Source organism: Chelatococcus caeni (genome assembly GCF_014196925.1).
In the GTDB taxonomy this organism is placed as follows: Bacteria; Pseudomonadota; Alphaproteobacteria; order Rhizobiales; family Beijerinckiaceae; genus Chelatococcus_A; species Chelatococcus_A caeni.
The window spans coordinates 503079-558776 of sequence record NZ_JACIEN010000002.1 but is presented as its reverse complement, the minus strand read 5'-3'; the positions used below and the strand labels follow the sequence as shown (position 1 = coordinate 558776).

The following is a 55698-nucleotide window of genomic DNA, read 5'->3' as shown; positions in this document are numbered from 1 at the left end:
TGGAGGAAGACGCCCCGCGGCGTCTCGGGCGCGATGACGCGCAGGTGAAGCGGCCCGCTCGGCCCGTCGATGGTGACGACCTTCGCCCGCGGGCTCTTCGGCAGTGGCGGGAAGGGCCCGAGCCCCTTGGCGCGGTTCTCGCGCACCACGGCCGCGGGCGCGCTCCACTGGTCGGGCGCGCCGGTGAGCCGGGCGAGGATGTCCGCGTTGAGGGCGGCGGTTTCGGCATCGACGGCGTCGGGATGGAAGAGGCGGGGATCGAGCATCGGGACCTTGCGCGCGAGGAAGGGATCGTCCATGTCACGTTGCATGCGACATGCGCGGCGGCCGGCAGGCGCCGATGCGAGGAAACCATGCGAGGCCAGCTCTGGTCCAGAGCGAAGGGCCGGCCGAGGGACAGAAGGGATCGGACGATGGCGAACGGCTCGCTTCAGCGCTTTCTCGGCGGCTCGCCCCTGTCGGTCCTGATCAAGCTCATTTTCCTGTCGGTTCTCGTCGGCGCCATCATGGCCTTCCTCGGCATCACGCCGCTCGGCCTCATCGACGGCATCGTCGACTTCATCCGCCGCGTCGTCGGCCGCGGCTTCGCCGCTCTCCATGAGGTTGGCCAATGGCTGCTGTACGGCGCCATCATCGTCGTGCCAGTCTGGCTGATCGTGCGCCTGTTCGGCCGCCGCTAGAGGTGAGCCGGCCGTGAGCGGCGCCTGCGCCGACCCCGCCATCGCCCCGCGCCGGATCGAAACGACCCATCGGCGCATCGTGCTGCTGGCGCTGCCGATGATGCTGTCGCACGTGACGACGCCGCTGCTCGGCCTCGTCGACGCGACGGTGATCGGCCGCCTCGGCGAGGCGCATCTGCTCGGCGCCGTCGCCATCGGCGGCGTCATCTTCGATTTCCTGTTCTGGAGCTTCGCCGCCCTGCGCATGGGCACGGCCGGCCTCACCGCCCAGGCCTACGGGCGCGGCGACGATCGGGAGATCGACCGCGTGCTCGCCCGTGCCCTCGCCATCGTGGCCCTGGCGGGCGCCGCCCTCGTCCTCCTGCAATGGCCCGTCGGCCTCGCCATCTTCGCGCTCGTCGGCGCCAGCAGCGCCGTGACCGATGCGGCCTGGGCCTATTACGACCTGCGCATCTGGTCCGCGCCCTTCGCCTTCGCCAATTATGCCATCCTCGGCAGCGTCATCGGCCGCGGCCGCACCGACCTCGGCCTCGTGCTGCAGGTGTCGATCAACGTCGTCAACATCGCCCTGACGCTCGTCCTGGTCGCCGGGCTCGGCCTCGGCGTCAGGGGCGCGGCGCTCGGCACCCTCCTCGCGGAAGCCGCCGGGGTGGGGCTCGGCCTCGTCGTGCTGGCGCGGCTCGGCTCGCGCCCCTTCGCCGTGCCCCGGATGGATCTCCTCGAGCGGGAGAAGCTCCTCGCCATGCTCGGCCTCAACGCCGACATCGTGGTGCGTACCGTCGCGCTGCTGCTCGCCTTCGGCGTCTTCACGGCCTACGGCGCGCGCCAGGGCGACGTGACGCTGGCGGCCAACGCCGTGCTCTACAACATGTTCCTGATCGGCGGCTATTTCCTCGACGGCTTCGCCACGGCGACCGAGCAGCTGTGCGGCCAGGCGCTCGGCAGCCGGGACGCGCGCGGCTTCCGCCGGGCGACGGGGCTCGCGCTGTTCTGGTGCCTCCTCTTCGGCGCGGGCAGCTCGCTCCTCTTCCTCGCCTTCGGCAACAGCTTCATCGATTTCATCTCGACGAATGCCGAGGTCCGGGCCGCGGCCCGCGACTTCCTCGTCTTCGCCGCCCTCACGCCGGTCGTCGGGGCGGCAGCCTTCACCTTCGACGGCGTCTATATCGGGGCGACCTGGGGCCGGGCGATGCGCAACCTGATGCTCATCGCGTTCGCGATCTTCCTCGCCACCTTCCTCGTCCTGCTGCCGCTCGGCAATGCCGGCCTGTGGACGGCGCTCCTCGTCTTCCTCGCCGTGCGCGGCATCGGCCAGGGGCTCCTCTTCCCGCGCCTTGCCCGCGCGTCCTTCCCGCCGGCGGCGGGCTGAGCCGTTCAGGCCTTGAGGGCGAGGTCGGCCGCGTTGCGGCCGACGACGGACGACAGGTTGCCGAGCCTCTCGCGCGCAAGGCGGGCGCGCAGGCCCTCCTTGATGTCGCGCACGAGGCCGGGCCCCTTGTAGACGAGGGCCGTATAGAGCTGCAGCAGCGTGGCGCCGGCGGTGATCTTGGTCCAGGCCGTCTCCGCCGAATCGATGCCGCCGACGCCGATGAGCGGGAAGGCTCCTTCCACGCGCTGGTAGGTGGCCGCGAGCATCGCCGTGGCAAGCGGAAAGAGCGGCTTGCCGGACAGGCCGCCGGCCTCCTGGCCGACCATCGTCTCCACGAGGCCGGGCGGGCGCGTCACCGTGGTGTTCGACACGATCAGCCCGTCGATGCTGCGGCGGCGCGCCACCGAGACGACGGCATCGAGCTCCGGCAGCGTCAGGTCCGGGGCGATCTTGATGAGCACGGGCCGGCGCCCGTTCTCTTCAGCCACGGCGTCGCGCATGTCGAGCACGCGGGCGATGAGTTCGTCGAGGGCCGCGGCATGCTGCAGGTCGCGCAGGCCGGGCGTGTTCGGCGAGGAGATGTTGACGGTGAAATAGGCGGCATGCGGCGCGAAGGCGCGAATGCCGGCGACATAGTCGCTGATCCGGTCCTCGGTATCCTTGTTCGCGCCGATGTTGACGCCGACGATGCCGGGCCGCCCGCCACGGCGGCGAAGTCGCGCGACCCCGGCCGCGTGGCCCTCGTTGTTGAAGCCGAGCCGATTGATGACCGCCTCGTCGCGCACCAGGCGGAACAGCCGCGGCCGGCTGTTGCCCGGCTGCGGACGCGGCGTCATCGTGCCCACCTCGACGAAGCCGAAGCCGAGGCCGAGTGCCCCCTCGACCGCCTCGGCGTTCTTGTCGAACCCCGCCGCAAGCCCGACGGGATTGGGGAAGTCGAGCCCGAAGGCCTTGACGCCGAGCGCCGGCGCATCGGCCTCCGGCGTCGCGGCGGAAACCATCGAGAGCGCCCGAATGGCCAGGCGATGGCCGAGTTCCGGATCGAGGGCGAGCAGCGCCGGCCGCGCGAAGGATGCGAGGAGCGAGAACATTTACAGGTCGTCCGGAAACTGATGGCGCCCATCCGCGCCGAGCGGCAGCGGCCTGACCCAGCGGACCGCCGAAAGGGCGAGCGGCCCGTAGAGATGCGGAAAGAGGTCCCCGCCGCGCGATGGCTCCCAGCGCAGCGCTTCGCCGAGGGCTGCGGCCTCGATGGCCACGAGCACGAGATCCTGCTGGCCGGCGAAGTGCTTCGCCGCCGTCTCGCGCATCTGCGCGGCCGTCGAGAAGTGAATGAAGCCGTCCGCGACATCGACGGGAGCACCGGAAAACACACCGGCAGCCTCCGCTTCGGCCCACATCTGCCGCGGACAGATCTTGTATACCAACGCCACCGCCATACTCCCGCGAGTGCCCTCCCGCTGTAGGGGCTCGCGCTGCGAAGATCAATGCGCGGGACACCCCATTCAGGGGCTGTTGCGGCAAGATTTCGCACGAGACAAACGGGGCAATAAGTCCTATAGTTAGATTGTCATCCTAACGCGGCGGCACCCCCCCGCTGCGCGATGCGCCATTTCCGATGAGCGGGAGGTGGGCATGCTGTCGCACGAATCGATCTGGAACGCGATCGACGCCCTGGCGTCCCGTCACGGCCTCAGTGCCTCGGGCCTTGCGCGCAAGGCCGGCCTCGACCCGACGGCGTTCAACCGCTCCAAGCGCACCGGTGCGGACGGGCGCCCGCGCTGGCCCTCGACGGAATCGATCGCCAAGGTGCTTGATGCGACCGGCGCGACGATCGACGACTTCCTGTCGGTCGTCCGTCATCAGGAACAGGTGCCTCACCGGACCATCCCGCTCATCGGCTTCGCCCAGGCCGGGCGCGGCGGCTTCTTCGACGACGGCGGCTTTCCCGTCGGCTCCGGCTGGGACGAGGTGTCCTTCCCCGACGGCATCGACGAGAAGGTTTATGCGCTCGAAGTCTCGGGTGATTCGATGCTGCCGCTCTACCGCGACGGCGACGTCATCATCGTCTCGCCGACATCGAGCGTCAGGCGCGGCGACCGCGTCGTCGTCAAGACGGCCGATGGCGAGTTCATGGCCAAGGAGCTGAAGCGCCGCACCGCCCGCACGGTGGAGCTGCGCTCGCTCAACCCCGAGCACGAGGACCGCGCCGTGGCGGTCGGCGACATCGCCTGGATGGCCCGCATCATCTGGTCGAGCCAGTAGCCGAAGGCCCCCCTGAAAAGGAAAAGCCGCCGGATCGCTCCGGCGGCTTTCTGTCGACTGAACGCTACCCCACCGTCATGCCCGCGCTTGTCGCAGGCATCCACGCCTTGCAACCTTGAGCAACGGAAAAAGCGTGCTTGGCCGCGACGAGCGCGGCCAGGACGAGAGGCGCGGTTCCCCGCAAAGCCGGACAGCACAGGTCCGCCCGGCCTCCCAGGGATCGGCCCATCGTTACTCGGCGGCCGTCTCGGCGTCGGACTTGCCCTTGGCCTCGAGGTCCTCGCCCGTCTCCTGGTCGACGACCTTCATCGACAGGCGCACCTTGCCGCGTTCGTCGAAGCCGAGCAGCTTGACCTTGACCTTCTGGCCTTCCTTGACGACATCCGTCACCTTCTGCACGCGCTGCGCCGCGAGCTGCGAGATGTGGACGAGGCCGTCGCGCGAGCCGAAGAAATTGACGAAGGCGCCGAAGTCCGTGGTCTTCACCACCGTGCCCTCGTAGATGACGCCCACTTCCGGCTCGGCCGCGATGCCCTTGATCCAGTTGATCGCCGCGGTGATCGACTTGAGGTCGGACGAGGCCACCTTGACGGTGCCGTCGTCGGAGATGTCGACCTTGGCGCCGGTCTTCTCCACGATCTCGCGGATGACCTTGCCGCCCGAGCCGATGACCTCGCGGATCTTGTCCTGCGGGATCTTGATGGTCTCGATGCGCGGGGCGTACTGGCCGAGCTCGGCGCGGGCGCCCGAGAGCGCCTTGCCCATCTCGCCGAGGATGTGCATGCGCCCGGCCTTCGCCTGGTCGAGGGCGACGCGCATGATCTCCTCGGTGATGCCGGCGATCTTGATGTCCATCTGCAGCGCGGTCACGCCCTGGTCGGTGCCGGCCACCTTGAAGTCCATGTCGCCGAGGTGATCCTCGTCGCCGAGGATGTCGGACAGCACCGCGTAGCGCTCACCCTCGAGGATGAGGCCCATGGCAATGCCGGCCACCGGACGGCGCAGCGGCACGCCCGCGTCCATCAGCGACAGCGAGGCGCCGCACACCGTCGCCATCGACGAGGAGCCGTTCGATTCGGTGATCTCGGAGACCACGCGGATCGTGTAGGGGAACTCGTGATGCGGCGGCAGCATCGGGTGGAGGGCGCGCCAGGCGAGCTTGCCGTGGCCGATCTCGCGGCGCCCGGGCGAACCCATGCGGCCCGTCTCGCCCACCGAATAGGGCGGGAAGTTGTAGTGCAGCAGGAAGGTCTCCTTGTAGGTGCCTTCCAGCGAGTCGATGAACTGCTCGTCATCGCCCGTGCCGAGCGTCGCGACCACGAGGGCCTGCGTCTCGCCGCGGGTGAAGAGCGCCGAACCGTGGGCGCGCGGCAGGAAGCCCGCTTCCGCAACGATGCGACGCACGGTCTTCACGTCGCGCCCGTCGATGCGCGTGCCGGTGTCGAGAATGTTCCAGCGCACGATCTTGGCCTGGACTTCCTTGAAGACGGCCTTGACCTTCTCGGCCTCGAACCGGGCCTCGCCCTCCTCGGGGCAGAGCGCGGCCATCACCTTGGCCTTGGCGGCGTCCACCGCGGCGTAGCGGCCCTGCTTCTCGACGATCTGGTAGGCGGCGCGCAGGTCCGCCTCGGCGATCTCGAGGATGGCCTTCTCGACCTCCGAGACGTCCGCCGCTTCGAGGTTGCGCGGCTCCTTCGCCGCCTTCTCCGCGAGACGGATGATGGCGTCGATCACCGGCTGGAAATGCGCATGGCCGTGCATCACGGCGCCCAGCATCACGTCTTCCGGCAGCTCCTTGGCTTCCGATTCCACCATCAGCACCGCGTCCGCCGTGCCGGCGACGACGAGGTCGAGGTCGGAGCCTTCCATCTCGGCGGAGGTCGGGTTGACCTTGTACTCGCCGCCGACATAGGCGACGCGCGCCGCGCCCACGGGGCCCATGAAGGGCACGCCCGACAGGGTCAGCGCCGCCGAGGCCGCCACCATCGAGACGATGTCCGGATCATTCTCGAGGTCATGGCTCAGCACCGTGATGATGACCTGGGTGTCGCAGCGCCAGCCGTCGACGAAGAGCGGACGGATCGGGCGGTCGATGAGGCGCGAGATCAGCGTCTCGCGCTCGCTCGGCCGGCCCTCGCGCTTGAAGTAGCCGCCCGGGATGCGGCCCGCGGCATAGGCCTTCTCCTGGTAGTTGACGGTCAGCGGCATGAAGTCGATGCCGGGCTTCGGCTCCTTCGCCGCCACCACGGTGGCGAGCACGGTGGTCTCGCCATAGGTCGCGAGCACGGCGCCGTCGGCCTGGCGGGCGACGCGGCCGGTCTCGAGGGTCAGCTGCTTGCCGGCCCAGTCCAGTTCCACGCGTTGGATATCGAACATGTCTTTTCTCTCATGGTCGGGCCATGTGGTCGACGCCATGAGCAAGACGGCGAGAGGCTGCCCGCCCCGCCGGCCCCGAGGGGCGCGAACGGCGGGAAGCGTCTGGCGATCCTGCCATGGTCGTCAGCCTGGCCGGTTCGCGGCCCCTCCCCATGGAAGGGCCTGACGCAGAGCCGGAGGGGTGCATCGACATGCAACGGCCCGTCCGGCTGAAGGTGCCGCGCCCCGGGGGCGCCGCACCGATCTTCGGCCGCATCGCATGATGCGGCACCTGGCAAAATGCCCGGAGCGCGGACGCTCCGGGCAGAAACCTCAGCGGCGAAGGCCGAGACGCTCGATGAGGGTGCGGTAGCGGCCCTCATCCTTCTTCTTCAGGTAGTCGAGCAGCGAACGACGCTGCGACACGAGCTTGAGAAGGCCGCGCCGGGAGTGGTTGTCCTTGGCGTGGACCTTGAAATGCTCCGTCAGGTTGACGATGCGCTCCGTGAGGATCGCAACCTGCACTTCCGGGGAGCCCGTATCATTCGCCTCGCGGGCATAGTCCTTGAGGAGAGCCTGCTTGCGCTCGGCCGTGATCGACATCGGTTCTTCCTTTCGCTTGATGTCATCGATGCCGCCGCCGCTCTTGCGGGAGGCGGTTTGCCGCCGGCCGGGCCGGGATGTCGTCCAGCGCGGTCGCATCGGCATGCTGCGCGCGGGGACATGCCCCACGCGAAGCGGTCTCTATATACCCATTGGCGCGCCAAGGCCAGAGCGACCGTCAGCGCGCCTGCGGCAGGTTGAAGATGCGCCGCGGATGCAGCTCCCCGTGCTCCAGATCCCCCAGCGCGATGAGCGCGCCATGGGCGAAGACGGCGACGCAGCCCTCGCCGAGCGGCGCGTCGCGCCCGCGCAGCAGCACGGACTGGCCGCGCGCCAGCCGGCCGGCGTCCGAACGCGTCACCGAGACCTGCGGCAGGGTGGCGAGGCCGACCGCCACGGGCCTCAGGCCCTTCTCGGCCCGTGCCGCTTCGTCGAGCCCCTCGAGCTCGCGCAGGGCGTCGATGGAGATGCCGTCGGCCTCCTCGAATGGGCCGACACGTGTGCGCCGCAGCGTCGCGACATGGCCGAGGCAGCCGAGCGCCCGTCCGAGGTCGCGGGCGATGGCCCTGACATAGGTGCCCTTGCCGCATTCGGCGGCAAAGACGCTCGACTGGCCGTCGTGCGCGACGAGGCTCAGGCGGTCGATCTGCACCGGCCTGGCCTGCAGCTCCACCACCTCGCCGTCGCGGGCAAGGTCATAGGCGCGCTCGCCGTCGATCTTGATGGCCGAGAAGCGCGGTGGCACCTGCATGACGGTGCCCGTGAAACGCGGCAGCAGCGCCTCGATGGCGGCGCGGTCGGGCCGGGCCTCGCTCGTCGCGACCACCGCGCCCTCGGCGTCGTCGGTATCGGTCTCGGTACCCCAGCTGACGGTGAAGGCATAGGCCTTGCGCCCGTCCATGACGAAGGGCACGGTCTTCGTCGCCTCGCCCAGCGCCACCGGCAGCAGCCCCGAGGCGAGCGGATCGAGCGTGCCGGCATGGCCGGCCTTCTTGGCGTTGAAGATGCGCTTGATGATGGCGACGGCGTGGGTCGAGGTCATGCCGACGGGCTTGTCGAGCACCACCCATCCGTGCACGTCGCGCTTCTTGGGCCGCGGCGGCCGCGGTCCCCGCTGGCCCTCGCGCGGCTGGAAGCCGGTTTCCCCGCTGCCCAGCGCGACGCCGTCGCCCTGCTGTTCCTTGTCCTGGCTCATCGAGAGGTGATCCATGCCCGTCAGGCTTCGTCGTCGCTGTCGTCTGCCCCCTCGGGGCGCACAATGTCCCTGCGGACCTTGTCGCTCTGCAGGAGCGTGTCGATCCGCCGCGCCTCGTCGAAGCTCTCGTCGAGACGAAAGCGCACGTCGGGTGCGAATTTGAGGTTGATGCGGCGCGCCAGCTCGCCGCGCAGGAAGCGGCGGTTGCGCTCGAGCGCGGCGAGCACCGGCTTCGTGTCCTGGCCGCCGAGCGGCATGACGAAGACCGTCGCCAGCTTGAGGTCCGGGCTCATGCGCACCTCGGGCACGGTGATGACGTGCGAGGCGAGCACCTCGTCCATCACCTCGCCGCGCGCGAGGATCTCGGCGATCGCGTGGCGCACCGCCTCGCCGACGCGCAATTGCCGCTGGGACGGGCCCGCGCCCGTGTCGAAACGTGATTTAGCCATGTCTTCTCCCCGGGATCGGACCGGGTCCTGCAGCCTAGCGGCCGGTTGCCACGAGACGCCCGGCCCGCGGCCGGAAGGACGGGCCGCGGTCCACGCGCCGGCAGCGCCCGGCGAGCCACGAGGCCTGCCAGGCGGACCTGCCTTCTACGCCGCCCTCAGAGGCTGCGCTTGATTTCCTCGACGCGATAGCACTCGATGACGTCGCCGGCGCGCATGTCCTGGTAGCTCTCGAAGGCCATGCCGCATTCCTGGCCGGCAAGGACCTCCTTGGCGTCGTCCTTGAAGCGCTTGAGCTGGCTGAGCTTGCCTTCGTGGATGACGACGTTGTCGCGGATGAGGCGCACGTTGGCCCCGCGCTGCACGACGCCGTCGGTGACGCGGCAGCCCGCGATCTTGCCGACCTTCGTGATGTTGAAGATCTCGAGGATCTGCGCGTTGCCCAGCATGTGCTCGCGCAGCGTCGGCGCCAGCATGCCCGACATCGCCTGCTTCACGTCATCCACGAGGTCGTAGATGATGTTGTAGTAGCGGATCTCGATGCCGAGGCGATCGGAGGCTTCGCGAGCCTCCTTGTGCGCACGCACGTTGAAGCCGATGACGGCCGCGCCGGAGGCTTCCGCCAGCGTCACGTCGCTCTCGGTGATGCCGCCGACGCCCGCATGGATGACGCGCGCCTGCACCTCGTCGTTGCCGATCTTCTCGAGCGCGCCGACGATGGCTTCGATCGAGCCCTGCACATCGCCCTTGACGACGAGCGGGAACTCCTTGCGGCCGGCGCCTTCCTTGAGGTCGCGCATCATGTCGGCGAGCGAGCGGGCCTGGCTTGCGCCGCGCGCCGCAAGGCGATCACGCTTCAGGCGCTCGCGGTAGCCGGTGATCTCGCGGGCACGGGCCTCGGATTCGACCACCGCCACGCGGTCGCCGGCCTCGGGCGTGCCGTTGAAGCCGAGCACCTCGGCCGGCATCGAGGGGCCGGCTTCCCTGAGCTGCTCGCCGTTGTCGGCGACGAGCGCGCGCACCTTGCCCCACTCGGCGCCGGCGACGACGATGTCACCGACCTTAAGCGTACCGCGCTGCACGAGCACGGTGGCAACGGGACCGCGGCCGCGGTCGAGCTTGGCCTCGATGACCGTGCCTTCGGCGGCGCGTTCGGGGTTGGCCTTGAGGTCGAGGATTTCGGCCTGCAGCTGCAGGCCCTCGAGCAGCTTGTCGAGATTGGTGCCGGCCTTGGCCGACACCTCGAACTCGAGCGTCTCGCCGCCCATCGATTCCACCACCACCTCGTGCTGGAGCAGCTCCGTGCGCACGCGCTGGGGATTGGCGTCGGGCTTGTCGATCTTGTTGATCGCCACGATCAGCGGCACGCCGGCCGCCTTCGCGTGGTTGATGGCCTCGATCGTCTGCGGCATGACGCCGTCATCGGCCGCGACCACGAGCACGACGATGTCCGTCACTTTGGCGCCGCGGGCGCGCATGGCGGTGAAGGCCGCGTGGCCGGGGGTGTCGATGAAGGTGATCTTGCCGCCGAGCGGCGAGGTCACCTGATAGGCGCCGATGTGCTGGGTGATGCCGCCGGCCTCGCCCGCCACCACGTTGGCGTGGCGGATGGCGTCGAGCAGCGACGTCTTGCCATGGTCGACGTGGCCCATGATGGTGACGACCGGCGGGCGCGGCAGGAGCGTGCCTTCCGCGTCCGGCTCGTCGAACAGGCCCTCCTCGACGTCCGCCTCGGAGACGCGCTTGACCGTATGGCCCATCTCCTCGGCGATGAGCTGCGCGCTGTCGGCGTCGATCACGTCCGTGATCTTCAGCATCTGGCCCTGCTTCATCAGCAGGCGGATGACGTCGACGCCACGTTCCGACATGCGGTTGGCGAGTTCCTGGATGGTGATCGTCTCGGGAATGACCACCTCGCGGCTGATCTTTTCCTTCGGCTCGTTGTGGCCGTGGCCCTTCATGCGCTGCAGGCGACGGCGGAAGGCGGCGGCCGAATGGGTGCGCTCCTCGTCGCCCGTCAGGGCCGCGGTCACGGTCAGGCGGCCGCGGCGGCGCTCCTCGCCACCGGCGCGGCTCGGCTTGGGAGCCGGCGCGGGCGCCGGGCGGGGCGCGGCCCCGGGCACCCGACGCGGGGCGCGGCTCTCGCTGTCGTCCTCGGCGGCGCGGCCGGCGGGCGCGCCGGCAGGGCGGCGCGGCGCCTCGGCCTGCGTCGCCGGGCGCATCTCGCCGCGCGGGGCCGCGGCAGCGGCGCGCGGTGCCTCGGCGGCGGGGCGCTCCTCCGTCCCCAGGCGACGGCGCGCCTCGTCCTCGGCCTTGCGCTTGCGCTCGTCGTCGACGCGGCGGCGCTCCTCCTCCTCGCGCTTGCGCGCTTCGGCAGCCTCGCGCTCGCGGCGCTCTTGCTCCTCGCGCTCGGCACGGCGACGCGCCTCTTCCTCGGCGCGCTGGCGATCCTCGACGTCGCGGCGCTTGGCGTCCTGCAGGGCCTGCAGGCGCGCATCGCGCTCGTCGTCGGTGAGCGAACGCAGCACCACGCCGGACGGACGCTGCCCCCCGGGACCACGGCCCTGCGCCGGCCGGCCGCCCTGCGGCTGGGCCGGGCGCGGCGCCGGCGCGGCGGGCGCTGCCTGCGGCTGAGCCGGAGCCGGCTGGTCCTTGCCTTCACCACCGGGCCCGATAACGCGACGCTTCACCTTCTCGACCACAACCGCCTTCGAGCGGCCGTGGGAAAAGCTCTGGCGCACCACGCCCTGTTCGACGGGGCGCTTCAGCGTGAGCGTCTTCGACGGCGTCACGCTCAGCGTCTTGTCGGTCGGGTTTTTCGTGTCACTCATTCGGCTCGAATCCTGCGCCTTCGTGTTTGTCCAAATCTCGTTCGCGCGGCGCGCCCGGGGCTTCCTCCCCGGGCGGCGTGCCGCCTTCTCCATTGCGGTAGCGCGCCAGCCGGCGCCACCGCGCAAGAAATCCCTCGCTGCCCGGCCCGGCAATCAGGGCAGCATGTATCACATGAGAGCGCCCCAATGCCAAATCCAAATCGTGGCCAGCAAAAACTTCGACCACGTCGACCTCTGCGGCGCGCTCACCGAGCCCCCGGAAAAGCGCCTGCGCGATCTTGCGCCGCCCATCGGCCGCCGCCTCCGCGGCATGGATGATGGCCTTGACGCGTCCGGCGGCTGCGGCCTCCTCCACCTTGCCGAAGCCGGTGACCACGAGGCCCGCCTTGTTGGCCAGGGCGAGCGCCTGCACGCCATCGCGCTGCAGGAGCCCCTCCACGTCGCCCGCCAGCGTCTGGGGCACCGTCACCTGCGCCTTCAGGCCCCGGGCGAAAGCCTTGCGGCGAACCGCCTCGTCGACCAGCGCGCGACTGGCGCCGACCCAAACGCCACGCCCGGGCAGTTTACGGCGCAAATCGGGCACGATCGTGCCGTCCGGCGCCGCGACGAAGCGGATCATCTCGTCCGGGTCGCGCTCGGCGCGCGTCACGATGCAGCGCCGATGCGGCCCCTCGTCCCTGCTGCGCGGCACGTCCAACTCCTCAAGCGGCCGGCGGGCAGTCCCGCCGGCACCGCAGGATGCCCGGCCTTTAGCCTTCCTGCTCCTCCACCGGCGCACCGTCCCCTTCGGCCTCGGCCTCTTCCTCGGCCGGCGGCTCGATCCAGCCCGCCTTGACGCGCGCGGCCATGATCATGTCCTCGGCCTGCTGGCGCGAGACCTCGAAGGCATCGAGGATGCCCTTGTGGCGTGTGGTCTCCGGGCCGTTGCGCTCGGTCCAGCCGGCGAGCTCGTCCGTGGCGCAGCCGGCGAGATCCTCGATCGACTTGATGTCGTTCTCGCCGAAGGTGACCAGCATCGCCGTCGTCACGCCGTCGATCTCGCGCAGCTCGTCCGCGACGCCGAGTTCCTGGCGCCGAGCGTCGAGCTCGGCCTCGAGCTTGGCGAGATATTCCTCGGCCCGGGTCTGGATCTCCTGCGCCGTCTCCTCGTCGAAGCCCTCGATGGTCGAGAGCTCCGGCAGATCGACATAGGCGATCTCCTCGACCGAGCTGAAGCCTTCCGAGGCGAGCAGCTGGCCGACGACCTCGTCGACGTCGAGCGCCTCCATGAAGAGCTTGGTGCGCTCGATGAATTCCTTCTGGCGGCGCTCCGACTCCTCGGCCTCGGTGAGGATGTCGATGTCCCAGCCGGTGAGCTGGGAGGCGAGGCGCACGTTCTGGCCGCGGCGGCCGATGGCGAGCGACAGCTGCTCGTCCGGCACCACCACCTCGATGCGCTCGGAATCCTCGTCGAGCACCACCTTCACCACCTCGGCCGGCTGCAGCGCGTTGACGATGAACGTCGCCGCATCCTGCGACCAGGGGATGATGTCGATCTTCTCGCCCTGCAGCTCCTGCACCACGGCCTGCACGCGCGAGCCGCGCATGCCGACGCAGGCGCCGACGGGATCGATGGAGCTGTCGCGCGAGATAACCGCGATCTTGGCGCGCGAGCCCGGATCGCGGGCCACGGCCCGGACCTCGACGATGCCGTCGTAGATCTCCGGCACCTCCTGGGCGAAGAGCTTCGCCATGAACTGCGGATGCGTGCGCGACAGGAAGATCTGCGGCCCGCGCGTCTCGCGGCGCACGTCGTAGAGATAGGCGCGGATGCGATCGCCGGGGCGGAAGGTCTCGCGCGGGATCAGCTCGTCACGGCGCACGATGGCCTCGCCCCGGCCGAGGTCGACGATGACGTTGCCGTATTCGGCGCGCTTGACGGTGCCGTTGACGATCTCGCCGATGCGGTCCTTGTATTCGTCGTACTGCCGGTCGCGCTCGGCCTCGCGCACCTTCTGCACGATGACCTGCTTGGCCGACTGGGCGGCGATGCGGCCGAAGTCGAAGGGCGGCAGCGTGTCGGCGATCACGTCGCCGACCTGGGCGGCCGGGTTGTGGCGGCGGGCATCGTCGAGGCTGATCTGCGTCGCCATGTCCTCGACGTCCTCGACCACCTGGAGGTGGCGCGCCAGCCTGAGCTCACCCGTGCGCGGGTTGATCTCGGCATGGATGTCCGTCTCGGCCCCGTAGCGCGAGCGCGCCGCCTTGGCGATCGCATCCTCCATCGCCGCGAGCACGATGGTGCGATCGATCACCTTTTCGCGGGCAACCGCATCCGCGATCTGCAAAAGCTCGAGCCTGTTGGCGCTGACGGCCATGTCCGTCACTCCTCCTCCTGATGCCCTGCCGCCCGGCATACCGCCCGGCCGGCAGGATGAAATGCGCTGCCGCGGCCCCGCCGCGGCTAGTGGGTTGCGTCCCCGGTGCCGTCGCCCGCGTCCTCGCCGGCATCGTCGCCCGTCTGGGCAGCCTTGCCGCGACGCAGCGCCTCGGTGATCAGGGCGTCTGTGAGGACGAGCCGCGCCTCGGCGATATCGGCGAGGGCGAGCGTCACCTCGGGCTCCTCGTCCGGCTTTGCGTCGCTGCGCTGCAGCCTGACGCCGCCGTCGGCCAACCCGAGAAGGATACCACGAAAACGCTTGCGGCCCGAGACCGGCAGGCTCGTTTCCACCTTGGCCTCGTGGCCGCTCCAGCGCTCGAAATCGGAGGCGCGCACCAGCGGCCGGTCGATGCCGGGCGAGGAGATCTCGAGGTGATAGGCGCGCTCGATCGGATCCTCGAGGTCGAGCACCGGCGAGACGCCGCGGCTCACCGCCTCGCAGTCGTCCACCGTCATCGTGCCGTCCGGCCGCTCGGCCATGATCTGCACGGTGCAGCCGTTCTGCCCCGTCACCTTGACGCGCACGAGCCGATAGCCGAGGTCCCCGAGCACGGGCGCCACGATCGCGGCGACGCGCGCGGCGACGCCCGTCTCCTCGATGATGCGGACCTCGTCGAGCTCCATGATGCGGCGTCCTCCAGCCGATGGCGCCGCCCCGGAAGGGGGGCGCAGCAAATGATGCCGACGTCCAGAACGAAAAAGAGCGGACCCGCCGGGGCCCACTCCGTCACGGTTCCATTCGAACCATTCTGGATGTCAGGATGGCCGCAACATAATCGCGCCGGGGCGCCGGCGCAAGCCCCGCAGCCGGAAAAGAGCCGCTGCCCGCCTATAGAAGCCCCGCCGGACGCTCGCCCGCCGCCCAGGCGAGCGCCTGCTCCAGCCGGTCGTTGCCCCAGAACATCTCGCCGTCGGCGGTCAGGAAGGTCGGCGCACCGAAGATGCCGCGCGTGCGCGCCTCCTCCGTCTCGGCCCTGAGCCGCGCCTTGACCGGGTCGCCCTGCGCGGACGAGACGGTGGACGCGACGTCGACGTCGAGGTCGCGCAGGATGTCGCTAATGACGGCGATCTCCGAGATCGAGCGCCCCTCTCCGAACTGCGCGGCGAAGACGGCGCGCGTGAAGGCCGGCGCCAGCCCCTTCTCGCGCAGCGCGATGGCGAGCCGCGCCACCGTCAGGCTGTTCTGAGGGAAGGGGTCGGGCCGCGTCAGCGCGAGGTCGAGCCGCGCCGCCTCGCGCGCAACGTCCCGCCACATGTAGCGCCCCTTGCTCGGATAGAGATTGAAGGGCGAGGACGTCCAGCCGTGGCTGGCGAAGATCGGCCCGAGCAGGAAGGGCCGCCACCTGAGGTCGACGCCCGCCGCCTCGGCGAGGGGCTCGATGCGCATGGCGGCGAGATAGGAATAGGTCGAGGCGAAGTCGTACCAGAAGTCGAGGACGGGACGTTGCGGCACTGAGAACTCGAAACGCTGGAGGAGGCGGGGCGGGGAAGCGACGTTCCCTCACCCATAATCGCGGCTTTCGCGTGGCATGCACGCGCCACCGCTCTCCGTCCCCGCTATCCACGGCTTGCACCCGGCCGCAGCCTCACTATAGTCCGCCCGCTTTCACTGCTTTATGGCGGCAGCGGCCGCTCACACGAGCCTCACGAGTTCCCGATCATGTCCGACAAGCGCGTGAAGAAGGTCGTCCTCGCCTATTCCGGCGGCCTCGACACCTCCATCATCCTCAAGTGGCTGCAGACGACCTACGGCTGCGAGGTCGTCACCTTCACGGCCGACCTCGGCCAGGGCGAGGAGCTGGAGCCCGCGCGCCAGAAGGCCCTGCTCCTCGGCATCAAGCCGGAGAACATCTTCATCGAGGACCTGCGCGAGGAATTCGTGCGCGACTACGTCTTCCCGATGTTCCGAGCCAATGCCCAGTACGAGGGCCTCTATCTCCTCGGCACCTCGATCGCCCGTCCGCTCATCGCCAAGAAGCAGATCGAGATCGCCGAGAAGGTGGGCGCCGATGCGGTCGCCCACGGCGCCACCGGCAAGGGCAACGACCAGGTTCGCTTCGAGCTCGGCTATTACGCGCTGAAGCCGGACGTCACCGTCATCGCCCCCTGGCGCGAGTGGGACCTGACCTCGCGCACCAAGCTCCTCGAATTCGCCGAGCAGAACCAGATCCCGATCGCCAAGGACAAGCGCGGCGAGGCGCCCTTCTCGGTGGACGCCAACCTCCTGCACGCCTCCTCCGAGGGCAAGGTGCTCGAGGACCCGGCGCAGGAGGTGCCGGACTACGTCTATTCGCGCACCATCGATCCCGAGGCCGCGCCCGACACGCCGACCTACATCACCATCGATTTCGAGAAGGGCGACCCGGTCGCCATCGACGGCGTGAAGATGTCGCCGGCGACGCTGCTCGCGAAGCTCAACGAGCTCGGCCGGGTCAACGGCATCGGCCGCCTCGACCTCGTCGAGAACCGCTTCGTCGGCATGAAGAGCCGCGGCATGTACGAGACGCCCGGCGGCACGATCCTCTACGTCGCCCACCGCGGCATCGAGTCGATCACGCTCGACCGCGGCGCCGCGCACCTCAAGGACGAGCTGATGCCGAAATATGCCGAGCTCGTCTACAACGGCTTCTGGTTCTCGCCCGAGCGCGAGATGCTGCAGGCGCTCATCGACAGGAGCCAGGAGCTCGTCTCCGGCCAGGTGCGCCTCAAGCTCTACAAGGGCGGCGTCCACCTCGTCGGCCGCGACAGCCCCTATTCGCTCTACGACCAGGAGCTGGTGACCTTCGAGGAAGGCGCCGTCGCCTACGACCACCGCGACGCCGCCGGCTTCATCAAGCTCAACGCCCTGCGCCTGAGGACGCTGGCCCAGCGCCGGAAGAAGCTGGGGCTCTGAGCCGCCCTTCACGCCCGCGCCTGTCGCGCGGCCGTCCGTCCCCTCCCATCATGGCCGGGCTTGTCCCGGCCATCCACGCCGTTGACGTTGCTCAACCCGTAAGGCGTGGATGCCCGCGACAAGCGCGGGCATGACGGCGCAGAGGCGAGCCGGGAAAAGCGCCGGCCGAAACGTGTGACCGCTCAACACCTGCGTGACGGCTGAAGCGTTGCCCGAGGAAGATGCCCGTACCGCACCGCACCACGCCCCCTCGTTGACAAACCCCGGCAAAAGCCCAAGAGTCTCGCCCCATGTTCCGAGGGGGGCCCCGCTAGGGGGCTGAGATACCGCCGGCGACGGGCGCGAAACGTCCAGACAACGCGGTGACCCTTAGGACCTGATCCGGGTCATGCCGGCGAAGGGACGGAAACGCGCGATCGACGCCAATCCCAAACGAATCGCTGATGCCCGGGTCTCCTTGTCGAGCGAGGAGGAGATCCACATGACAGTGCATACCAAGCCCGCGACCGCCACTCCGGACGCCGTCACCACCGGCCCCATCGCCGGCTCGCGGAAGATCTATACGAGCCCCGACGGCCGCCCCGACATCCGTGTGCCCTTCCGCGAGATCGCGCTTGCGCCGACCTCCGGCGAGGAGCCGTTCCGCACCTACGACACCTCCGGCCCCTATACCGAGCCCGAGGCGGTGATCGATCTCGCGGCGGGCCTCGCCCCGGTGCGCGGCGACTGGATCGCCAAGCGCGGCTTCGCCAGGGTCGAGGCTCGCGCCGTCAAGCCGGAGGACAACGGCAACGTCTCGGCCGACAAGCTGGTGCCGCACTGCCCCGCCCCGCGCGACGTGCTCGCCGGCAAGGCCGGTGGGCCGGTGACGCAGCTCGAATTCGCGCGCGCCGGCATCATCACCGAGGAGATGGTCTACGTCGCCCACCGCGAGAACCTCGGCCGCGCGGCCATCCTCGCTGGCGCCGAGGAGCGGCGCGCCGACGGCGAGGATTTCGGCGCCGAGATCCCGCCCTTCATCACGCCCGAATTCGTGTGCCAGGAGATCGCGCGCGGGCGCGCCATCATCCCGGCCAACATAAACCACCCCGAGCTCGAGCCGACCATCCTCGGCCGCAACTTCCTGGTGAAGATCAACGCCAACATCGGCAATTCGGCCGTCACCTCCTCGGCGGCGGAAGAGGTCGAGAAGCTCGTCTGGGCCATCCGCTGGGGCGCCGACACGGTGATGGACCTCTCCACCGGCCGCAACATCCACAACATCCGTTCCTGGATCATGCGCAACGCGCCGGTGCCGATCGGCACCGTGCCGATCTACCAGGCGCTGGAGAAGGTGAACGGCGAGCCCGAGAAGCTCGACTGGGAGGTGTTCAAGGACACGCTCATCGAGCAGGCGGAGCAGGGCGTCGACTATTTCACCATTCACGCCGGCGTGCGCCTGCCCTATGTGCCGCTGACGGCCAAGCGCGTCACCGGCATCGTCTCGCGCGGCGGCTCGATCATGGCGCGATGGTGCCTCGCGCACCACAAGGAGAGCTTCCTCTACGAGCGCTTCGACGAGATCTGCGACATCATGCGCAAGTATGACGTCTCCTTCTCGCTCGGCGACGGCCTGCGCCCCGGCTCCATCGCCGATGCCAACGACGCGGCCCAGTTCGCGGAGCTGGAGACGCTCGGCGAGCTCACCAAGATCGCCTGGGACAAGGGCTGCCAGGTGATGATCGAGGGCCCCGGCCACGTGCCGATGCACAAGATCAAGGTGAACATGGACAAGCAGCTCGCCCATTGCGGCGAGGCGCCGTTCTACACCCTCGGCCCGCTGACGACGGACATCGCCCCCGGCTACGACCACATCACCTCGGCCATCGGCGCGGCGATGATCGGCTGGTTCGGCACGGCGATGCTCTGCTACGTCACGCCGAAGGAGCACCTCGGGCTGCCCAACCGCGACGACGTGAAGACCGGCGTCATCACCTACCGCATCGCGGCGCACGCGGCCGACCTCGCCAAGGGCCATCCCTCGGCCAAGCTGCGCGACGACGCCTTGTCGCGAGCGCGCTTCGACTTCCGCTGGGAGGACCAGTTCAACCTCTCGCTCGACCCGGACACGGCGCGCGCCTTCCACGACGAGACCCTGCCGAAGGACGCGCACAAGGTGGCGCATTTCTGCTCCATGTGCGGCCCGAAGTTCTGCTCGATGAAGATCACGCAGGACCTCAGGGCCGAGGCCGAACGCATGGTCGGCCTCGAGCAGAAGGCGCAGGAGTTCAAGGACAAGGGTGCCGAGATCTACGTGCCGGCAAAGTGAAGGCCCTCATGGGAACCGTCCCCGGATCAGATCCGGGGACGGCACGCCCCTCAGGACGATGACGTGGAGCGCGCGGCAAGACCGTTTCCATGGGCGGCTGCGCGCTAGATCAACCGGTCGTACTTTGCCAAACTCGCCTCGATCTCTTCCGCAAGATCGGGATGAGAGGACAAGACCTTGTTCGTCAGTCCGGCACCGATGCCGTCGATGGCGGACGCTATCCCGGCAGCATAAACTTTGTATTCCTCCGCGCTGCAGTGCTCCTTCAACAGCACGAGCAGGCCCTGGAGTTCTGCGGCATTGCGGAACGCCACCCGGATGACGTGGCGCGCCAGATCTTTTTCCATCTTCTGACCTCTACGTACGAGGCTCCCATGACTGCCGCGACGGACAGCATCGTCTCCGGCCGGAAGCGAAATATCAAACAAGCTCTCACGGTTTGCCATACCAGCGAGCATTCAAGCACTTACGAACGTCCCACGGATTGTGATCGCCGTCGGCGCTCCCGGACGACCGCCTGATGGCGTTTCCGGATGACACCGTGCGGCGTGATTGCTAATCACCGGGCCAATCATCGTGCCCAACGGGAACCCGCCATGAGCCAGACCGATCTCGCCACCACCATCGACACCGCCTGGGAAGAGCGGGCCGGCATCTCGCCTGCGACGCGCGGCCCCGTGCGCGAGGCGGTGGAGACGGCGCTCGCCCTGCTCGATTCCGGCAAGGCGCGCGTCGCCGAGAAGGTGGACGGCGCCTGGCAGGTCAACCAGTGGCTCAAGAAGGCGGTGCTCCTCTCCTTCCGCCTCAACGACATGGCGGTCATCCCCGGCGGTCCGGGCAAGGCCACCTGGTGGGACAAGGTGCCCTCCAAGTTCGACGGCTGGGGCGAGGCCGAGTTCAAGGCCGCCGGCTTCCGCGCCGTGCCCAGTTGCGTGGTGCGCCGCGGCGCCCATGTCGCGCCGGGCGTGGTGCTGATGCCCTCGTTCGTCAATCTCGGCGCCTATGTCGACGAAGGCACCATGGTCGACACCTGGGTCACGGTCGGCTCCTGCGCGCAGATCGGCAAGAACGTGCACCTGTCCGGCGGCGTCGGCATCGGCGGCGTGCTGGAGCCGCTGCAGGCGAATCCGGTCATCATCGAGGACGACTGCTTCATCGGCGCCCGTTCGGAGGTGGTCGAGGGCGTCATCATCGGCGAGGGCTCGGTGCTCTCCATGGGCGTCTTCATCAGCGCCTCGACCAAGATCATCGATCGCGCCACGGGCGAGGTCTTCGTCGGCCGCGTGCCGCCCTATTCCGTCGTCGTGCCCGGCAACCTGCCCGGCAAGCCGCTGCCCGACGGCACGCCCGGCCCCTCGCTCTACTGCGCCGTCATCGTCAAGCGCGTCGACGCCCAGACGCGGGCGAAGACCAGCATCAACGAGCTTCTCCGGGACTGAGGCTCGTCGATCGTCATTTGGACGTCATGGCCGGGCTTGTCCCGGCCATCCACGCCGATATCACAGGGATGGCCGGGCTTGTCCCGGCCATGACGCCGTAAAGCCGCCTATCCGAGGCTCCCCATGACCTCCGCCGACCCCGTCGCCCTCGCCGAGGCGCTGATCCGCTGCCCCTCCGTCACCCCTGACGAGGCCGGAGCACTCGCCTTCTGCGAAAAGGTGCTCGCCGAGGCGGGCTTTGCGACCGAGCGCGTCACCTTCTCGGCGCCCGGCACGCCGGATGTCGAGAACCTCTATGCGCGCTACGGCACGGGTGCGCCCTACCTCCTCTTCGCCGGGCACACCGACGTCGTGCCGCCCGGCGACGCCGGCCGCTGGCGGCACGATCCCTTCTCCGGCACCGTCCAGGACGGCGTCCTCTACGGCCGCGGCGCCTGCGACATGAAGGGCGGCGTCGCCGCCATGCTCGCGGCCGCCATCCGCTTCGTGGCAGCCAATCCCGGCTTCGGCGGCTCCGTCGGCTTCCTGCTGACGGGCGACGAGGAAGGCCCGGCCGTCAACGGCACCGTCAAGCTGCTCGAATGGGCCAAGGCGAGGGGCGAGCGCTTCGACCACTGCATCCTCGGCGAGCCGACGAACCCGAAGCATCTCGGCGATATGATCAAGATCGGCCGGCGCGGCTCGCTGACCGGCCACCTGACGGTGCACGGCCGGCAGGGCCACGTCGCCTATCCGCACCTCGCCGACAACCCGGTCCACGGCATGGTGCGCCTCGTCTCGGCACTGCTCGCCGAGCCGCTCGATGCCGGCACCACGCATTTCGCGCCGTCGAACCTCGAGATGACGACGCTCGACGTGGGCAATCCCGCCTCCAACGTCATCCCGGCCGAGGCGCGAGCGACCTTCAACATCCGCTTCAACGACATCTGGCTGCCCGCAACGCTCGCCGCCGAGATCGAGCGCCGCCTCGCCGCGGCGGCCGGCAATGCCGTGCGCTACGAGGTCGCCTTCGCGCCCACCAACGCCACCGCCTTCGTGACGGAGCCGGGCGATTTCGTCACCCTCGTGCAGGATGCGGTCGAGGCTCATACCGGCCGGCGGCCGGCGCTGTCGACCACGGGCGGTACGTCCGATGCGCGCTTCATCAAGGACTATTGCCCGGTAATCGAATACGGCCTCGTGGGCGAGACCATGCACCAGGTCGACGAATGCGCCCGCGTCAGCGACATCGAGGCACTCACCGCCATCTATGAGACGGTGCTCGGCCGGTATTTCATGCCGTCCTGACGGGATCCACCGGCATGGACAAGCCGGCGCGGCACGGGCACCCTGCGGCGGCATGATTCAGGCGCCGGCACGGCGCATTCCCGACGAGGCGCGCATGGGCTTTCTGCCGCAGGAAATCATTCGCAAGAAGCGCGACGGAGCGGCGCTCACCGAGGAGGAGATCTTCTTCCTCATCGAGGGTCTGACCCGTGGGCGGGTCACCGAGGGCCAGGCGGCGGCCTTTGCCATGGCCGTCTTCTTCCGCGGCATGGGCCTCGACGAGCGGGTGGCGCTGACCGAGGCCATGATGCGCTCGGGCGAGGTGCTGCAGTGGGACCTGCCCGGCCCGGTGCTCGACAAGCATTCGACCGGCGGCGTCGGCGACACGGTGAGCCTCGCCCTCGCGCCCGCCGTCGCCGCTTGCGGCGGCTACGTGCCGATGATCTCCGGCCGCGGCCTCGGCCACACCGGCGGCACGCTCGACAAGCTCGATGCCATCCCCGGCTATGTCTCGCAGCCGGATGCCGACACCTTCCGCGCCGTCACGCGCAACGTCGGCTGCGCCATCATCGGCCAGACGGGTGACCTCGCCCCGGCCGACAAGCGGCTCTACGCCATCCGCGACGTCACGGCGACGGTCGAGTCGATCCCGCTCATCACGGCCTCGATCCTGTCGAAGAAGCTCGCCGCGGGGCTCCAAGGCCTCGTCATGGACGTCAAGGTCGGCTCCGGCGCCTTCATGGCGAGCCTCGAGGAGGCGCAGTCGCTGGCGAAAAGCCTCGTGACCGTGGCCAATCGCGCCGGCCTGCCGACGAGCGCGCTCCTGACCGACATGGACGCGCCGCTCGCCAGCGCGGCGGGCAATGCGGTCGAGGTCGCCTATGCGGTCGACTATCTCACCGGCCGCCGGCGCGAGCCGCGCTTTCACGAGGTAACGGTCCGGCTCGGCGCCGAGATGCTCTTCCTCGGCCGCATCGTGGCGAGCGTCGCCGACGGCCGTGCGCGCATGGAGGAGGCCATCGCCAGCGGCCGTGCGGCCGAACGCTTCGGCATGATGGTCGCGGCGCTCGGCGGGCCGGCGGATTTCGTCGAGGCGAGCGAGCGCCACCTCGCCCGCGCGCCGGTGGTGCGCGCCGTCCATGCGCATCGCACCGGCTTCGTCACGTCGGTCGACACGCGCACGGTCGGAGTCGCGGTCATCGCGCTCGGCGGCGGCCGCACCCGCGCCGAGGACGTCATCGACCATGCCGTCGGCCTCACGAACCTGGCCGGCCCCGGCGAGGAGGTGGGCCCCGGCCGGCCGCTCGCCATCGTGCACGCACGCGACGAAGGCACGGCCGATGCGGCCGAGGCCGCGCTGCGCCGGGCCTACGTGATCGGGCAGGACAAGCCGGCCGGGCGCGGCATCATCCTCGAGCGCATGGCGGAGCGTGTGGCATGACCATTCTCGTCGCCCTCACGGGCTGGCACGTCGATTCCTGGGTCGAGCGGCTGGAGCGGCTGCTGCCCGGCCGGCGCGTCGTGCGCCTCGGCGATGCCTACGACCCCGCGGCGGTTACCTATGCCGTGGCCTGGAAGCACCCGCCCGGCGCCTTTCGCGGCCTGCCGAACCTGAAGGCGATCTTCTCCCTCGGCGCCGGCGTCGACCACCTGATGGGCGACCCCGACCTGCCGGACGTGCCGATCACGCGTGTCGTCGACGACGACCTCACCAACCGCATGAGCGAATATGTCGTCCTGCACTGCCTGATGCACCTGCGCCAGCAGCGCCGCTACGACGCGCAGCAGCGCGCGCATATGTGGGAGGACGACCGCCACCAGCCGGCCGCGCGCGACGTCAGGGTCGGCGTCATGGGGCTCGGCGTCCTCGGGCAGGATGCCGCCCGCAAGCTCGCCGTCATGGGCTTCGACGTCGCGGGCTGGAGCCGCACGCCCAAGGACTGTCCGGGGCTCCAGGTCTTCACCGGCGAGGCGGAGCGCGCCGCCTTCCTCGCCCGCACCGACATCCTCGTCCTTCTCCTGCCGCTCACGCCGGAGACGCACGGCATCGCCAACTACGCCCTGTTCAAGGGCCTCGCCCGCGGCGGGCGCCTCGGCGGCCCGGTCTTCGTCAATGCCGGTCGCGGCGGGCTGCAGGTCGAGGAGGACATCCTCCGGGCGCTCGACGACGGCACGCTCATGGCAGCCTCGCTCGACGTGTTCGAGACCGAGCCGCTGCCCGACAGCTCCCGCTTCTGGGACCACCCGAGCGTGATCGTGACGCCGCACAACGCCGCCATGAGCGATCCGGACAGCATCATCCGCCTCGTCGCCCGCCAGATCGCGCGCTTCGAGGCTGGCGAGCCGCTGGAGCACCTCGTCGACCGGCAGCGGGGATATTGAGCGTCAGAGCCGCTTGATGCTGGTCACCGGCCCGGCGCCGGCGGCTTCGATCCGCGCCGTCGCGACGGCGAGCGGCTCGATCACCGTCGCCATGTGATGGCCGTTGGCGTGCAGCAGGTTGGCGCTGTCGACCATGATGCCGACATGCCCCTTCCAGAACACGAGGTCGCCTCGCCTCAGCCCCGTGAACTCCTCGGTGATCGGCAGCGGCGAGCCGAGCGCCCGCTCCTGCAGGTCGCTGTCGCGCGGCGCCTCGACGGCTGCGGCCGAGAGCGCGAGCTGCACGAGGCCCGAGCAGTCGATGCCGAGGCTGGTCTTGCCGCCCCACAGATAGGGCACGCCGACGAAGCGCTCGGCGATGGTGACGAAATCGTCGGCGAGCGGCGGGCCGATGAAGGCGAGGTGCCGCGCGAAGATGGCGCTGCTATCGGCGAGGCGCGCGAAATCGCCCTCGAAACCGGTCACCGCCACGCCCGCCATGAGCGACAGCGCCCCAACCGGCGGCAGCTTGATGGACGGGCCGGGGTAGACGAAGGTGCGCAGCACGGCCACCCGATGCGTCGGCGCGGGCTCGATGGCGCCGAGCGTCGACACCGGCAGGTAGCCCACATAGCCGTCGCCGGCGAGCTGCGCCCAGGCCCAGCCCTCCTCCTCCTCGAAGACGCGCACGGCCTCGCCGGCGAGCGCCTCGGTGTCGAGCGGCGCATCGGGCCGCGGCTCCCGCCGGAGCGGCGCGCTCGCCGCGACGATGCGCCTCTCCCGCGCCTTGACGTAGCGCGTGGCCGCCACCGTGCCGGCGAGGAAATCGGCGGCGAGGTCCGGCCGGGCCGGAGTGATGCGCGGATCCGTCAGCGTCATTCCCGTTTCCCCTATCGCGGCAGCACCCTGCCCTGGGCGACGATGAGATCGCCCAGCCGCTCCACGGCGAGCGCTCCCTTCACCGTCCGCTGTATCACGACATTGCGGCGGTCCGCATCATCCCTGCGGCGGGCGACGAGATCCAGCCGGCCCATCGTGTCGAGCGCACGCGTGATGACGGGCTTCGTCACGCCGAGCTTGCCGGCGAGCCCGCGCACCGTGTGCGGCGGCGGCTCCAGATAGATCGTGAGCAAAATGGCAAGCTGCCGCGCGGAGAGGTCATGCGACAGATCCTGCCCGTCCTCGCGCACGAGATCGAGCGTGACGCGATGCCAGAGGGTGAGAGCCTCGAGGGGCCGCAGTTCGACGGGCATGGAACGCAAGGGGGCCGGATCGTTTCGGTTCCGTATTATTTCGGCCGGGCGATCGGCGGGCAAGCACGACCCGTGAGCGCGGTTAAGAAAGGCCTCATGCCGGCAGCCTCAAGGGCGGCATTGAGGTCTCGTCGCCTGGCCCCTGCCCTGGCGTGCCGATCTGCCGACGTGAAGCGGCAAAGCGCCACGCTTCCCTTTGTCATGGCCGCGCTTGTCGCGGCCATCCACGCCCTTCAACCGCGCGCTTCCGTCGCAGCGTGGATGCCCGCGCGACGAGCGCGGGCATGACGGCGGAGCGGGACGCGCCACCTCTAGACAAAAGACCTACGACTTTCGTATTATATGCGTCGCAACATCCGAGGCTGACATGCTCATCACAGCCGATGAGGTGGCCCGCTCGCTACGCGGCTGCTGGCAGGTCCTGAACCGCAGCAAGGGCGCGCTCGAAACCTTCGACGTCAGCTTCACCGGCTTCTGGCACTCGTTCCTCGCCATGGCGCTCGCCGCACCGGCCTTCGTCGTCGGTGTCGCGGCCGCCCGCTTCACCCGCTCCGGCCCGGACTGGATGCACGACGGCGGGCTCTTCGACATGCCCGACATCCTGTTCGCCCAGGCGCTGGTCATCGCCTCGGCCTGGCTGCTCTTTCCGCTGCTGATGCTCGGCTTCGTGCGGCTCATGGGGCTCGAGCGGCGCTATGTCGGCTATATCGTCGCCTATAATTGGTCGAACGTGGCGGCCCTTCTCCTGCTCGCCCTGCCGCCGGCACTGCATGTGCTGGGCCTCGCCACGGCGGGCCTTGCCGTCTTCTACGCCCTCGCCTTCGGCTTCATCGTCTTCTATTTCCGCTGGCTCCTCGCCCGCATCGCGCTCGGCATCTCCGCGGGCCTTGCCGGCTTCATCGTCGCCATGGACATCGCCACCTTCGTGCTGGTGCGCACCTTCGTCGGCTGACGATCAGTAGTCGACGCCGACGAGATAGAGCCCGCCCGCCGGCGCCATCGGCCCGCACGCCTTGCGGTCGCGCGCCGCGAGGGCGCGGCGCACGTCCTCCGGCCGCCATTTGCCGGCGCCCACCCGCTCCAGCGTGCCGACCATCGAACGCACCTGGTGGTGCAGGAAGGATCGCGCCGAGGCCTCGATGCGGATCTCGTCGCCAAGGCGGCTGACGTCGAGCCGGTCGAGCGTGCGCACGGGCCCCGACGCCTGGCATTCGGCAGCGCGGAAGGTCGTGAAATCGTGCCGGCCGACGAGGTGCTGCGCCGCCTCGTGCATCGCCGCGGCGTCGAGCGGCCCGGGCACATGCCAGACGAGCCGCGCATCGAGCACCGGCTGCGGCCGCCGGTTGAGGATGCGGTAGAGGTAGTGCCGCTTCACGGCGGAGCGGCGGGCATCGAAATCCACCGGCACCTCGGCGGCAAGGAGCACCACCGCCGCATCGCCCATGAGCTTCAGATGCGCGTTCGTGGCATCGCGCAGCGTGTCCGTGCGCCAGGGCCGGAAGAGGTCGAGATGCACCACCTGGCCCGTCGCGTGCACGCCGGCATCGGTGCGGCCGGCGCATTGCACGCGCGGGCTTTCGCCGCAGAAGCGGGCGAGCGCCTCCTCCAGCGCCTGCTGCACGGAGCGCCCCGTCTCCTGCCACTGCCAGCCGACATAGGGGCTGCCGTCATATTCGACGATGAGCTTGTAGCGCGGCATGGCGATCACCCCAGCGCCGCGAAGGCGGCGGCATAGCGCAGCGGCCCCCGCGCCGCCCGGCCGGCGTCACTCAGCGCGAGCGCCTGCAGATACGGCCCGTCATAGGACGTGCGGAAGGCCCTGGCCCGCTCTGCATCGAAGCCGAAGCGGCCGTAATAGTTCGGCTCACCGAGCACGAGCACCACATCCACCTCCGTTTGTCGCAGCCGCGCGAGCCCTTCCCTGACCAGAGCCGTGCCGATGCCGGCCCGTTGGCGGGAGGGATGCACCGCGAGCGGTGCGAGGGCTGCCGCACGCACGGGCGCAAGACCCATCAGAGGCGAAAAGAGGATATGGCCGACGATGTCGCCATCGGCTTCCGACACCAGCGTCAGCAGCACATCCCCGTCCGCCCGCAGCCGGCGGACGAGATCGGCCTCCACCGGCCCCCCGAAGGCCTCCCGCAGCAGTGCATCGACGGCCGCTTCGTCGCCGGCGGCCTCCGCACGGATGATGCAACCAGGCCCGCTCACGCCAGCACGTCGCCCGGCGCGAGGCGGGTGCCGCGCAAAAACTCCTCGCCGCTCGTCATGCCGCGCCCGGCGCGCTGCACCTGCAGGAGCTCGACGGCGCCCTCGCCGCAGGCGACGACGAGCCCGCCCGGAAGCAGCGTGCCCGGCGCCCCGACGCCCTCGGCGCGGCGCGTGCGCAGCACCTTCACGCGCTCGGGCCCCTTGCCGAGGTCGGCCATGAGGAAAGCGCCGGGAAAGGGCGAGAGGCCGCGCACCAGGTTGTGTACCTCGCCGGCCGGGCGCGACCAGTCGATGCGCGCCTCCTCGTTGGTGATCTTGGCGGCATAGGCGACGCCCTCAACGGCCTGCGGCACGAAGGAGAGCGCATCGCGCGACAAAGCCGCGAGCGCGCGCACCATCAGGTCGGCGCCGAGCCCGGCGAGCCGGTCATGCAGCTCGCCCGCCGTCATGTCCGGGCCGATGGTGATGCGCTCCACCATGGCGACGGGGCCGGTGTCGAGCCCCTCCTCCATCTTCATCACGGCGACGCCCGTCTCCGCATCGCCCGCCATGACTGCGCGCTGGATCGGCGCGGCGCCGCGCCAGCGCGGCAGGAGCGAGGCGTGCAGGTTGAGGCAGCCGAGCGTCGGCGCCTCCAGCACCGGTACGGGCAGGATGAGGCCATAGGCGACGACAACCGCGACATCGGCCGCGAGCGAGCGGAAGGTCTCCTGTTCCTCTTCGCCACGCAGGCTCCTGGGCGTGAAGACGGGAATGGCGAAACGCTCCGCCATCTCGTGCACCGGCGAGCGCTTCTCGCCCATGCCACGGCCGGCCTTGGCGGGCGCGCGGGTGTAGACGGCGACGACCTCGTGGCCCTGGCCGACGATTTCGGCGAGCGTCGGCACGGCGAAATCGGGCGTGCCCATGAAAACGATGCGCAGCGACATGGCACCTGCCGGATGTGGGGCGGCGAACGGCGCCGCGAGCGCCCTTCCCTAAACGCCGGCGGCAGGCAAGGGCAAGCCCCTTGCTCCGCGGCGGCCGCGCTCTGCCGCCGCTCCGGCCTCCCGGGAGCCGCCGTTGCAGACAGAAACAGGATACGCGATGCCCGCCATCCACCCGTCATGGCCGGGCTCGTCCCGGCCATCCACGCCTTCGACGTTGCACGATGAGGCGTCGATGCCCGCGACTGGTGCGGGCATGACGGACGGGAATAGCGCTGATTATCCTGCAGCCTCGCGCCGGGCCACCTTGGAGAATTTCTTCATCACGCGGTCGCGCTTGAGCTTCGACAGGTGGTCGAGGAAGAGGACGCCGTCGAGATGGTCGATCTCGTGCTGCAGGCAGGTGGCGAGCAGCCCTTCCGCCTCGATCTCCTGCGCTTGGCCGTCGCGGTCGACATAGCGCACCCGCACGCGCGCCGGCCGCTCCACCTCCTCGTAATATTCCGGGATGGACAGGCAGCCTTCCTCGTAGGTGCTCGTCTCCTCCGAAGACCACACGATCTCCGGGTTGACGAACACCATCGGGCGCTTGTCCTCGCCCTCGCGCGAGACGTCGAGCACGAGGATGCGCTTCATGACGCCGATCTGTACCGCCGCGAGGCCGATGCCCGGCGCGTCGTACATCGTCTCCAGCATGTCGTCGGCCAGTTGGCGGATCTCGTCCGTCACCGCCTCGACGGGTTCGGACGGCTGCTTCAGGCGGGGATCGGGAATGACGATGATGGGACGGATGGTCATGGCACACGCTGGGTTGGAAACACAGGCGACATAATCATTCCCGTCGCGCCGGTCAACGTGTTCCGCTTTCGTTCGCATCGGGCGCACGAATCGGCTAGCGTTGCGCGCATGAACGACATCGCCCTCACCATCGGCGCTCACGCCTTCACCTATGCCCAGGTGGCGCTCGGCTTCGCGCTCGCCGTCATCCTGCTGCTCGTGCTGCTCGCCCGCAGCACCGCCCGGGCCGGGCGCGAGCGCTCGCTGGAGGCGGCCGCCGCGGCCGAACGGGCGCGCGAGTTCGACGACAAGGTGGCGGAGATGACACGGCTGCAGGCGGAGATGCAGGGCCGCATGCAGACGATGGCCGAGATCTTCGGCACCCGCCAGGCGGATCTCGCGCGCCTCTTGAGCGAGCGGCTCGACGGCCTGCAGCACCGCGTCGGCCAGGGGCTGGAGACGACGGCCCGCCAGACGAGCGAGAACATCGCCCGCCTCAACGAGCGCCTCGCCGTCATCGACGCCGCGCAGAAGAACCTCACCGATCTCACCGGCGAGGTGGTCGGCCTCAAGGACATCCTCGCCAACAAGCAGGCGCGCGGCGCCTACGGCCAGGGACGGATGGAGGCGATCATCCGCGACGGCCTGCCGGCGGGCGCCTATACCTTCCAGGCGACGCTGTCGAACCGCACGCGGCCGGACTGCCTCGTGCACCTGCCGGGCGACCATCCGCTCGTCATCGACGCCAAGTTCCCGCTCGAGGGCTTTTCGGCCTTCCGCGAGGCCAACAGCGAGGAGGCACGCCGGCAGGCGGGCCAGCGCGTGAAGGCCGACGTCTCCACCCACGTGCGCGATATCGCCGAGAAATACCTCATCCCCGGCGAGACGCAGGACATGGCGCTCCTCTTCGTTCCTTCCGAGGCGATCTATGCCGACCTGCATGAACATTTCGACGACGTGGTGCAGCGCGCCCACCGCGCCCGCGTCGTGGTCGTCTCGCCCTCCCTTCTGGCGCTCGCCATCCAGGTGATGCAGGCGCTGGTGCGCGACGCGCGCATGCGCGAGGAGGCGCAGAAGATCCAGGTGGAGGTGCGGCGCCTGCTCGATGACGTGAAGCGCCTGAGCGACCGGGTGGAGAAGCTCGACACCCATTTCCGCCAGGCGCAGGAGGATGTCGGCCAGATCCGCATCTCGACCGACAAGATCGTCAAGCGCGGCGAGCGCATCGACGCCCTCGAGTTCGACGACGCGGAGCAGCCACGCCCGGCCATCGCCAGTCCCGTCCGGGCCGCGGAATAGGGCACCGTTCGACAAGCGGTGCACCGGCCCATCGGGGGTCTCTTTGCGTTTCCGCCTCTCCGTCATGGCCGGGCTCGTACCGGCCATCCATGCCCTTTACGTTGCACAATGTTCGGGGCAGCGCGGATGCCCGCGACAAGCGCGGGCATGACGGCCCATGAAAGTCACGGGCCTCACATCCTCAAACGAACCGCCCCGCCACCAGCGCCTCGATCGCCGCCTTGTCCGGAATGCTCGGCTGCGCGCCCGCCTTCGTGCAGGCGAGGCTGCCGGCGGCGACGCCGCGTTGCAGCGCCCCGGTGAAGCCGTAGCCATCGGCGAGCGCCGCGGCGAAGGCGCCGCAGAACGTATCGCCCGCCGCCGTCGTGTCGACCACCGCGACGGGCGGCGCCGGCACGGCCCGGCGCACCCCGCCCGTCCAGGCGACGAGCCCTTCGGCTCCGAGCGTCACGATGGCCGCGATGCCGTGGCGGGCGTCGATCGCGCGGGCGATGGCGTCGGGGACGCCTTCCGCGATGCCGAGGGCCTCCGCCATCACGCGCGCCTCGTGCTCGTTCATGACGAGGATATCGAGGAGCGCCACGAGCTCCGGGTCCGGCCGTCCTGCCGGGGCGAGGTTGAGCATGACGCGCGCGCCATGGGCCTTGGCGATGCGCGCCGCGGCGACGCACTCGGCTTCCGGCACCTCGCGCTGCAGGAGGAGGATCGCCCCGTCCTCCCAGGCGAGCCCGGCGAGCGCCTCGGCACGGGCGTGGCCATTGGCGCCGGCTGCGACGACGATGGCGTTCTCGCCCGCCGCGTCCACGGTGATGAAGGCGGCCCCCGTCGGCTCGTCGAGACGCGCGACACGGGACAGATCGACGCCCTCGGCTATGAGGAGACCGAGCGCCGCCTCGGCGAGCCCGTCGCGCCCCACCGCCCCGGCCATGGTCACCCGCGCGCCCGCACGGGCGGCGGCGAGCGCCTGGTTGGCGCCCTTGCCGCCGGGGTGCACGGCATAGCCGGGACCGATCACGGTCTCGCCCGGCGCCGGAATGCGCTCGACCCGCGTGACGAGATCGGCGTTGAGCGAGCCGAAGACGACGATCATGGCTTCAGTCACTTGGTGCCGTACATGCGGTCACCGGCGTCGCCGAGGCCCGGCATGATGTAGCCGTGGTCGTTCAGATGCTCGTCGATGGCCGCGGTCCAGATCGGCACGTCGGGATGCTCGCCGCGCAGCTTCTCGATGCCCTCGGGGGCGGCGAGCAGGCACACGAAGCGCATCTCCTTGGCGCCGCGCTCCTTCAGCCGGTCGATGGCGGCGACGGCGGAGTTGGCCGTCGCCAGCATCGGGTCCATGACGATGACGAGGCGCTCGGCGAGATTGGTCGGGGCCTTGAAGTAATATTCGACGGCCGTCAGCGTCTCGGGGTCGCGGTAGAGGCCGATGTGGGCGACGCGCGCGGAGGGCACGAGGTCGAGCATGCCGTCGAGAAAGCCGACGCCGGCGCGCAGGATGGGCGCGAAGACGAGCTTCTTGCCGGCCAGCATCGGCGCGCGCATCGGCGTGAGCGGCGTCTCGATATCGACATCCTCGAGCGGCAGGTCGCGCGTCACCTCGTAGCACAGCAGCATGCCGATCTCGTTCAGCAGCTGGCGAAAGCCCTTGGTGGAGCGCGACTTGTCGCGCATCAGCGTCAGCTTGTGCTGCACCAGGGGATGGTCGACGACGGTAACGCCTTCCATGGATCGGCTCCGGCCTCTGGATGGTTGACACGGGCGGTTCTGCGCCGCTTGCCCGACAATAAGCACCGGCGCGCCACCGCGGGAAGGCGGAATCAGAACACCGTGCCGTCGCTGGCGATGGAAAGCGGTGGAGAACCGTCGCCGCGCTTCTCGCGCGCGATGCGGCGGCCGGCGGCCCAGGTGCCTCCCTCGAGCACGCGGGCAAGCGGCATCGCCCGCTCGTCGCAGCCGAGCCGCTCGCGCACGAGGCGGGCCACCTCGTCGAGCAGGGCCACCGTCAGCGCCCGCCACTCGACGACGAGCGGCGAGGACACCTCATGGGTGCGCGCCAGATCCTCCGGATCCTTCAGGCGGATGGCGCCGAGGTCGATGAGGAGGCCGCCGTTGCGATATTCCGGCAGGCCGGTGAGCCCGTCGATGCCGGTGACGGCGAGCCCCGCCTCCTCCAGCGGCTCGATCAGCGAATAGGCCAGCCATTGCGACAGCTTGTGGAAGGGCACGAGGCCCGCCGTGCCCCCCTCGCCCGGCATCAGCGGATGCATCCACGTGTCGCCGAGCTCGAGGCCGGCGATGGTGAGGCGCGCCGGCCAGACCGCGGAGAGATGGGCGAGGAGCATGTGCAGGATCAGCTCCGCCGGCACCTCGCCGCCCGCGCCCTCGGCCACCAGGGCATCGAACAGCCCGCCCGGGCGCGGCCCGTCGGCGCGGGCGAAGACCTCGGGCTTGGCCGCAGCCACCGTGCCGAGGCCGTAGAGCAGCGCGGCCCGGCCCTCGACCCCGACGAGCGCGTTCTGCTCGCTCGCCTTGAAGCCGGCGGCGAGGTCGCGCGCGGTCACCTCGCGCAGCCGCTTGGCGTCGGCGCGCAGCGGATCTTCCGCGCAGAAGGAGAAGAGCCCGGCCTCGAACATGCGCAGCGAGGCGACCGCGAGGCCCTCGGAACGGGCATAGGCCTCGCCCGTCTCGTCCTCCCTGTAGCGCCAGACGGGACCGGCGCCGGCATCGAGGAGGACGCTGAGGATGGCGAGGTCGAAGGCGGCCCGGGCCTTCGCGGCGGCATCCGGCCAGCGCGTTCGCGCCGCGAGCGCCCCCCAGCGGTCATGGCCACCCGCGGCGAAATGCCGCCAGCGGGCATGGAAGGGGATGGCGAGCGTCGGGTAATTGGCCCGGATCGTATCGACGACATAATCCGCCACCAGGGGCAGCCGGTCCATGTCGACGGCGCAGTGGAGGAGGCGCCCGTCCTGCGCGAGGCCGAGCATGGTGCGGGCCCGCTCGCGCACCGCCCGCGCCGACAGCAGCGCCCTGACCGTATCAGGCGAAACGCCCCCGGCCTCGCTCGTACGCACCGACCGTTCCGTCATCACCCGCCAGTCCCTCAATAACGATCGAGGTCGCGGCCGACCGTCGCCTTGAGCGCGGCCTCGTCCGGCGGCGTCTCCGGCGTATAGTAGCCGGCCGCCTTCTTGGCCGCGAGTTCCACCTGCGCATCGGGCGGCACGAGTTCGTCCGGGATCGGCACCCGCTCCCCGATCTCGATGCCCGAGCCGGTGATGGCGTCGTATTTCATGTTGGACATGGAGACGAACCGGTTGATGCGGCGGATGCCGAGCCAGTGCAGCACGTCCGGCATCAGCTGCTGGAAGCGAGCGTCCTGCACGCCGGCGACGCATTCCGTGCGCTCGAAATAGGTGGCCGCCTGGTCGCCGCCTTCCTGGCGCTTGCGGGCGTTGTAGACGAGGAACTTCGTGACCTCGCCGAGCGCCCGCCCCTCCTTGCGGTTGTAGACGATGACGCCGGCGCCGCCCTTCTGCGCCTCGCGCACGCATTCCTCGATGCCGTGCACCAGATAGGGGCGGCAGGTGCAGATGTCGGAGCCGAAGACATCGGAGCCGTTGCACTCGTCGTGCACCCGGCAGGCGATGGTGCGCTTCTCGTCGGTCAGCGCCGCGACCTCGCCGACGATGTAGACCGTGGTGCCGCCGATGGGCGGCAGGAAGACGTGCAGGTCCGGCCGCGTCACGAGCTCCGGGAACATGCCCCCCGTCTGTTCGAAGAGCGTGCGCCGCAGCTTCTGCTCGCTCGTGCCGAAGCGCTCGGCGACCCCCGGCAGGTGCCAGACCGGGTCGATCGCGATCTTGGTGACGGCGATGTCGCCGGAGGCGTGCAGGATGGTGCCGTCGGCCGCGAGGCGGTGTCCGGCGATGGCGGCGAGGATCTCGGGCAGGTTGAGCCGCGCGCGGGTGACGGCGATGGAAGGCCGGATGTCGGCCCCCTCCGCCACCTCGCGGGAAAAGGCGCTCGCCACCATGTGGCCGAAGGGATCGAGCGAGACGATGCGGCCAGGCTCGCTCCATTGCGGATGCGGCCCGATGGCGACGACGGGATCGGTGTTGGTGAGGTCCGGCCGCACCAGCGGGTTGAGCGCGCCGGACGAGACGGCGAGCGCACGGTAGAGCGCATAGGCGCCGCCATGCGCGCCGATGACGTTGCGCAGGCCCGGATTGGTGACGGTGCCGATCACCGGCCCCCGCTCGGCGGGAGTGCCCGCGCCCCAGCGGATGGGAAAGCGTGCGGGCGCCTCGGGCTCGGGATGGGAGGTGAGACGGATATGGCTCGACCGATTCGGCGTCGTCATGGCCTGTGCCCCGAAGAGAACGAGCCCTCGCCGAAAAGGCTGGAGGGCTCGAAGGGTCTCGACCGGAGGGAGCTTGCTGCACCGCGGCGATGGCGTCAACTCGCAGCGCAAATGGTGCGCGTGTGACCTGCATCAAACCAAACGGCGTCGCCTGCGCCGAACATGGCGGCCCTTATCGATGGGATGAGTGCATGCGTAAGATCACCATTCTCCAGGGCCACCCCGACAATGATCCCGCCCGCCTGTGCCGCGCCCTGGCGGCCGCCTATGCGGAAGGCGCCCGCGCCGGCGGCCACAGCGTGAAGGAGGTCGACATCGCCCGGCTCGACGTGCCGTTCCTGCGCACGCAGAACGATTTCGAGCTCGGGCTGATGCCGGAAGGCCTTGCCGAGGCGGGCGAGGCACTCGCCTGGGCGGATCATGTCGTCCTCGTCTTTCCCCTCTGGCTCGGGACATTGCCGGCCCTTGCCAAGGCCTTCCTCGAGCAGGTGCTGCGCCCCGGCACCGCCTTCCGCTACAAGGGCGGCGGAGTGCCCGAGAAGCTCCTCACCGGCCGTTCCGTCCGCATCGTCGTGACGATGGGCATGCCGGCCTTCATCTACCGCTGGTGGTACGGTGCCCACGGCCTGCGCGGCCTCGAGCGCAACATCCTTTCCTTCGTCGGCCTGGGGCCGATCCGCCGCAGCCTGTTCGGCGGCGTCGGCACGGCCAACGAGGAGAAGCGCCGGCTCTGGCTCGCGCGCATGGCGAGCCTCGGGCGCGAGGGCCGCTAGGGGACGGCGATCAGCAGAAGGACCACGGCCTGCCAGGCCCGGAACCCGGCAGGCCGAGATGGGCGGCGAGCGTCTCGCCGATATCGGCGAAGGTCGTCCTGAGGCCGATCGCCCCCGGCACGACGGCGGGGCCGAAGGCGAGCACCGGCACCTGCTCGCGCGTATGGTCGGTGCCGCTCCAGGTCGGGTCGTTGCCGTGATCGGCGGTGACGACGGCGACGTCGCCGGGGCCGAGCAGCGCCTCGATCTCCGGCACGCGCCGATCGAAGGCCTCGATGGCCGCGGCATAGCCGGCGACGTCCCGGCGGTGGCCGTACTCGGTGTCGAAATCGACGAGGTTGGAGAACACGAAGCCGCCGTCCGGCAGCGCCCGGAGCGCCTCGAGGGTCGCCGTCAGCACGGCGTCGTTGCCGTGCGGCTTGATCTCCCGTCCCGTGTGCCGGTGGGCGAAGATGTCACCGATCTTGCCGACAGTGACGATGGCGCGGCTGGCGCCGGCGAGCCGGTCGAGAATGGTCCCGTCCGGCGGGGGAATGGCGAAGTCCTTGCGGTTGCCGGTGCGGGTGAAGCCGCCGTCCGGCGTGCCGACGAACGGCCGGGCGATGACGCGGCCGATCCTGAGCGGGTCGACCAGGGGGCGGACGATGCGGCACAGCTCGTAGAGCCGCTCGAGCCCGAAGGTTTCCTCGTGCGCGGCGATCTGCAGCACGGAATCGACGGAGGTGTAGAGGATCGGCTTGCCGCTCGCCACGTGCTCGGCGCCGAGCTCCTCGATGATGGCGGTGCCGGAGGCGTGGCTGTCGCCGAGGATGCCGGGCAGCTTCGCCGCCGCGACGATCTTCGCCACGAGCTCCGGCGGGAAGGCGGGGTGGGTGTTCGGGAAGTAGCCCCAGGCGAAGGGTACCGGCCGTCCCGCGATCTCCCAATGGCCGGAGGGGGTGTCCTTGCCGATGGAGGTCTCGCGCGCGACGCCCCACTGCCCCAACGGCTCGTCCGGCCGCGCCACGCCGGCGAGCGGGCGCCCGGTCGACAATTCGCAGGCCTGCGAGAGCCCGAGGCGGGCGAGGTTGGGGATCGCGAGCGGCCCCCGGCGCAGGCCCTGCCTGTCCGCCCCGCCCGACGCGCAGGCCGCGGCGATGTGGCCGAGCGTGTCGGCGCCCTCGTCGCCGAAGGCGGCCGCATCGGGAGCGCCGCCGGCACCGACGGAATCGAGCACGATGAGAAGGGCGCGTGGCATGGCGTGCGTCTCAAGGAATGCGTGGGGACGCCGGTTGTAAGGTGCGCCCGGCGGCCTGCGAAGTCATTTAACTTTGCAGATTGTTTCAGGTCGCCTGTTTTCAGGTCGCCTGTTTTCAGGTCGCCTCTGCCGCGCGCGCGAAGGCCGCGGCGAAGAGCTTGCGCGTGTATTCGTGCTTCGGAGCCGCGAAGATCGTCTCCGCCGGCCCCTCTTCCACGACGACGCCGTCCTTCATCACGATGAGCGCATTGGCGAGCGCGCGCACCACCTTGAGGTCGTGCGAAATGAACATGTAGGCGAGGTCGCGCTCGGCCTGCAGCTTGCGCAGCAGATCGACGATCTGCGCCTGCACCGACATGTCGAGCGCCGAGGTCGGCTCGTCGAGCACGACGAACTTCGGATCGAGCGCCATGGCGCGCGCGATGGCGATGCGCTGGCGCTGGCCACCGGAGAACTCATGCGGGTAACGGTCCATCGCCGCCGGGTCGAGCCCGACGTCGGCGAGCGCACGGGCGACGATCTCGCGCCGTTCCTCGTAGGACAGGCCCGGCTTCTGCACGTCGAGCCCCTCGCCCACGATCTCGGCGACGGAGAGGCGCGGGCTCAGCGACCCGTAGGGATCCTGGAAGACCACCTGCAGGTCCTTGCGCAGCGGCCGGATCTCCTTCTGCCTGAGGCCGTCGATGTTCCGGCCGAGGAAGACCACGGGCCCCTCGCTGGCGATGAGCCTGAGGAGCGCAAGCCCGAGCGTCGTCTTGCCGGAGCCCGATTCGCCGACGACGCCGAGCGTCTCGCCGGCGCGGATGGAGAGCGAGATGCCGTCGACCGCCTTGACGTGGCCGACCGTTCGCCTGAGCAGCCCCTTCTTGATGGGAAACCACACCCTGAGCGGCCCGGCCTCGACGACGACGGGCGCCGTTCCGGCCACCGGCCGCGGCTCGCCCTTCGGCTCGGCCGCGAGCAACTTGCGCGTATAGGCGTGCTGCGGCCGCGTGAAGACCGCTTCCACCGGGCCGGTCTCGACGATGCGCCCCTCCGTCATCACGCAGACCCGGTCCGCGATGCGGCGCACGATGCCGAGATCGTGGGTGATGAAGAGCAGCGCCATGCCGAGCCGCGCCTTGAGGTCGGCGAGCAGGGCGAGGATCTGGGCCTGCACCGTGACGTCGAGCGCCGTCGTCGGCTCATCGGCGATGAGCAGGTCCGGCTCGTTGGCGAGCGCCATGGCGATCATGACGCGCTGGCGCTGGCCGCCCGAGAGCTGGTGCGGATAGGCCTCGAGCCGCTCGCCGGCCGAGGCGATGCCGACGAGCTCGAGCAATTCGAGCGTGCGGGCGCGGGCCGCCGGCCCGCTCATGCCGCGGTGCAGCCTGAGGATCTCGCCGATCTGCCGCTCGATGGTGTGGAGCGGATTGAGCGAGGTCATCGGCTCCTGGAAGACCATGGTGATGTCGTTGCCGCGCACGGCCCGCATCTCCGCCTCGCTCGCCGCGATGAGGTCCCGCCCCTTGAACAGCGCCTGCCCGGACGGATGATGCGCGGCCGGATAGGGCAGGAGCTTGAGCACCGACAGGGCCGTCACGGTCTTGCCCGAGCCGGACTCCCCGACGATGGCCACCGTCTCGCCCGGCGCGACGTCGAAGGACACGCGGTCGACGGCAAGCGTCTCCTGGCCCGCCTGGCGGAAGGCGACGGACAGGTCTCGGACGGAAAGGAGGGGCGTGGTCATGGGGCGCCGCGGACGATTTTTTGGAGAAGATGCGGCCCGAGATCGAGGGCCGTCAGCGGCGGCGGTACGGCGAGCCGCTTGTCGGTGGTGGGGAAGAAGCGACATTCGCCGCTAAGGGCGGTCGCGACGTGGATCGCGTCCGGCAGCTTCAGACCCGGCCTGTCGGCACGCAAGCTGGCAGCACGCACCAGTACGGCGCGTTCCACTGCCAGCACCTCGAAACAAGAGCGCGATGCAATGAGGCCTTCATAGCTGTCAGCGAGCTTGCGGTCCCGGGCGGCGAGAGGTTTGACGAGCACTTCGGCGAGGGAGAGCTCGCTGGTGACGGCAACGAGACGTCCTTCGTCCACCGCATCAAGCACCTGCCACGCCTGATCGCTGAGCCCACCCTGCATCTCCATGGCGGCGATGAAGATGTTGGTGTCGCAATAGACCTTCGTCGGCGACGTCACCGGTCCCACTCGTCCCGCAGACTGCGCACGTGGGCATTGATTTCGTCCGCGGACGAGAAGCTCGGCCGGGCCTGTCGCCGGAAATCGGCCAGCTTCTTGAAAATCTGCTGCCGCTCCCTTGTCTGCTCCGGGGCTTTCGCCCCCGGCCGGACCTCCTCCTCGATGACGACGCGCACGGTCGCCGTCGGGTCGAGATCGTCCCGCAGATCCTCCGGCAGCTTGCTCACGGGGTAGTGCTCGCGCACAACTCTGCCCATCGTCGGCTCCTTGTCCGCCTCACCATAGCATCGGCTCAGCCAAAGGTCTTGCGCGGGTCGAAGGCGTCGCGCACCGCCTCGCCGACGAAGATGAGCAGCGACAGCATGATGGCGATGACGAAGAAGCCGGTGAGGCCGAGCCACGGCGCCTCGAGGTGATTCTTGCCCTGCGCCAGCAGTTCCCCGAGTGACGGCGAGCCCGGCGGCAGGCCGAAGCCGAGGAAGTCGAGCGACGTCAGTGTCGTGATCGAGCCGTTGAGGATGAAGGGCAGGAAGGTCAGCGTCGCCACCATGGCGTTCGGCAGGAGGTGGCGGAACATGATGGTCCCGTTCGACAGGCCGAGCGCGCGGGCGGCGCGCACATATTCGAAGTTGCGCGCGCGCAGGAACTCGGCCCGCACCACGCCGACGAGCGCCACCCACGAGAACAGCAGCAGGATGCCGAGCAGCACGAAGAACCCCGGCGTGATGACGGCCGAGATGATGATGAGCAGATAGAGCGCCGGGATCGCCGTCCAGATCTCGATGAGCCGCTGGAAGACGAGGTCGATCCAGCCGCCGAAATAGCCCTGCACCGCGCCCGCCGCGACGCCGATCAGCGAGGAGACGACGGTCAGGGTCAGGCCGAAGAGGACGGAGATGCGGAAGCCGTAGATGAGCCGCGCCACCACGTCGCGGCCCTGGTCGTCGGTGCCGAGCCAGTTCCATTCGATGTCGGCGCAGGTGCTGCCGCCGACGCGCTCGGCGGACGGGCGGCACTCGCCGTCGCCGAGCAGCCACGTCGGCGGCGAGGGCGCAGGCACCGGCAGGTTGCGGTTGTGCGTGTTGTAGGAGAAGCGGATGGGCGGCCACAGGGCCCAGCCGTTCTCGGCGATCTCGGACGCGATGGCGGGGTCGCGGTAGTCGGTGACGGCGAAGAAGCCGCCGAACTTCTCCTCCGGATAGTCGATGAGCACCGGCGCCAGGAGTTCGCCCTTGTAGGAGACGAGGATCGGCCGGTCATTGGCGATGAACTCGGCGAAGAGGCTGAGGACGAAAAGCACCAGAAAGATCCAGAAGGACCAGTAGCCGCGCCGGTTCGCCCGGAAATTGGCGAGACGGCGGGCGTTGATCGGCGACAGGCGCAGCAGCCCCCGGCGCGGCAGCGGCGGGGCGAGCCTGGCCGTCTCCTCTGGCGTCGTGAGGGTCGAGGTCTCGGCCACTCACACCTCCCGCGTCTCGAAATCGATCCGCGGATCGATCCACATGTAGGTGAGGTCGGAGAGGAGGTTCACGAGGAGGCCGATGAGGGCGAAGATGTAGAGGTTGGCGAAGACGACAGGATAGTCGCGGTTGACGATGGCCTCGAAGGACAGGAGCCCCAGGCCGTCGAGCGAGAAGATGGTCTCGATCAGCAGCGAGCCGGTGAAGAAGGCGCTGATGAAGGCCCCGGGAAAGCCCGAGACGACGATCAGCATGGCGTTGCGGAAGACATGCCCGTAGAGCACCTGCCGCTCCGACAGGCCCTTCATCCGCGCGGTCAGCACATAGTGCTTGCGGATCTCCTCGAGGAAGGAGTTCTTGGTCAGCAGCGTCGTCGTCGCGAAGGCGCCGAGCGTGAGCGCCAGCACCGGCAGCGTGATGTGCCAGAGATAGTCCCCGACCTTGGCCATGAGCGGCAAGTCGCGCCAGTTGTCCGAGGTCAGCCCCCTGAGCGGAAAGAACTGCCAGAAGGAGCCGCCGGCAAAGAGCACGATGAGCAGGATGGCGAAGAGAAAGCTCGGGATGGCGTAGCCGACGACGACCACGGCCGAGGTCCAGGTGTCGAAGCGCTCGCCGTCGCGCACCGCCTTGGCGATGCCGAGCGGGATCGAGATGGCATAGGAGATGAGCATCATCCAAAGCCCGAGCGAGATCGACACGGGCAACTTCTCGGCGATGAGGTCGACGACGGCGATGTCGCGGAAATAGCTGCGGCCGAAGTCGAAGGTGGCGTAGTCCACCATCATCTTGGCGAAGCGTTCGGGCGCCGGCTTGTCGAAGCCGAACTGCTGCTCGAGCTCCTTGATGAAGGCCGGATCGAGCCCCTGCGCGCCGCGATAGCGCGACTGGCCGGCGTCAGTCGCGCCGCCGCCCCCGAAGCGGGCGGTGGCGCCGGCATCGGTGCCCTGGATCTGCGCGAGCACCCGCTCAACCGGGCCGCCGGGCGCGAACTGCACAATGACGAAGGAAACGAGCATGATGCCGAACAGCGTCGGCACCATGAGGAGAATGCGTCGCAGCGCGTAGGCCAGCATGGGGGCTCGCTCAGGCGGTCACGGCAGCGCCGGTCATCGTGCCTCTCATCCCTTCCAGCCGATGGCCCGCGCCTTGTCGGCGTCATACCACCACGTGCCCGGCGCGCCCGAGCCGTATTTCGGCGTCTTCTCCGGCCGCGAGAAGATGTCCCAGTAGGCGACCAGCGTCTGGTCCTTGTACCACATAGGCACCCAATAGCGGCCGGCCCGCAGGATGCGGTCGAGCGCCCGGCAGGCGATGGTGAGCTCCGCACGCGTCTTGGCCCGGCCGATGCGCTCGATGAGCGCGTCGATGGCAGGGTTCGCGATGCCGGCGACGTTGCGTGAGCCCGGCGTCTTCGCCGCCTCGGTGCCGTAGACGACGCGCATGCTGTCGCCGGGCGTCAGGCTGCCGCTCAGCGCCATGCTCGCCATGTCGAAGTCGAAGTCGTCCATGCGCCGCCGGTACTGGGCCGCATCGACGATGCGCGAGCGCGCCTCGATGCCGAGCCGCTGCAGGTTCTCCTGGAAGGGCTGCGTATGCGGCTGCAGCGTCGGCTGGAAGTCGAGGAACTCAATGGTGAAGGGCTGCCCGTCCGGCAAGAGGAGGCGCCGCCCCTCGCGCTTGCAGCCGGCGGCGCGCAGGAGCTCGTCCGCCCGCCGCAAGAGGGCCCGGTCGCTGCCGGAGCCGTCGGACACCGGCGGCACGTAGGGCTCGCCGAAGACCTCCTCCGGCAGGTCGGCCCTGAACGGCTCGAGGAGCGCCAGCTCTTCCGGCGAGGGGGTGCCGGTCGCCTTCATCTCTGAGGCCTCGAAGAAGGACGTCAGCCGCCTGTAGGCCGAGTACATGATGTTCTTGTTCGTCCACTCGAAGTCGAAGGCGAGGCCGATCGCCTCGCGCACGCGCGGGTCGCGGAACTGCGCCCGGCGCGTGTTGAAGTACCAGCCCTGCGTCGGCACGGCAGAGCGCGTCAGAATCTCCTCGCGCTTGACGCGGCCTGCGCGCATGGCGGGGAAATCGTAGCCCGTCGCCCAGATGCGTGCCGTAAATTCCTCGTGGTAGTTGAAGGCGCCGGACTTGAAGGCCTCGAAGGCCACCTGCCGGTCGCGGAAATATTCGTAGCGGATGCGGCCGAAATTGTTGCCGCCGACATTGACCGGCAGATCGCGCGCCCAATAGTCCTCGACCCGCTCGAATTCGATGAAGCGGCCGACCTCGAAGCGCCCGACCTTGTAGGCGCCGGAGCCGAGCGGCGCCTCGAGCGTGGTCGCCTCGAAATCGCGATTGCTCCAGTAGGCCTTGGAGAAGACCGGCAGGCTCGCGACGACGAGGTGCAGGTCGCGGCTGCGCTGCGGCGACAGGCGGACGGCGACGACATCCTCGCGCTCCACCTCCGTGCCGACGACCTCGGTCAGGATGGCGCGGTAGTTCGGGTGCCCTTTCGTCTTGAGGATGTCGAGCGAGAAGGCGACGTCCTCGGCCGTGATGCGCGAGCCGTCGTGGAAGCGCGCCTCGGGCCGCAGCACGAAGCGGTAGGTCAGTTCGTCCGGCGAGATGCGCACGGCACGCGCCACGAGGCCGTAGAGCGCGTCGGGCTCATCGCCGGAGCCGGCCATCAGCGTGTCGTAGGTCAGGTCCATCCCGGCCGCGCCGTCGCCGCGCAGCACGAAGATGTTGAGCGTGTTGAAAGTATCGAAGTTCTGGTTGCCACCCGCCTGCTTGATCTGCAGCGACAGCGTGCCGCCCTTCGGCGCATCCGGATTGACGTAGCTGAAATGCTTGAAGTCCGGCGGATAGGCGAGGTCGCCGAAGGCGGACAGGCCATGCACCTCGGCCTCGTCGGCCAGCCCCATGCGCGGCATGAACAGCCCGGCGGCCGTCGCGCCGCCCGCCGCGAGCAGGGCGCGCCGGGTGAAGGAAAAGCGCGTCGGGTCGAACAGCGGTCCGTTCACGTGTCTCGTCTCCTTCCGCAAGGGCGCCGGGCACGCCGATGCACGGAGCGGGCGGCCGGCTTCCTGCGCGCCCCTACCTCGCAAGGCGCGATGCATCGGCACAGTAGGACGGCCGGCAGGGTCAGCGGAACCCCGGTTGTCGAAATTGTGTGGCGGGAGAAGCGCCGGCGCGGCGCTTAAAAACGATTCGGCCGGGCTTTTGGCCCGGCCGTCTCGGCTGTCCCGGATGTCCCGCTCACTCCGCCGGCAGCGGCGCGGGATTGTCGGAGAGGGTGCGCAGGTAGGCGAGGATGTCCGCCCGCTCTTCCGGCTTGGGAACGCCGGCGAAGGCCATGATCGTGCCCTTCATGTAGCCGCGCGGATTGGCGATGAACTCGTTGAGATGCTCATAGGTCCACTTCTCGCCGTTGCCGCCATGCTCCCTGAGCGTGGCCGAATAGCTGAAGTCGGACACTTCGGCGATCTGCCGGTCGACGACATCCCACAGGTGCGGGCCGACCTTGTTCGGGCCGCCCTTCTCGAAGGTGTGGCAGGCCTTGCACTTGGCGACGGCCTTCTCGCCGCGGGCCGGGTCGGCCTGGGCCAGAAGCTGGGGCAGCGGCACGGCCGGCGCCTGGGGAGCAGCCTCGCCGCCGCCGGTTGCTTCCTCGGCCGAAGGCAGGTCGTAGCCGGGCACCGCGGGCCGGTGCGGGGCGAAGACGATTCCCGCCACGATATTGAGGCCCATGACAAACAGAAGGGTGCCCAGCACGGCGCCCGCGATCTTGTTGAGCTCGAAGGAATCCATCGGTCGGCAGCTCCGGTCCGTCGCTACGGACGAGGTGTCGGCAAAGGCAAGGGCGCCGCACGGGGGCAGCCCCATGCGGCGGCGGATGATTACCCGCTTTGGCGGGCGCTTGGCAATAAGGCGCGTGCGGTTATGTCGTCGCACCGCCCCCGCGCGCGCAATTGTCCACCGCGCGTCGGGGAGGACGGACCGCGCAGCGCCTGCTATAAGCGCCCGGCGCGCCGGGCCGCTCCCCGCGGATACCCGGCCGCGCCGCAACGAGAACGACCAGCGAAACGCCGACATGTCCGACCCCATCGTCCTCATCCCCGCCCGCCTCGCCTCGACGCGCCTGCCCGACAAGCCCCTCGCGGACATCGGGGGCGAACCGATGATCGTGCACGTCATGCGGCGGGCCGAGGAGGCCGGCATCGGTCCGGTCGCCGTCGCGACCGACGCGCCGGCCATCGCCGAGGCCGTGACCAGGGCCGGCGGACGGGCCGTGATGACGCGCCCGGATCACCAGTCGGGCTCGGACCGGATCCACGAGGCCCTCGAGAGCCTCGATCCGGAAGGCCGGCACGACATCGTCGTCAACGTGCAGGGCGACCTGCCGACCATCGATCCGCGCGTCATCACCGCCTCGACGCGGCCCCTTGTCGACCCGGCTGTCGACATCGCGACGCTCGCAGCGGTCATCACCCGCGAGGAGGAACGGACGGAGCCGAGCGTGGTCAAGGCCATCGGCAGCGAGATTGCGCCGGGCCACCTGCGCGCGCTCTATTTCACCCGCGCCACCGCGCCTTACGGCGAAGGGCCGCTGCTGCATCACATCGGCCTCTATACCTATCGCCGCGCGGCGCTCGCCCGCTTCGTCGCCCTGCCGCCCTCGCCGCTGGAGCGCCGCGAGCGGCTCGAGCAGCTGCGGGCCGTCGAGGCGGGAATGCGCATCGACATCGTCGTCGTGGACGACGTGCCGCTCGGCGTCGACACGCCGCATGATCTCGAACGCGCCCGCGCCATGCTCGCGCCGCGCCGCTGACCTTATCTTCCGCGAGGACTTCCCCAATGGCCAAGAAGATCATCGCCTACCAGGGCGAGCCCGGCGCCAATTCGCACATCGCCTGCAAGGACGCCTATCCCGACTGGGAGCCCCTGCCCTGCGCGACCTTCGAGGACGCCTTCGCCGCGGTGCAGGAGGGGCGGGCCGAACTCGGCATGATCCCGATCGACAATTCGATCGCCGGGCGCGTCGCTGACATCCACCATCTCCTGCCGACCTCGGGCCTCCACATCGTCGGCGAATATTTCCTGCCCATCCACTTCCAGCTGCTGGCCCCGAAGGGGGCGACGCTCGCCACGATCAAGACGGTCTACAGCCACGTGCACGGGCTCGGCCAGTGCCGCAAGATCATCCGCAAGCTCGGCCTCAGGGCCGTGGTCGCGGCCGATACCGCAGGCTCCGCCCGCATGGTCGCGGAATGGAACGATCCCGCTTCGGCCTCGCTCGCCACCCGCCTTGCCGGCGAGATCTACGGCCTCGACACGCTCATGGAGGACGTCGAGGACGAGGCCCACAACACGACCCGCTTCGTCATCCTGTCGCGCACGGCGCAGTGGATGGAAGCCGGCAAGGGACCGGCCGTCACCAGCTTCGTCTTCCGCGTGCGCAACGTGCCGGCGGCGCTCTACAAGGGCCTCGGCGGCTTCGCCACCAACGGCATCAACATGACGAAGCTCGAGAGCTACATGATCGAGGGGCATTTCTTCGCCACGCAGTTCTACGCGGAGGTCGAAGGCCACCCCGAGGACAAGTCGCTCAAGCTGGCGCTGGAGGAGCTCGGCTTCTTCTCGCGCGAGCTCAACATCCTCGGCGTCTTCCCCGCCCACCCCTATCGCGAGAACATCCGCGAAGCCGCCGAGTAGAATCCACCGGCCGCGGTGCTGCGCGGCCCGCCGCCGCGTGATATGGTACGCCAACAAGACGAAGCTGGCCCCCATCAGCCGGCTCAGCGAAAGTCGTGTTGTCGTACCAGTGTCGCCCTTTTGTGGCCGTTCTCCTGGTCGAGGCTGCACGCCAATCGCCAGATCAGGGAGCCGCGTCATGTCGATCATCATCAGACGTGCCACACCGGCCGACATCGAGGCCATCGGTCGTCTCGTCATCGACGTTTGGCGGGAGACCTATCGCGGCATCCTCTCCGACTATGTGCTCGCGACCCAGACCGTGCCGGTCGGCGAGCGCAGCATCCGCTTCGTCGGGCTCGACAGCGACGGCAACGGCCGCGCCGCGCTCGTCGCCGAGCGGGCGGGCGAGGTCGTGGGCTTCGCCGCGGCGGGTCCCGCGACCGACGGCAGCCTCGGCACCGCGGCCGAGATCGCGCCGCCCTATGTCGCCCGGCGGCTGCAGTTCCGCGGCATCGGGGGGCGGCTGATGGGCGGCCTCGCCCATGCGCTCATGGCCTCCGGCCATGCCAGCGCCGGCCTTTGGATTCCGCGCGACAACGTCGCGGCGGTGGCCTTTGCCCGCGCGCTAGGCGGCACGGTCGCCGGCACGCGCAGCACCTGCGCCGGCGAGACGATGCTCGAGGAGATCGCGGTCATCTGGCCCGATCTCGCCGATCTCGCCGTCTGGCACGAGGAGCCGGTCGCGCTCTCCCGCGCCGGCCGGACGGCGCCGGGCCTCGCCGCATCCGACATCGTCGCCGCCGATGCGCTCGCCCGGCTGCGGCCGGGCGGCTGAGCGGCCGCTCAGAAGCCCTCGCCCTCCTCGACGAAAGCCTTGAGGATGTGGTGCGCGATGGCGAAGGGCAGCGGGGCGGTGAGCCCGTCCGGGTGCTCGCCGCGCAGCATGGCACCGACCTCCGCCCGCGTGAACCAGCGCGCGTGCTCCAGTTCGATCGCGTCGACGACGAGATCCTCGTCGAGGGCTTCGGCGAGGCAGCCGATCATCAGCGACGACGGAAACGGCCAGGGTTGCGAGGCGAGGTAGCGCACCCGCCCGGTGCGGATGCCCGCCTCCTCCATGGTCTCGCGGCGCACGGCGTCCTCCACCGTCTCGCCCGGCTCCACGAAGCCGGCGAGGCAGGAATACATGCCGGGCGCGAAGCGCGCCTGCCGGCCGAGCAGACAGCGCTCTCCACGAACCGACAGCATGATGACGACCGGATCGGTGCGCGGAAAGTGCTGCGCGCCACAGGCGGCGCAATCCCGCCGCCAGCCGCCGCTGGCGCTCGCCGTCCGCACTCCGCAATTGGCGCAGAAGCCGTGCCGGCGGTGCCAGTCCATCAGGGCCTTGCCCTCGCCGAGCGGGCCGAGCTCGTCCTGCGGCAGGAGGCCCTGGACGGCGATGGAGCGCAGGTCGATGGCGAACAGGCCGCTCTCCTTGAGCCGCTCCCCCTCGCCCGCCGCAATCAGTGTCGCGAACAGCGGCGTGCCGTCAAGCGTGCCGAGCAGGGCCGTCTCGGCGACGGGGGCGAGCGCCCCGGCCTCGGCCATGGTGAAGCGGGGCGTGAAGGCCTCGCCATCGCGCCTGAAGATCGGGACGTCCCCGGCGATGACGAAGGAGCGCGCCTCGGGCAGCGCCATCATCGCCGCGATGTCGCTCGCCTTCTCGCGTCGCTCGGAGTGGCGGACGAGACGGTTGCGGGAGAAGCCGATCCGCGCCGAACGTTCGGGAAAGATCTCGCCGGACGGGGAGGCGGTGTCGTCGGACATGTTGCGGGCCATGCGTTCCATTCCTGTCAGAGGCCGAGCCGGGCGCGCAGCCCGGCCGTGAGACGCTCCGCCGCGGCGACATCATAAGGCTCGGCACGGCCGACGCCCCAGACCGGGCCGGGCCAGGCCGCGTCGCCCGTCGTGCGCGCGATCACGTGGACATGCAGCTGCGGCACCATGTTGCCGAGCGCCGCCACGTTGAGCTTGTCCGTCGGCACGAGATCGCGCAACGCCTGCGACACCTGGCGGATCTCGGCGCTCAGCGCCGCGTGGTCCGCTTCCGGCAGGTCGACGAGCTCGCGCGCCTGCGCCCGGCGCGGCACGAGGATGAGCCAGGGGAAGCGGCTGTCGTTCATCAGGAGGAGCCGCGACAGCCCGAGCTCGCCGATGGGGCGCGTATCGGCCGCGAGGCGTGCGTCGAGCTGGAAGGCATCGGTGGTGCTGTCTGGCATGTCGGGGAGGTCCGCATCCGGGCCGTTCTGGCCGCTGCCCAATCTATAGGCCCGCCGCGCCGATCGGCCAACGGCGAAAGCAGCCGGAACGCTGTCGCCCGCCCCCTGCGCTGTGGAGCGGCCCCAGCTTGAAGCTTGCACAAGCGGCCGCGATCCCCGATATAGAGGGCGGGAGGTTGGCGTTGGACGTTCCACTCGCCAACCGGGTCAGGTCCGGAAGGAAGCAGCCCTAACGAGCACGGGCGGGTCTTCGTTCAGCCTCCCACCTATCAGACCGGGATCTGGCCTCTCTCTCGGGACGTCGCCCACGGCGTCGGACACGTGGTTGCGGCCACGCTTCCCGCGAGCGGCAGCGTGAAGGGGCCGATGACGGATTTCGACACCGTGACGGACGAAGGCGGCGCACCGGACGATGCGCCCGCCCTGCCGGGCCTGCCGCAGCCGGCCCCCGCGCCGAAGTCCGGCGCCTACCGGGTCCTCGCCCGCAAGTACCGGCCCCGCGCCTTCCCCGATCTCATCGGGCAGGAGGCGATGGTGCGCACCCTCTCCAACGCCTTCGAGACCGGCCGCATTCCGCAGGCCTGGATGCTGACCGGCGTGCGCGGCGTCGGCAAGACGACGACGGCGCGCATCCTCGCCCGCGCCCTCAACTACGAGCGCCCCGGCATCACCGGCCCCACCGTCCACATGCCCGAGCTCGGCGTGCACTGCGAAGCCATCATGGAATCGCGCCACGTCGACGTGATGGAGATGGACGCGGCCTCGCACACCGGCATCGACGATGTGCGCCAGATCATCGACGGCATCCGCTACGCCCCCGTCTCGGCCCGCTACAAGGTCTACATCATCGACGAGGTGCACATGCTCTCGGAGAAGGCGTTCAACGCCTTCCTGAAGACGCTGGAGGAGCCGCCGCCGCACGCCAAATTCGTCTTCGCGACGACGGAGATCCGCAAGGTCCCCGTCACCATCCTCTCGCGCTGCCAGCGCTTCGACCTGCGCCGCGTCGAGGCGGGCACGCTCGTCGCGCATCTGACGCGGATCTGCGCCGCCGAGGCGGTGGAGGCCGAGCCGGAAGCCCTCGCCATGGTGGCCCGCGCCGCCGAGGGCTCGGTGCGCGATTCGCTCTCGCTGCTCGACCAGGCCATCGCCCACGGGGCGGGCCGCGTCGGTGTCGAGGAGGTCCGCGCCATGCTGGGCCTTGCCGACCGCGGCCGCATCATCGACCTGTTCGAGCACGTGATGCGCGGCGACCTGCCGGCGGCGCTCGGCGAGTTGAAGAGCCAGTATGACGCCGGTGCCGATCCCGCCGTCATCCTCACCGACCTGGCCGGCTTCACCCATTTCGTCACCCGCCTCAAGCTCGTGCCGGCCGCGGGCGAGGATGCCGCCATAACGGACGTCGAGCGCACGCGCGGCGCCGACTTTGCGGCGCGGCTCTCGGTGCGCATCCTCTCGCGCACCTGGCAGATGCTGGTGAAGGGCATCGCGGAGGTGCAGGCGGCGCCCCGGCCCATCGCGGCCGCCGAGATGGTGCTGGTGCGCCTCGCCTATGCCGCCGACCTGCCGACGCCGGACGAGGCGCTGCGCCTCCTGCGCGAGGGCAATGCCTCCGCGCCCGCGGGCAGCGGCAGTGCCGGGCCCGCCGGCGGCGGCGCGACGATGAGCGGCGCCGAACGCCCGCGCCCGATGCTGGCCGCGAGCGGCCCTGCCCTCGCCCGGGCGCCCGCCGCGGCCCCGGCCATGGAGCCGGCCGTGCCGCAGATGCGGCTCGCCCGCTTCGAGGATCTCGTGGCGCTCGCCGGCGAAAGGCGTGACATCGGGCTGAAGCGCGCGCTGGAGCGCGACGTGCGCCTCGCCCATTTCGAGGACGGGCACGTGGAATTTGCGCTCGTCGACGGGGCGAGCAAGACGCTCGCCGGCGACCTCTCCCGCCGCCTGCAGGAGTGGACGGGTCGGCGCTGGGTCGTCTCCATCGCCCGCGAATCCGACACCCCGACCTTGCACGAGAAGGCGGAAGCGGAAGCTGCCGAGCGCCTCAGCGGCGTCGCCGGCCACCCGCTCGTCCAGGCGGTGATGCAGCGCTTCCCCGGCGCCGCGATCGTCGACGTGCGCGACATCGCGGCCGAGGAGGCCGCCGCGGCGCCGACCGTGGAGGAAGGGCTCGCCCCGGCGGACGAAGAGCCCTATATCGACGATGATTTCTGATCGGACGCTCGTCCGGTCGCCCGATGTTCTGATCGCTTGAGCGGGAGCCACGACCATGAAGGACCTGATGGGCCTGATGAAGCAGGCGCAGGCCATGCAGCAGAAGATGGCCGACATGCAGGCCGAGCTCGGCAGCCTCGAGGTCGAGGGCACGGCCGGCGGCGGCGTGGTCACCATCCGCATGACCGCCAAGGGCGAGGTCCGCGCCGTGAGCATCGACCCGAGCCTGATGAACGCCGACGAGAAGGAGATCCTCGAAGACCTCCTCGTCGCCGCCAGCAACGACGCGCGCCAGAAAGGCGAGCGCCTCGCGCAGGAGCGCATGGCCGAGCTGACCAAGGGCCTGCCGCTGCCGCCCGGGATGAAGCTGCCGTTCTGAGGGGCGTAGCCCTTCCCCTGAGCGGCTCGATGTATATGGCGCGGGGGCGCTGGTCCCTCCCCTCGAGGGGAGGGTGGATCGCGCCAAAGGCGCGAGACGGGTGGGGTCAAGGCCGGGTATGGCGCTCCACAATGGCAGTCGCGGCCCCTTCCGTCGCCGCTGCGCGGCGCCACCTCCCCCCTTGCAGGGGAGGATCAAGAGCGCGGATTGCATCGCCCTCCTCAAGGGGGAGGCAGGCCGCGCAGGCGCACACCTGGAAAATGACGATATCGCACCCGCGCCCGCTTGAGAGATCCTGCATGCCCTCACCCGTCGGACCCGAGATCGAGCGTCTCATCCAGCTTCTCGCCCGCCTGCCCGGGCTCGGCCCCCGCTCGGCCCGGCGGGCGGCGCTGCATCTCATCAAGAAGCGCGAGCAACTGCTCGCGCCGCTTGCCGAGGCGGTGCGCGTCGCCGCCGAGCGCGTCGTCGTCTGCTCCAGCTGCGGCAATGTCGACACCAGCGACCCCTGCGCCATCTGCGCCGATGCGCGGCGCGACCCCTCCGTCCTCATCGTCGTCGAGGACGTGTCGGACCTGTGGGCGCTGGAGCGCGCGGCCGTCATGAACGCGCGCTACCATGTCCTCGGCGGCGTGCTCTCGGCCCTCGACGGCGTGCGGCCGGAGGACCTCAACCTCGACGGGCTCGTCGCTCGCGCCGCCGCCCCGGAGGTCAAGGAAGTCATCCTCGCCCTCAACGCCACCGTGGACGGCCAGACGACGGCCCATTACATCACCGACCTCCTCTCGCATCTGCCGGTGAAGATCACGCGCCTCGCCCACGGCGTGCCCGTCGGCGGCGAGCTCGACTATCTCGACGAGGGCACGCTCTCGGCCGCCATCCGCCAGCGCACCACCTTTTAGGCGCCGGGCGAAGCGAACCGGCCGGAAGGGCGGTGCCTGAATCGCGCTCTTCTGGTAGGCTGCCTCGTCAGGCGAGGAACGGCCATGCGGACGCCATCGCAACAGGCCATCCGGCTCGGATTTGGGTTCGCCATTTCACAAGCGCTGCGCGCCGTGATCGAACTCGGCGTCCCTGACCTGTTGGCCGATGGCGAACGGCCGATGGATGAACTTGCCGCAGCCACGGGAGCGCATCCGGAAGCGCTTTACCGGGTCATGCGGCTGCTCGCGTCGGAGGGGGTGTTCCGGGAGGTCGAACCCCATCGTTTCGCGCTGACGGATATCGGTGCCACCTTGCGCAGCGGCGCTGCGGGTCCCGGCGACCTGGTGCGCATGCTCAACAGCGAAGCCTATCTCGCCTTCGCCGAGCTCCTGCATTCCGTCCGCACCGGCAAGCCGGCTTTCGACAAGGTGTTCGGCAGCCCGCGGTTCGACTGGCTGTCGCGCCATCCGGAGAGGGCCGCATTGTTCCAGCGTGCCATGGTCGCGATAAGCCAGGGCAGCAACGAAGCGGTTGCCGGAGCCTACGATTTCGGTTCGTTCACGCGCGTGGTCGACGTCGGCGGCGGGCACGGCCAGCTTCTCTCGGCAATCCTTGCCCGCAACCCGCACCTGACCGGCGTGCTGTTCGATCTGCCGTCCGGCACCGAGGCGGCCCGCCAGGAGATCGGAGGCAACCTGCCGCGTACCGAGATCGTTGCCGGCGATTTTTTCGAGAACGTGCCCGCCGGCGATGTCTACATGATCAAGAAGGTCATCCACGACTGGGACGACGAACGCGCCGCGCTCATCCTGCGCAATTGCCGCAAGGCCATGCCGCCGAACGGCAAGGTCCTTGTTGCCGAAACGCTCGTGCCGCCGGGCGACGAGCCCGGCGAGATCAAGACCGTCGACGTCATCATGCTCGCCGTCACCGGCGGCCTGGAGCGGACCGAGGCGCAATATGCCGACCTGTTCGCAGCCGCCGGGCTGCAGCTCGAGCGGGTGATCGAGACCTCTGCGCCCATCTCCATCCTCGAGGCTGCGCCCGCTGCGTGAGGACCGTTCGAACTGATGGTTCCCGGTTCACGCGCCGTTCATGCTTGCCCCGCATGATGGCGCCGGACTTCGCCGCTTGCGAGGAAAGGCTGCATGACGGGGCTCATGGTGAAGACGACGGCGGCGGCGCTCGTCGTGGTCGCGCTCGCCCTGTTCGTGACGACAGATCTCGCCGGCCGCCTCGCCGGACCCAACGCGCCTGCCCGCACGGAGGCCACCGCCTCAGCCGTCGACATCCCTGCCGCATCGCCGGCGAGCGGCACGAGCGAACGCCTGACGAAGGCCCGCAACGGCCATTTCGTGGCCGAGGCCCGCATCAACGGCGTCGCCATGCGCATGCTGGTCGACACGGGCGCGAGCCTCGTCGTCCTCAACGAGGACGATGCGGCGCGCGCCGGCATCCGCCCCTTCCCGAGCGACTACAAGCATCGGCTGAGCACCGCGAACGGCGTGACGCTGGGCGCCCGCAGCACCTTGCGCGAGGTGCGGCTCGGGAGCATCGTCGTACGCGACGTGGATGCCGTCATCCTGAAGCGCGAGGCGCTCGCCACCGGCGGGCTCCTCGGCATGTCGTTCCTCTCCCGCCTCGGCGGCTTCGAGACCACCGCCGACATCATGGTGTTGAAACCTTGAGGCAAAAGCGACGTTGATCCCCTCGGTCCAGCTTCCGCCGCCATTGGCGGCGAGGCTTGGAGCCGAGCCATAGCCCGTTATCCCGAGTGCCCATCAGAAGGACGAAGCCAACTCCATGTTTCCGAAGCCCCTGCCGGCCCTGACGCCGAACACCTACGACTACGAATCGCTGCCGATGGTGAAGCCGACCGGCTTTCGCGAATACGACGCCCGCTGGCTGTTCCAGAAGGAAATCAACCTCATGGGCGTGCAGGCGCTGGGCATGGGCCTCGGCACGCTGCTCAAGGAGATGGGGGTTAAGCCCGAGATCGTGACCGGCCACGACTTCCGCGGCTATTCCTCGGCCATCAAATATGCCCTCGTCTCCGGCCTCATGGCCGCCGGCGTCCGGGTGAAGGACATCGGCCTCGCTCTGTCGCCGATGGCCTATTTCGCACAGTTCGACCTCGACGTGCCGGCGGTCGCCATGGTCACCGCCTCGCACAACGACAACGGCTGGACGGGCGTGAAGATGGGCGCGCGCCGCCCCGTCACCTTCGGCCCCGAGGAGATGGGCCGGCTCAAGGACATCGTGCTGTCGGCGAGCTTCGACCTCACCGGCGGCGGCGCCTATGAATTCATCGAGAACTTCCCCGCCCGCTACATCGCCGACCTCACCGACCGGCCGAAGCTGAGACGCAAGATCAAGGTCGTCGCCGCCTGCGGCAACGGCACGGCCGGCGCCTTCGCGCCGAAGGTGCTGGAAGCGATCGGCTGCGAGGTGATCCCGCTCGATGCCGAGCTCGACCACACCTTCCCGCGCTACAACCCCAACCCCGAGGACATGAAGATGCTTCATGCCATGGCGGAGAAGGTGCGCGAGACGGGCGCCGACGTCGGCCTCGGCTTCGACGGCGACGGCGACCGCTGCGGCGTCGTCGACAACGAGGGCAACGAGATCTTCGCCGACAAGATCGGCGTCATGCTCGCGCGCGACCTGTCGACCCTCCACCCCGGCGCCACCTTCGTGGTGGACGTGAAGTCGACCGGCCTCTTCAACACCGATCCCGCCCTCCAGAAGAACGGCGTGAAGGTGGATTACTGGAAGACCGGCCACAGCTACATCAAGCGCCGCGTCAGCGAGCTTTCGGCGCTGGCCGGCTTCGAGAAGTCGGGCCACTTCTTCTTCAACAAGCCGGTCGGCCGCGGCTATGACGACGGCATCCTGACGGCCCTCGCCGTCTGCGACATGCTCGACCGCAACCCGACGAAGTCGATGGCCGATCTCTACCGCGACCTGCCGAAGACCTGGGGCTCGCCAACCATGGCGCCCCACTGCGCCGACGAGGTGAAGTACGAGGTCGTCGAGCGCGTGGTGAAGCGCTTCACCGGGATGAAGGACAAGGGCGAGGCCGTCGCCGGCCAGAAGATCGTGGACCTCGTCACGGTCAACGGCGTACGCGTCGTCGCCGAGGACGGCACCTGGGGTCTCGTGCGCGCCTCTTCCAACAAGCCCGAGCTCGTCGTCGTCGTCGAGAGCCCGGTGTCGGAAGCGCGCATGCGCGAGATGTTCAAGGCCGTCGACACGGTGCTGCGCGAGAACCCCGAGGTCGGCGCCTACAACCAGACGATCTGACCATCGGCCTCACACGGGCAGGCCCTCGGCCCTG

Annotated in this window: 55 protein-coding genes, 1 other RNA gene and 1 riboswitch (2 of these 57 running past the window's edge); of the genes, 22 read left to right on the top strand and 34 right to left on the bottom strand. The window is 69.7% G+C overall.

Translation table 11 applies throughout. From position 1 onward, the window contains the following. Positions 1-266 carry the 5' end (the start) of an alpha/beta hydrolase gene (locus GGR16_RS11340; RefSeq protein WP_026015200.1) on the bottom strand. 676 nt of this gene lie to the left of the window's left edge, so the window shows 266 of its 942 coding nt (coding positions 1-266); its start codon is at positions 264-266; its stop codon lies beyond the left edge, outside the window. Between the two features lie 147 nt (positions 267-413). Here GGR16_RS11340 and GGR16_RS11335 point away from each other — a divergent pair, with 147 nt between their 5' ends. Both GGR16_RS11335 and GGR16_RS11330 read left to right on the top strand, forming a co-directional pair. Continuing rightward, complete coding sequence (locus GGR16_RS11335; RefSeq protein ID WP_019402564.1) at positions 414-680, top strand: DUF6460 domain-containing protein; 267 nt, start codon at positions 414-416, stop codon at positions 678-680. A gap of 13 nt (positions 681-693) precedes the next feature. Beyond that, positions 694-2049, top strand: a complete 1356-nt coding sequence (locus GGR16_RS11330; RefSeq protein WP_183316659.1) for an MATE family efflux transporter — start codon at positions 694-696, stop codon at positions 2047-2049. 5 nt (positions 2050-2054) lie between these two features. Here GGR16_RS11330 and GGR16_RS11325 read toward each other — a convergent pair whose 3' ends face one another. Together GGR16_RS11325 and GGR16_RS11320 are read right to left on the bottom strand one after the other, a co-directional pair. Continuing rightward, positions 2055-3140 (bottom strand): quinone-dependent dihydroorotate dehydrogenase, encoded by a 1086-nt coding sequence (locus GGR16_RS11325; RefSeq protein WP_183316658.1) that lies wholly within the window; start codon positions 3138-3140, stop codon positions 2055-2057. Further along, a complete protein-coding gene (locus GGR16_RS11320; protein WP_183316657.1) occupies positions 3141-3488 on the bottom strand; it encodes a DUF952 domain-containing protein in 348 nt (115 codons plus the stop codon). Positions 3489-3684: 196 nt separating this feature from the next. Here GGR16_RS11320 and GGR16_RS11315 point away from each other — a divergent pair, with 196 nt between their 5' ends. Next, positions 3685-4314 carry a S24 family peptidase gene (locus GGR16_RS11315; RefSeq protein ID WP_026015204.1) on the top strand — a complete coding sequence of 210 codons (630 nt, stop codon included), beginning with the start codon at positions 3685-3687 and terminating at the stop codon, positions 4312-4314. Positions 4315-4545: 231 nt separating this feature from the next. On the opposite strand, the gene pnp is transcribed toward GGR16_RS11315, so the two are convergent. The 9 genes from pnp to GGR16_RS11270 form a co-directional block, all read right to left on the bottom strand. Continuing rightward, entirely contained in the window at positions 4546-6690 is a 2145-nt protein-coding gene (gene pnp / locus GGR16_RS11310) for a polyribonucleotide nucleotidyltransferase (protein ID WP_183316656.1), read from the bottom strand. A 312-nt stretch (positions 6691-7002) separates the two neighbouring features. After that, on the bottom strand, positions 7003-7272 hold the full coding sequence (gene rpsO / locus GGR16_RS11305) for a 30S ribosomal protein S15 (RefSeq protein WP_026015205.1): 270 nt from the start codon (positions 7270-7272) through the stop codon (positions 7003-7005). A gap of 178 nt (positions 7273-7450) precedes the next feature. After that, positions 7451-8467 carry a tRNA pseudouridine(55) synthase TruB gene (gene truB / locus GGR16_RS11300; RefSeq protein WP_246372993.1) on the bottom strand — a complete coding sequence of 339 codons (1017 nt, stop codon included), beginning with the start codon at positions 8465-8467 and terminating at the stop codon, positions 7451-7453. Between the two features lie 20 nt (positions 8468-8487). After that, complete coding sequence (rbfA, locus tag GGR16_RS11295; protein ID WP_026015206.1) at positions 8488-8916, bottom strand: 30S ribosome-binding factor RbfA; 429 nt, start codon at positions 8914-8916, stop codon at positions 8488-8490. A gap of 155 nt (positions 8917-9071) precedes the next feature. Beyond that, positions 9072-11744, bottom strand: coding sequence for a translation initiation factor IF-2 (gene infB, locus GGR16_RS11290; RefSeq protein WP_053193398.1), 2673 nt, complete (start codon positions 11742-11744; stop codon positions 9072-9074). Continuing rightward, positions 11737-12435 (bottom strand): RNA-binding protein, encoded by a 699-nt coding sequence (locus GGR16_RS11285; protein WP_157672206.1) that lies wholly within the window; start codon positions 12433-12435, stop codon positions 11737-11739. Before GGR16_RS11285 ends, infB begins: the two co-directional genes overlap by 8 nt. Positions 12436-12493: 58 nt before the next feature. Continuing rightward, on the bottom strand, positions 12494-14101 hold the full coding sequence (gene nusA / locus GGR16_RS11280) for a transcription termination factor NusA (RefSeq protein ID WP_019400514.1): 1608 nt from the start codon (positions 14099-14101) through the stop codon (positions 12494-12496). Between the two features lie 86 nt (positions 14102-14187). Continuing rightward, positions 14188-14787: a ribosome maturation factor RimP gene (gene rimP / locus GGR16_RS11275; RefSeq protein ID WP_019400515.1), complete on the bottom strand. Its 600-nt coding sequence runs from the start codon at positions 14785-14787 to the stop codon at positions 14188-14190. Between the two features lie 205 nt (positions 14788-14992). Beyond that, positions 14993-15616 (bottom strand): 2-hydroxychromene-2-carboxylate isomerase, encoded by a 624-nt coding sequence (locus GGR16_RS11270; RefSeq protein WP_019400516.1) that lies wholly within the window; start codon positions 15614-15616, stop codon positions 14993-14995. Positions 15617-15823: 207 nt separating this feature from the next. Between GGR16_RS11270 and GGR16_RS11265 the strand changes: the two genes are divergently transcribed. Further along, the gene (locus GGR16_RS11265; RefSeq protein ID WP_183316654.1) at positions 15824-17056 is read left to right on the top strand and encodes an argininosuccinate synthase; all 1233 of its coding nucleotides are present in this window, start codon (positions 15824-15826) and stop codon (positions 17054-17056) included. 288 nt (positions 17057-17344) lie between these two features. Next, a riboswitch (TPP riboswitch) is annotated at positions 17345-17476 on the top strand. A gap of 61 nt (positions 17477-17537) precedes the next feature. Then, positions 17538-19364, top strand: a complete 1827-nt coding sequence (thiC, locus tag GGR16_RS11260; RefSeq protein WP_183316653.1) for a phosphomethylpyrimidine synthase ThiC — start codon at positions 17538-17540, stop codon at positions 19362-19364. 104 nt (positions 19365-19468) lie between these two features. Here the strand turns inward: thiC and GGR16_RS11255 are convergent, their stop codons facing one another. Next, a complete protein-coding gene (locus GGR16_RS11255) occupies positions 19469-19711 on the bottom strand; it encodes a hypothetical protein (RefSeq protein WP_019400790.1) in 243 nt (80 codons plus the stop codon). Between the two features lie 249 nt (positions 19712-19960). Between GGR16_RS11255 and dapD the strand changes: the two genes are divergently transcribed. The 4 genes from dapD to GGR16_RS11235 all read left to right on the top strand — a co-directional run bounded on the left by dapD (position 19961) and on the right by GGR16_RS11235 (position 24451). Beyond that, the gene (gene dapD / locus GGR16_RS11250) at positions 19961-20803 is read left to right on the top strand and encodes a 2,3,4,5-tetrahydropyridine-2,6-dicarboxylate N-succinyltransferase (protein WP_183316652.1); all 843 of its coding nucleotides are present in this window, start codon (positions 19961-19963) and stop codon (positions 20801-20803) included. 123 nt (positions 20804-20926) lie between these two features. Continuing rightward, positions 20927-22090 (top strand): succinyl-diaminopimelate desuccinylase, encoded by a 1164-nt coding sequence (dapE, locus tag GGR16_RS11245; protein ID WP_183316651.1) that lies wholly within the window; start codon positions 20927-20929, stop codon positions 22088-22090. Between the two features lie 52 nt (positions 22091-22142). Next, positions 22143-23510, top strand: coding sequence for a thymidine phosphorylase (deoA, locus tag GGR16_RS11240; protein WP_246372991.1), 1368 nt, complete (start codon positions 22143-22145; stop codon positions 23508-23510). Beyond that, positions 23507-24451 carry a 2-hydroxyacid dehydrogenase gene (locus GGR16_RS11235; protein WP_053193401.1) on the top strand — a complete coding sequence of 315 codons (945 nt, stop codon included), beginning with the start codon at positions 23507-23509 and terminating at the stop codon, positions 24449-24451. The genes deoA and GGR16_RS11235 overlap by 4 nt, the downstream gene beginning before the upstream one ends. Before the next feature lie 3 nt (positions 24452-24454). Here GGR16_RS11235 and GGR16_RS11230 read toward each other — a convergent pair whose 3' ends face one another. After that, positions 24455-25309, bottom strand: a complete 855-nt coding sequence (locus GGR16_RS11230; RefSeq protein ID WP_183316650.1) for a C40 family peptidase — start codon at positions 25307-25309, stop codon at positions 24455-24457. An 11-nt stretch (positions 25310-25320) separates the two neighbouring features. Further along, complete coding sequence (locus tag GGR16_RS11225; RefSeq protein ID WP_019400797.1) at positions 25321-25683, bottom strand: MarR family winged helix-turn-helix transcriptional regulator; 363 nt, start codon at positions 25681-25683, stop codon at positions 25321-25323. A gap of 367 nt (positions 25684-26050) precedes the next feature. On the opposite strand from GGR16_RS11225, the gene GGR16_RS11220 reads away from it, so the two are divergent. Continuing rightward, positions 26051-26635 (top strand): hypothetical protein, encoded by a 585-nt coding sequence (locus GGR16_RS11220; RefSeq protein ID WP_183316649.1) that lies wholly within the window; start codon positions 26051-26053, stop codon positions 26633-26635. Between the two features lie 3 nt (positions 26636-26638). Here GGR16_RS11220 and truA read toward each other — a convergent pair whose 3' ends face one another. The 4 genes from truA to GGR16_RS11200 form a co-directional block, all read right to left on the bottom strand. Then, entirely contained in the window at positions 26639-27382 is a 744-nt protein-coding gene (truA, locus tag GGR16_RS11215; protein ID WP_183316648.1) for a tRNA pseudouridine(38-40) synthase TruA, read from the bottom strand. Positions 27383-27387: 5 nt separating this feature from the next. Beyond that, a complete protein-coding gene (locus tag GGR16_RS11210) occupies positions 27388-27894 on the bottom strand; it encodes a GNAT family N-acetyltransferase (RefSeq protein WP_343059668.1) in 507 nt (168 codons plus the stop codon). Further along, a complete protein-coding gene (gene fmt, locus GGR16_RS11205) occupies positions 27891-28823 on the bottom strand; it encodes a methionyl-tRNA formyltransferase (protein WP_183316647.1) in 933 nt (310 codons plus the stop codon). The genes GGR16_RS11210 and fmt overlap by 4 nt, the downstream gene beginning before the upstream one ends. A 276-nt stretch (positions 28824-29099) precedes the next feature. Then, complete coding sequence (locus tag GGR16_RS11200; RefSeq protein WP_183316646.1) at positions 29100-29618, bottom strand: peptide deformylase; 519 nt, start codon at positions 29616-29618, stop codon at positions 29100-29102. Positions 29619-29726: 108 nt separating this feature from the next. Here GGR16_RS11200 and GGR16_RS11195 point away from each other — a divergent pair, with 108 nt between their 5' ends. Beyond that, complete coding sequence (locus tag GGR16_RS11195) at positions 29727-30896, top strand: DNA recombination protein RmuC (RefSeq protein ID WP_183316645.1); 1170 nt, start codon at positions 29727-29729, stop codon at positions 30894-30896. A gap of 181 nt (positions 30897-31077) precedes the next feature. Here the strand turns inward: GGR16_RS11195 and GGR16_RS11190 are convergent, their stop codons facing one another. The 4 genes from GGR16_RS11190 to GGR16_RS11175 all read right to left on the bottom strand — a co-directional run bounded on the left by GGR16_RS11190 (position 31078) and on the right by GGR16_RS11175 (position 35259). Further along, on the bottom strand, positions 31078-31986 hold the full coding sequence (locus tag GGR16_RS11190; protein WP_183316644.1) for a ribokinase: 909 nt from the start codon (positions 31984-31986) through the stop codon (positions 31078-31080). Between the two features lie 8 nt (positions 31987-31994). After that, positions 31995-32624, bottom strand: coding sequence for a uracil phosphoribosyltransferase (gene upp / locus GGR16_RS11185; protein WP_019400806.1), 630 nt, complete (start codon positions 32622-32624; stop codon positions 31995-31997). Between the two features lie 92 nt (positions 32625-32716). Further along, a complete protein-coding gene (locus GGR16_RS11180) occupies positions 32717-33985 on the bottom strand; it encodes a URC4/urg3 family protein (RefSeq protein WP_183316643.1) in 1269 nt (422 codons plus the stop codon). A 14-nt stretch (positions 33986-33999) separates the two neighbouring features. Beyond that, on the bottom strand, positions 34000-35259 hold the full coding sequence (locus GGR16_RS11175; RefSeq protein WP_183316642.1) for a GTP cyclohydrolase II: 1260 nt from the start codon (positions 35257-35259) through the stop codon (positions 34000-34002). Between the two features lie 191 nt (positions 35260-35450). Here GGR16_RS11175 and GGR16_RS11170 point away from each other — a divergent pair, with 191 nt between their 5' ends. Then, on the top strand, positions 35451-36032 hold the full coding sequence (locus tag GGR16_RS11170; protein ID WP_019400809.1) for an NAD(P)H-dependent oxidoreductase: 582 nt from the start codon (positions 35451-35453) through the stop codon (positions 36030-36032). 10 nt (positions 36033-36042) lie between these two features. Here the strand turns inward: GGR16_RS11170 and GGR16_RS11165 are convergent, their stop codons facing one another. From GGR16_RS11165 to GGR16_RS11130, 8 genes are all read right to left on the bottom strand, one after another. Next, complete coding sequence (locus GGR16_RS11165; RefSeq protein WP_183316641.1) at positions 36043-37269, bottom strand: phosphopentomutase; 1227 nt, start codon at positions 37267-37269, stop codon at positions 36043-36045. A 115-nt stretch (positions 37270-37384) separates the two neighbouring features. Further along, positions 37385-38998, bottom strand: coding sequence for an ABC transporter ATP-binding protein (locus GGR16_RS11160; protein WP_183316640.1), 1614 nt, complete (start codon positions 38996-38998; stop codon positions 37385-37387). Continuing rightward, the gene (locus GGR16_RS11155; RefSeq protein WP_183316639.1) at positions 38995-39450 is read right to left on the bottom strand and encodes a PIN domain-containing protein; all 456 of its coding nucleotides are present in this window, start codon (positions 39448-39450) and stop codon (positions 38995-38997) included. The genes GGR16_RS11160 and GGR16_RS11155 overlap by 4 nt, the downstream gene beginning before the upstream one ends. Continuing rightward, the gene (locus GGR16_RS11150) at positions 39447-39677 is read right to left on the bottom strand and encodes a hypothetical protein (RefSeq protein WP_245258844.1); all 231 of its coding nucleotides are present in this window, start codon (positions 39675-39677) and stop codon (positions 39447-39449) included. Before GGR16_RS11150 ends, GGR16_RS11155 begins: the two co-directional genes overlap by 4 nt. Positions 39678-39742: 65 nt before the next feature. Next, positions 39743-40909, bottom strand: a complete 1167-nt coding sequence (locus tag GGR16_RS11145) for an ABC transporter permease (RefSeq protein WP_183316638.1) — start codon at positions 40907-40909, stop codon at positions 39743-39745. Beyond that, complete coding sequence (locus GGR16_RS11140) at positions 40910-41983, bottom strand: microcin C ABC transporter permease YejB (protein WP_183316637.1); 1074 nt, start codon at positions 41981-41983, stop codon at positions 40910-40912. It lies immediately after the preceding gene. 45 nt (positions 41984-42028) lie between these two features. Then, positions 42029-43915: an extracellular solute-binding protein gene (locus GGR16_RS11135; protein ID WP_183316636.1), complete on the bottom strand. Its 1887-nt coding sequence runs from the start codon at positions 43913-43915 to the stop codon at positions 42029-42031. A 235-nt stretch (positions 43916-44150) separates the two neighbouring features. Then, a complete protein-coding gene (locus GGR16_RS11130) occupies positions 44151-44702 on the bottom strand; it encodes a c-type cytochrome (protein WP_019400817.1) in 552 nt (183 codons plus the stop codon). Positions 44703-44985: 283 nt separating this feature from the next. Here GGR16_RS11130 and GGR16_RS11125 point away from each other — a divergent pair, with 283 nt between their 5' ends. From GGR16_RS11125 to GGR16_RS11115, 3 genes are all read left to right on the top strand, one after another. Beyond that, positions 44986-45723, top strand: coding sequence for a 3-deoxy-manno-octulosonate cytidylyltransferase (locus GGR16_RS11125; protein ID WP_183316635.1), 738 nt, complete (start codon positions 44986-44988; stop codon positions 45721-45723). A 26-nt stretch (positions 45724-45749) separates the two neighbouring features. Continuing rightward, on the top strand, positions 45750-46607 hold the full coding sequence (locus tag GGR16_RS11120; RefSeq protein ID WP_183316634.1) for a prephenate dehydratase: 858 nt from the start codon (positions 45750-45752) through the stop codon (positions 46605-46607). A gap of 178 nt (positions 46608-46785) precedes the next feature. After that, a complete protein-coding gene (locus GGR16_RS11115) occupies positions 46786-47424 on the top strand; it encodes a GNAT family N-acetyltransferase (RefSeq protein ID WP_183316633.1) in 639 nt (212 codons plus the stop codon). Positions 47425-47432: 8 nt separating this feature from the next. On the opposite strand, the gene nudC is transcribed toward GGR16_RS11115, so the two are convergent. Continuing rightward, positions 47433-48410, bottom strand: a complete 978-nt coding sequence (gene nudC / locus GGR16_RS11110) for an NAD(+) diphosphatase (RefSeq protein ID WP_246372989.1) — start codon at positions 48408-48410, stop codon at positions 47433-47435. A 14-nt stretch (positions 48411-48424) separates the two neighbouring features. After that, entirely contained in the window at positions 48425-48850 is a 426-nt protein-coding gene (locus GGR16_RS11105; RefSeq protein WP_183316632.1) for an HIT domain-containing protein, read from the bottom strand. Between the two features lie 170 nt (positions 48851-49020). Between GGR16_RS11105 and ffs the strand changes: the two genes are divergently transcribed. The 7 genes from ffs (at position 49021) to GGR16_RS11070 (ending at position 55664) form a co-directional block, all read left to right on the top strand. After that, an RNA gene (gene ffs, locus GGR16_RS11100) (signal recognition particle sRNA small type) lies at positions 49021-49117 on the top strand. Positions 49118-49234: 117 nt separating this feature from the next. Beyond that, positions 49235-51058 carry a DNA polymerase III subunit gamma/tau gene (locus GGR16_RS11095; RefSeq protein ID WP_425486575.1) on the top strand — a complete coding sequence of 608 codons (1824 nt, stop codon included), beginning with the start codon at positions 49235-49237 and terminating at the stop codon, positions 51056-51058. Between the two features lie 55 nt (positions 51059-51113). Beyond that, positions 51114-51437 carry a YbaB/EbfC family nucleoid-associated protein gene (locus GGR16_RS11090; RefSeq protein ID WP_019402402.1) on the top strand — a complete coding sequence of 108 codons (324 nt, stop codon included), beginning with the start codon at positions 51114-51116 and terminating at the stop codon, positions 51435-51437. Positions 51438-51736: 299 nt separating this feature from the next. Continuing rightward, a complete protein-coding gene (gene recR, locus GGR16_RS11085; protein ID WP_053193413.1) occupies positions 51737-52339 on the top strand; it encodes a recombination mediator RecR in 603 nt (200 codons plus the stop codon). Positions 52340-52423: 84 nt separating this feature from the next. Next, positions 52424-53416: a methyltransferase gene (locus tag GGR16_RS11080; RefSeq protein WP_183316630.1), complete on the top strand. Its 993-nt coding sequence runs from the start codon at positions 52424-52426 to the stop codon at positions 53414-53416. 93 nt (positions 53417-53509) lie between these two features. Continuing rightward, positions 53510-54049: a retropepsin-like aspartic protease family protein gene (locus GGR16_RS11075; protein WP_183316629.1), complete on the top strand. Its 540-nt coding sequence runs from the start codon at positions 53510-53512 to the stop codon at positions 54047-54049. Between the two features lie 115 nt (positions 54050-54164). Continuing rightward, on the top strand, positions 54165-55664 hold the full coding sequence (locus tag GGR16_RS11070) for a phosphomannomutase/phosphoglucomutase (protein ID WP_053193418.1): 1500 nt from the start codon (positions 54165-54167) through the stop codon (positions 55662-55664). Between the two features lie 9 nt (positions 55665-55673). Here the strand turns inward: GGR16_RS11070 and GGR16_RS11065 are convergent, their stop codons facing one another. Beyond that, a protein-coding gene (locus tag GGR16_RS11065) for an HAD family hydrolase (RefSeq protein ID WP_019403698.1) crosses the window boundary here: on the bottom strand, positions 55674-55698 show its end. Its footprint extends 614 nt past the window's final position; only the last 25 of its 639 coding nucleotides appear in the window; the start codon falls outside the window, past its right edge; it ends in the stop codon at positions 55674-55676.

Coding starts and splice junctions, on each gene's coding strand:
- pnp (WP_183316656.1), bottom strand. CDS start 6,690: ATGTTCGATATCCAACGCGTGGAACTGGACTGGGCCGGCAAGCAGCTG.
- GGR16_RS11200 (WP_183316646.1), bottom strand. CDS start 29,618: ATGACCATCCGTCCCATCATCGTCATTCCCGATCCCCGCCTGAAGCAG.
- GGR16_RS11230 (WP_183316650.1), bottom strand. CDS start 25,309: ATGACGCTGACGGATCCGCGCATCACTCCGGCCCGGCCGGACCTCGCC.
- dapD (WP_183316652.1), top strand. CDS start 19,961: ATGAGCCAGACCGATCTCGCCACCACCATCGACACCGCCTGGGAAGAG.
- GGR16_RS11225 (WP_019400797.1), bottom strand. CDS start 25,683: ATGCCCGTCGAACTGCGGCCCCTCGAGGCTCTCACCCTCTGGCATCGC.
- deoA (WP_246372991.1), top strand. CDS start 22,143: ATGATTCAGGCGCCGGCACGGCGCATTCCCGACGAGGCGCGCATGGGC.
- GGR16_RS11090 (WP_019402402.1), top strand. CDS start 51,114: ATGAAGGACCTGATGGGCCTGATGAAGCAGGCGCAGGCCATGCAGCAG.
- GGR16_RS11115 (WP_183316633.1), top strand. CDS start 46,786: ATGTCGATCATCATCAGACGTGCCACACCGGCCGACATCGAGGCCATC.
- GGR16_RS11125 (WP_183316635.1), top strand. CDS start 44,986: ATGTCCGACCCCATCGTCCTCATCCCCGCCCGCCTCGCCTCGACGCGC.
- GGR16_RS11075 (WP_183316629.1), top strand. CDS start 53,510: ATGACGGGGCTCATGGTGAAGACGACGGCGGCGGCGCTCGTCGTGGTC.
- GGR16_RS11170 (WP_019400809.1), top strand. CDS start 35,451: ATGCGTAAGATCACCATTCTCCAGGGCCACCCCGACAATGATCCCGCC.
- GGR16_RS11160 (WP_183316640.1), bottom strand. CDS start 38,998: ATGACCACGCCCCTCCTTTCCGTCCGAGACCTGTCCGTCGCCTTCCGC.
- rimP (WP_019400515.1), bottom strand. CDS start 14,787: ATGGAGCTCGACGAGGTCCGCATCATCGAGGAGACGGGCGTCGCCGCG.
- infB (WP_053193398.1), bottom strand. CDS start 11,744: ATGAGTGACACGAAAAACCCGACCGACAAGACGCTGAGCGTGACGCCG.
- truA (WP_183316648.1), bottom strand. CDS start 27,382: ATGCCGCGCTACAAGCTCATCGTCGAATATGACGGCAGCCCCTATGTC.
- recR (WP_053193413.1), top strand. CDS start 51,737: ATGCCCTCACCCGTCGGACCCGAGATCGAGCGTCTCATCCAGCTTCTC.
- GGR16_RS11325 (WP_183316658.1), bottom strand. CDS start 3,140: ATGTTCTCGCTCCTCGCATCCTTCGCGCGGCCGGCGCTGCTCGCCCTC.
- GGR16_RS11265 (WP_183316654.1), top strand. CDS start 15,824: ATGTCCGACAAGCGCGTGAAGAAGGTCGTCCTCGCCTATTCCGGCGGC.
- GGR16_RS11180 (WP_183316643.1), bottom strand. CDS start 33,985: ATGACGGAACGGTCGGTGCGTACGAGCGAGGCCGGGGGCGTTTCGCCT.
- nudC (WP_246372989.1), bottom strand. CDS start 48,410: ATGGCCCGCAACATGTCCGACGACACCGCCTCCCCGTCCGGCGAGATC.
- GGR16_RS11120 (WP_183316634.1), top strand. CDS start 45,750: ATGGCCAAGAAGATCATCGCCTACCAGGGCGAGCCCGGCGCCAATTCG.
- GGR16_RS11255 (WP_019400790.1), bottom strand. CDS start 19,711: ATGGAAAAAGATCTGGCGCGCCACGTCATCCGGGTGGCGTTCCGCAAT.
- thiC (WP_183316653.1), top strand. CDS start 17,538: ATGACAGTGCATACCAAGCCCGCGACCGCCACTCCGGACGCCGTCACC.
- fmt (WP_183316647.1), bottom strand. CDS start 28,823: ATGTCGCTGCGCATCGTTTTCATGGGCACGCCCGATTTCGCCGTGCCG.
- rpsO (WP_026015205.1), bottom strand. CDS start 7,272: ATGTCGATCACGGCCGAGCGCAAGCAGGCTCTCCTCAAGGACTATGCC.
- nusA (WP_019400514.1), bottom strand. CDS start 14,101: ATGGCCGTCAGCGCCAACAGGCTCGAGCTTTTGCAGATCGCGGATGCG.
- GGR16_RS11190 (WP_183316644.1), bottom strand. CDS start 31,986: ATGATCGTCGTCTTCGGCTCGCTCAACGCCGATCTCGTCACGCGGGTC.
- GGR16_RS11105 (WP_183316632.1), bottom strand. CDS start 48,850: ATGCCAGACAGCACCACCGATGCCTTCCAGCTCGACGCACGCCTCGCG.
- GGR16_RS11220 (WP_183316649.1), top strand. CDS start 26,051: ATGCTCATCACAGCCGATGAGGTGGCCCGCTCGCTACGCGGCTGCTGG.
- upp (WP_019400806.1), bottom strand. CDS start 32,624: ATGGAAGGCGTTACCGTCGTCGACCATCCCCTGGTGCAGCACAAGCTG.
- truB (WP_246372993.1), bottom strand. CDS start 8,467: ATGAGCCAGGACAAGGAACAGCAGGGCGACGGCGTCGCGCTGGGCAGC.
- GGR16_RS11080 (WP_183316630.1), top strand. CDS start 52,424: ATGCGGACGCCATCGCAACAGGCCATCCGGCTCGGATTTGGGTTCGCC.
- dapE (WP_183316651.1), top strand. CDS start 20,927: ATGACCTCCGCCGACCCCGTCGCCCTCGCCGAGGCGCTGATCCGCTGC.
- GGR16_RS11320 (WP_183316657.1), bottom strand. CDS start 3,488: ATGGCGGTGGCGTTGGTATACAAGATCTGTCCGCGGCAGATGTGGGCC.
- GGR16_RS11335 (WP_019402564.1), top strand. CDS start 414: ATGGCGAACGGCTCGCTTCAGCGCTTTCTCGGCGGCTCGCCCCTGTCG.
- GGR16_RS11130 (WP_019400817.1), bottom strand. CDS start 44,702: ATGGATTCCTTCGAGCTCAACAAGATCGCGGGCGCCGTGCTGGGCACC.
- GGR16_RS11140 (WP_183316637.1), bottom strand. CDS start 41,983: ATGCTGGCCTACGCGCTGCGACGCATTCTCCTCATGGTGCCGACGCTG.
- GGR16_RS11315 (WP_026015204.1), top strand. CDS start 3,685: ATGCTGTCGCACGAATCGATCTGGAACGCGATCGACGCCCTGGCGTCC.
- GGR16_RS11165 (WP_183316641.1), bottom strand. CDS start 37,269: ATGCCACGCGCCCTTCTCATCGTGCTCGATTCCGTCGGTGCCGGCGGC.
- GGR16_RS11070 (WP_053193418.1), top strand. CDS start 54,165: ATGTTTCCGAAGCCCCTGCCGGCCCTGACGCCGAACACCTACGACTAC.
- GGR16_RS11175 (WP_183316642.1), bottom strand. CDS start 35,259: ATGACGACGCCGAATCGGTCGAGCCATATCCGTCTCACCTCCCATCCC.
- GGR16_RS11235 (WP_053193401.1), top strand. CDS start 23,507: ATGACCATTCTCGTCGCCCTCACGGGCTGGCACGTCGATTCCTGGGTC.
- rbfA (WP_026015206.1), bottom strand. CDS start 8,916: ATGGCTAAATCACGTTTCGACACGGGCGCGGGCCCGTCCCAGCGGCAA.
- GGR16_RS11195 (WP_183316645.1), top strand. CDS start 29,727: ATGAACGACATCGCCCTCACCATCGGCGCTCACGCCTTCACCTATGCC.